This is a genomic window from Spartinivicinus poritis (assembly GCF_028858535.1).
GTDB lineage: Bacteria > Pseudomonadota > Gammaproteobacteria > Pseudomonadales > Zooshikellaceae > Spartinivicinus > Spartinivicinus poritis.
On sequence record NZ_JAPMOU010000004.1, the window covers coordinates 1 to 57,671 of the forward strand.

At 39.6% G+C, this 57,671-nt stretch carries 43 protein-coding genes (1 of these 43 running past the window's edge); 21 read left to right on the plus strand and 22 right to left on the minus strand.

Features of this window, described 5'->3' with window-relative positions; translation table 11 throughout:
* Positions 1-233: 233 nt before the first annotated feature.
* The 3 genes from ORQ98_RS04435 to ORQ98_RS04445 form a co-directional block, all read right to left on the minus strand.
* The gene (locus tag ORQ98_RS04435) at positions 234-1,277 is read right to left on the minus strand and encodes a DUF1835 domain-containing protein (RefSeq protein WP_274687577.1); all 1,044 of its coding nucleotides are present in this window, start codon (positions 1,275-1,277) and stop codon (positions 234-236) included.
* A 102-nt stretch (positions 1,278-1,379) separates the two neighbouring features.
* A complete protein-coding gene (locus tag ORQ98_RS04440; RefSeq protein WP_274687578.1) occupies positions 1,380-2,837 on the minus strand; it encodes an aminoacyl-histidine dipeptidase in 1,458 nt (485 codons plus the stop codon).
* A 248-nt stretch (positions 2,838-3,085) separates the two neighbouring features.
* Positions 3,086-3,475: a hypothetical protein gene (locus ORQ98_RS04445; protein ID WP_274687579.1), complete on the minus strand. Its 390-nt coding sequence runs from the start codon at positions 3,473-3,475 to the stop codon at positions 3,086-3,088.
* A 365-nt stretch (positions 3,476-3,840) separates the two neighbouring features.
* Here ORQ98_RS04445 and ORQ98_RS04450 point away from each other — a divergent pair, with 365 nt between their 5' ends.
* The gene (locus ORQ98_RS04450) at positions 3,841-4,026 is read left to right on the plus strand and encodes a hypothetical protein (RefSeq protein ID WP_180568666.1); all 186 of its coding nucleotides are present in this window, start codon (positions 3,841-3,843) and stop codon (positions 4,024-4,026) included.
* A gap of 195 nt (positions 4,027-4,221) precedes the next feature.
* On the opposite strand, the gene ORQ98_RS04455 is transcribed toward ORQ98_RS04450, so the two are convergent.
* Both ORQ98_RS04455 and ORQ98_RS04460 read right to left on the minus strand, forming a co-directional pair.
* Positions 4,222-4,491, minus strand: a complete 270-nt coding sequence (locus ORQ98_RS04455; RefSeq protein WP_274687580.1) for a hypothetical protein — start codon at positions 4,489-4,491, stop codon at positions 4,222-4,224.
* Between the two features lie 84 nt (positions 4,492-4,575).
* Positions 4,576-5,271 carry a PspA/IM30 family protein gene (locus tag ORQ98_RS04460; protein WP_274687581.1) on the minus strand — a complete coding sequence of 232 codons (696 nt, stop codon included), beginning with the start codon at positions 5,269-5,271 and terminating at the stop codon, positions 4,576-4,578.
* A 294-nt stretch (positions 5,272-5,565) separates the two neighbouring features.
* On the opposite strand from ORQ98_RS04460, the gene ORQ98_RS04465 reads away from it, so the two are divergent.
* A complete protein-coding gene (locus tag ORQ98_RS04465) occupies positions 5,566-6,321 on the plus strand; it encodes a type 2 periplasmic-binding domain-containing protein (protein WP_274687582.1) in 756 nt (251 codons plus the stop codon).
* Positions 6,322-6,637: 316 nt separating this feature from the next.
* The gene (locus ORQ98_RS04470) at positions 6,638-7,846 is read left to right on the plus strand and encodes a GGDEF domain-containing protein (RefSeq protein WP_274687583.1); all 1,209 of its coding nucleotides are present in this window, start codon (positions 6,638-6,640) and stop codon (positions 7,844-7,846) included.
* On the opposite strand, the gene ORQ98_RS04475 is transcribed toward ORQ98_RS04470, so the two are convergent.
* From ORQ98_RS04475 to ORQ98_RS04485, 3 genes are read right to left on the minus strand one after another with little or no spacing between them, the layout of a single operon-like run.
* Positions 7,841-8,365, minus strand: coding sequence for a 2-thiouracil desulfurase family protein (locus tag ORQ98_RS04475; RefSeq protein WP_274687584.1), 525 nt, complete (start codon positions 8,363-8,365; stop codon positions 7,841-7,843). The two genes, ORQ98_RS04470 and ORQ98_RS04475, sit on opposite strands and share 6 nt — an antisense overlap.
* A 34-nt stretch (positions 8,366-8,399) precedes the next feature.
* Positions 8,400-9,158 (minus strand): slipin family protein, encoded by a 759-nt coding sequence (locus ORQ98_RS04480; protein ID WP_274687585.1) that lies wholly within the window; start codon positions 9,156-9,158, stop codon positions 8,400-8,402.
* A complete protein-coding gene (locus ORQ98_RS04485; protein WP_274687586.1) occupies positions 9,158-10,585 on the minus strand; it encodes an NfeD family protein in 1,428 nt (475 codons plus the stop codon). The genes ORQ98_RS04480 and ORQ98_RS04485 overlap by 1 nt, the downstream gene beginning before the upstream one ends.
* A gap of 147 nt (positions 10,586-10,732) precedes the next feature.
* On the opposite strand from ORQ98_RS04485, the gene ORQ98_RS04490 reads away from it, so the two are divergent.
* On the plus strand, positions 10,733-12,166 hold the full coding sequence (locus ORQ98_RS04490) for a hypothetical protein (protein WP_274687587.1): 1,434 nt from the start codon (positions 10,733-10,735) through the stop codon (positions 12,164-12,166).
* Between the two features lie 229 nt (positions 12,167-12,395).
* On the opposite strand, the gene ORQ98_RS04495 is transcribed toward ORQ98_RS04490, so the two are convergent.
* Positions 12,396-13,877, minus strand: a complete 1,482-nt coding sequence (locus ORQ98_RS04495) for a rhomboid family intramembrane serine protease (protein ID WP_274687588.1) — start codon at positions 13,875-13,877, stop codon at positions 12,396-12,398.
* 193 nt (positions 13,878-14,070) lie between these two features.
* Here ORQ98_RS04495 and ORQ98_RS04500 point away from each other — a divergent pair, with 193 nt between their 5' ends.
* The 4 genes from ORQ98_RS04500 to ORQ98_RS04515 all read left to right on the plus strand — a co-directional run bounded on the left by ORQ98_RS04500 (position 14,071) and on the right by ORQ98_RS04515 (position 20,802).
* Positions 14,071-14,808, plus strand: coding sequence for a protein-L-isoaspartate(D-aspartate) O-methyltransferase (locus ORQ98_RS04500; RefSeq protein WP_274687589.1), 738 nt, complete (start codon positions 14,071-14,073; stop codon positions 14,806-14,808).
* Between the two features lie 27 nt (positions 14,809-14,835).
* Positions 14,836-17,325: a spermidine synthase family protein gene (locus ORQ98_RS04505; protein WP_274687590.1), complete on the plus strand. Its 2,490-nt coding sequence runs from the start codon at positions 14,836-14,838 to the stop codon at positions 17,323-17,325.
* A 113-nt stretch (positions 17,326-17,438) separates the two neighbouring features.
* Entirely contained in the window at positions 17,439-18,479 is a 1,041-nt protein-coding gene (locus tag ORQ98_RS04510; RefSeq protein ID WP_274687591.1) for a polyamine ABC transporter substrate-binding protein, read from the plus strand.
* Positions 18,466-20,802 (plus strand): putative bifunctional diguanylate cyclase/phosphodiesterase, encoded by a 2,337-nt coding sequence (locus ORQ98_RS04515; RefSeq protein ID WP_274687592.1) that lies wholly within the window; start codon positions 18,466-18,468, stop codon positions 20,800-20,802. The genes ORQ98_RS04510 and ORQ98_RS04515 overlap by 14 nt, the downstream gene beginning before the upstream one ends.
* Positions 20,803-20,833: 31 nt before the next feature.
* On the opposite strand, the gene ORQ98_RS04520 is transcribed toward ORQ98_RS04515, so the two are convergent.
* On the minus strand, positions 20,834-22,048 hold the full coding sequence (locus ORQ98_RS04520) for a hypothetical protein (RefSeq protein WP_274687593.1): 1,215 nt from the start codon (positions 22,046-22,048) through the stop codon (positions 20,834-20,836).
* A gap of 328 nt (positions 22,049-22,376) precedes the next feature.
* Here ORQ98_RS04520 and ORQ98_RS04525 point away from each other — a divergent pair, with 328 nt between their 5' ends.
* On the plus strand, positions 22,377-23,639 hold the full coding sequence (locus tag ORQ98_RS04525; protein WP_274687594.1) for an AhpA/YtjB family protein: 1,263 nt from the start codon (positions 22,377-22,379) through the stop codon (positions 23,637-23,639).
* A 290-nt stretch (positions 23,640-23,929) separates the two neighbouring features.
* Here the strand turns inward: ORQ98_RS04525 and parC are convergent, their stop codons facing one another.
* A complete protein-coding gene (gene parC, locus ORQ98_RS04530) occupies positions 23,930-26,191 on the minus strand; it encodes a DNA topoisomerase IV subunit A (RefSeq protein WP_274687595.1) in 2,262 nt (753 codons plus the stop codon).
* Between the two features lie 569 nt (positions 26,192-26,760).
* On the opposite strand from parC, the gene ORQ98_RS04535 reads away from it, so the two are divergent.
* Together ORQ98_RS04535 and ORQ98_RS04540 are read left to right on the plus strand one after the other, a co-directional pair.
* A complete protein-coding gene (locus ORQ98_RS04535; protein WP_274687596.1) occupies positions 26,761-27,498 on the plus strand; it encodes a tail fiber domain-containing protein in 738 nt (245 codons plus the stop codon).
* Between the two features lie 229 nt (positions 27,499-27,727).
* Positions 27,728-28,255, plus strand: coding sequence for an AAA family ATPase (locus ORQ98_RS04540; protein ID WP_274687597.1), 528 nt, complete (start codon positions 27,728-27,730; stop codon positions 28,253-28,255).
* Positions 28,256-28,466: 211 nt separating this feature from the next.
* On the opposite strand, the gene ORQ98_RS04545 is transcribed toward ORQ98_RS04540, so the two are convergent.
* The 6 genes from ORQ98_RS04545 to ORQ98_RS04570 form a co-directional block, all read right to left on the minus strand.
* Positions 28,467-33,560 (minus strand): OmpA family protein, encoded by a 5,094-nt coding sequence (locus ORQ98_RS04545; protein ID WP_274687598.1) that lies wholly within the window; start codon positions 33,558-33,560, stop codon positions 28,467-28,469.
* Between the two features lie 13 nt (positions 33,561-33,573).
* Positions 33,574-34,644, minus strand: a complete 1,071-nt coding sequence (locus ORQ98_RS04550; protein WP_274687599.1) for a hypothetical protein — start codon at positions 34,642-34,644, stop codon at positions 33,574-33,576.
* Between the two features lie 359 nt (positions 34,645-35,003).
* Positions 35,004-36,560, minus strand: coding sequence for a hypothetical protein (locus tag ORQ98_RS04555; RefSeq protein ID WP_274687600.1), 1,557 nt, complete (start codon positions 36,558-36,560; stop codon positions 35,004-35,006).
* Positions 36,561-36,712: 152 nt separating this feature from the next.
* Positions 36,713-38,308, minus strand: a complete 1,596-nt coding sequence (locus ORQ98_RS04560; RefSeq protein ID WP_274687601.1) for a sensor histidine kinase — start codon at positions 38,306-38,308, stop codon at positions 36,713-36,715.
* Positions 38,302-39,018, minus strand: coding sequence for a response regulator transcription factor (locus tag ORQ98_RS04565; protein WP_274687797.1), 717 nt, complete (start codon positions 39,016-39,018; stop codon positions 38,302-38,304). Before ORQ98_RS04565 ends, ORQ98_RS04560 begins: the two co-directional genes overlap by 7 nt.
* 16 nt (positions 39,019-39,034) lie before the next feature.
* Positions 39,035-39,379, minus strand: a complete 345-nt coding sequence (locus ORQ98_RS04570; RefSeq protein ID WP_274687602.1) for a translation initiation factor — start codon at positions 39,377-39,379, stop codon at positions 39,035-39,037.
* A gap of 168 nt (positions 39,380-39,547) precedes the next feature.
* Here ORQ98_RS04570 and ORQ98_RS04575 point away from each other — a divergent pair, with 168 nt between their 5' ends.
* The 4 genes from ORQ98_RS04575 to ORQ98_RS04590 all read left to right on the plus strand — a co-directional run bounded on the left by ORQ98_RS04575 (position 39,548) and on the right by ORQ98_RS04590 (position 45,134).
* Positions 39,548-41,059, plus strand: coding sequence for an FMN-binding glutamate synthase family protein (locus tag ORQ98_RS04575; protein WP_274687603.1), 1,512 nt, complete (start codon positions 39,548-39,550; stop codon positions 41,057-41,059).
* Positions 41,060-41,426: 367 nt separating this feature from the next.
* Complete coding sequence (locus tag ORQ98_RS04580) at positions 41,427-42,296, plus strand: glycine zipper 2TM domain-containing protein (protein WP_274687604.1); 870 nt, start codon at positions 41,427-41,429, stop codon at positions 42,294-42,296.
* A 175-nt stretch (positions 42,297-42,471) separates the two neighbouring features.
* Positions 42,472-44,169, plus strand: a complete 1,698-nt coding sequence (locus ORQ98_RS04585) for a hypothetical protein (RefSeq protein WP_274687605.1) — start codon at positions 42,472-42,474, stop codon at positions 44,167-44,169.
* Between the two features lie 14 nt (positions 44,170-44,183).
* On the plus strand, positions 44,184-45,134 hold the full coding sequence (locus ORQ98_RS04590) for a hypothetical protein (protein ID WP_274687606.1): 951 nt from the start codon (positions 44,184-44,186) through the stop codon (positions 45,132-45,134).
* An 11-nt stretch (positions 45,135-45,145) separates the two neighbouring features.
* On the opposite strand, the gene ORQ98_RS04595 is transcribed toward ORQ98_RS04590, so the two are convergent.
* The 5 genes from ORQ98_RS04595 to ORQ98_RS04615 form a co-directional block, all read right to left on the minus strand.
* Positions 45,146-45,619: a carbon storage regulator gene (locus ORQ98_RS04595; RefSeq protein WP_274687607.1), complete on the minus strand. Its 474-nt coding sequence runs from the start codon at positions 45,617-45,619 to the stop codon at positions 45,146-45,148.
* An 827-nt stretch (positions 45,620-46,446) separates the two neighbouring features.
* On the minus strand, positions 46,447-47,493 hold the full coding sequence (locus tag ORQ98_RS04600) for a DUF2333 family protein (RefSeq protein WP_425347663.1): 1,047 nt from the start codon (positions 47,491-47,493) through the stop codon (positions 46,447-46,449).
* A gap of 84 nt (positions 47,494-47,577) precedes the next feature.
* Positions 47,578-49,521: a bifunctional diguanylate cyclase/phosphodiesterase gene (locus ORQ98_RS04605; protein WP_274687608.1), complete on the minus strand. Its 1,944-nt coding sequence runs from the start codon at positions 49,519-49,521 to the stop codon at positions 47,578-47,580.
* Positions 49,522-49,555: 34 nt separating this feature from the next.
* The gene (locus tag ORQ98_RS04610; protein WP_274687609.1) at positions 49,556-50,239 is read right to left on the minus strand and encodes a transglutaminase-like cysteine peptidase; all 684 of its coding nucleotides are present in this window, start codon (positions 50,237-50,239) and stop codon (positions 49,556-49,558) included.
* A gap of 148 nt (positions 50,240-50,387) precedes the next feature.
* Positions 50,388-50,792, minus strand: a complete 405-nt coding sequence (locus ORQ98_RS04615; protein ID WP_274687610.1) for a hypothetical protein — start codon at positions 50,790-50,792, stop codon at positions 50,388-50,390.
* A 233-nt stretch (positions 50,793-51,025) separates the two neighbouring features.
* On the opposite strand from ORQ98_RS04615, the gene ORQ98_RS04620 reads away from it, so the two are divergent.
* The 6 genes from ORQ98_RS04620 to prmA all read left to right on the plus strand — a co-directional run.
* Positions 51,026-52,663 (plus strand): GGDEF domain-containing response regulator, encoded by a 1,638-nt coding sequence (locus ORQ98_RS04620; RefSeq protein WP_274687611.1) that lies wholly within the window; start codon positions 51,026-51,028, stop codon positions 52,661-52,663.
* A 233-nt stretch (positions 52,664-52,896) separates the two neighbouring features.
* The gene (dsbD, locus tag ORQ98_RS04625; protein ID WP_274687612.1) at positions 52,897-54,762 is read left to right on the plus strand and encodes a protein-disulfide reductase DsbD; all 1,866 of its coding nucleotides are present in this window, start codon (positions 52,897-52,899) and stop codon (positions 54,760-54,762) included.
* Positions 54,763-55,067: 305 nt separating this feature from the next.
* The gene (gene aroQ, locus ORQ98_RS04630) at positions 55,068-55,508 is read left to right on the plus strand and encodes a type II 3-dehydroquinate dehydratase (RefSeq protein ID WP_274687613.1); all 441 of its coding nucleotides are present in this window, start codon (positions 55,068-55,070) and stop codon (positions 55,506-55,508) included.
* Between the two features lie 148 nt (positions 55,509-55,656).
* Complete coding sequence (gene accB, locus ORQ98_RS04635) at positions 55,657-56,124, plus strand: acetyl-CoA carboxylase biotin carboxyl carrier protein (RefSeq protein WP_274687614.1); 468 nt, start codon at positions 55,657-55,659, stop codon at positions 56,122-56,124.
* A gap of 29 nt (positions 56,125-56,153) precedes the next feature.
* Positions 56,154-57,494 (plus strand): acetyl-CoA carboxylase biotin carboxylase subunit, encoded by a 1,341-nt coding sequence (accC, locus tag ORQ98_RS04640; RefSeq protein ID WP_274687615.1) that lies wholly within the window; start codon positions 56,154-56,156, stop codon positions 57,492-57,494.
* Between the two features lie 75 nt (positions 57,495-57,569).
* Positions 57,570-57,671 carry the 5' portion of a 50S ribosomal protein L11 methyltransferase gene (gene prmA / locus ORQ98_RS04645; RefSeq protein ID WP_274687616.1) on the plus strand. It continues 780 nt past the right edge of the window, so the window shows 102 of its 882 coding nt (coding positions 1-102); its start codon is at positions 57,570-57,572; the stop codon falls past the right edge of the window.

Sequence of the window (57,671 nt, forward strand, 5' to 3'; positions counted from 1 at the left end):
AATCAGCATTTAATGGAAAAACTTTTTGATAAGTTAGGTCTGAGCAAAAGTAATAAAAAAGTCGCTCAAGTGTATGAGCAGTTAAGCGACTATGGGGCTATTGCTGCATAAAAGTGTCTACAGTATTGTTAAAAGGATAAATATCAAAGCTTTCGATATCATCTCGCTTTAGCTGAATTTCTCTAATGTAAGATCTATCTTCAAAGCTCATACTTTCACTATATAATAATAAACTATGTGAGAATCACGCCATTTTGCCTTTGCCATACTTTATTGTCTAGACTATTTAAGTGCACTCCACAAACCCATTCATCAATACCATTAAGCTCAATTGCATTTCGTTCACCATTTAAAATCTGTTTTCCTATTTCAGTCATTTCAACAGTGGTTTCCCTCATCCCCCCGTCTTGACGATTTAAAGATAATAGCGGTTGATTAAGGTTTTCATTACCCAATTTTTTCATTATTGCAAATTGATACGAGTCGCCAGTTAAATCACATCCATCCATATCATAGCCTAGCGTAAAGCCAATTACTTTTGTTGCTTGAGGGCCCGTTTTTAATGTATTTCGCAGTATAGACTCATCCCAAGTGGATAATCCTGTTTGTTTATCAGGATAACGATAAACTAAATATTTAAGCGCACGTACTAAAAAGGGTAATTCTTTTTTATCTTCTTGAATAAACTCAATATATAAGTCTGGGGTTGGCGAGACCAATGCATGCCAACAATCTGTTAAAATTTTAATTGAGCTATCTGTTAATTGGTATGATGAGTCTGCACTTAAGACTTTTTCATGGTTTAACATTCCTAAACCATGAATTTCATATTTAATACCCTTTACTTTAGAAAATTGATGGATAAATACGCTAGAAAAATCAATTCCCAAGCGTTCAAAAAGAAATGTTAAAAAGCAGAGCATTATTTGATCGCTAAGTGCCGTACCAACCCAGACATCAATTCTATCCGATGACTTTAATTCTTCATAACCAACATATAAGTCCCGATCAAACTCATACATTTCAAATGGCTCTATGCCACATAACTTATGCACATCATTCCAATAAGCCTGTCTATAAGATATCCAGTCGTCGATTGAGATGATGGCCTTTAATGGGCCACAGGAAAGCACATCATTAACTACTAAGAACTCAGACTTTGAAATTCCCAATGCCTGTTTCAATACCCCTGCAGCAGAGGTACCATTGGTTATGTGCATATTTAAACCCTCTATAGCTGTTTGAGTTAAGTCTTGCCCTTGGTTTTGACAACGCATAGCTTACAGTTAAACCTGCAGAATAACGTTAAGATATACCAAGCCAACTTTTGCAGCACAAGAACGGTAAGAGATTTTTCTCACCGCTTTTGTGTTTGACTATTATTTTGTGGGTATATGCTTCAATGTATCAACCAAATAATCCCAAAACTTACTCACCGACTGAATATGCACTTTTTCATCAGGCGAATGAGCATTTCGAATGGTTGGCCCAAAAGAAATCATATCCCAGTGAGGATAAGGGTTTCCTAGCAAACCACACTCAAGCCCTGCATGAATAACTTTAACTTTCGGAACCACTCCAGATAACGCTTTATACCGCTCCTTCATTAAAGTTAATATTTTTGAGTTTGGATTTGGCTTCCAGCCAGGGTATTCACCTGATATCGATACTTTAGCACCCGCCACTTTAAAATTTGCAGCAACACTGTTAGCCAGATCATCACGAGCGGAATTAACCAAGCTTCTCACTAAAGATAATACCAGCACATCATTATCATCAGATTTTACAATTGCAAGATTATTAGAAGTTTCAACAACACCTTTAAATTCATCACTCATCCTTGAAGGACTAGAAATGCAAGCAGCAACAGAGTAAACCAGCTTTTTTATACTTTCAGTCGTATATACTCTCTCAGGTAAGCCCACCTTGACTGCGTCAATAGATAAGCTAGTTTCAACTGAACTGTATTCGTTTTTTATTGTTTGATAAAAATTATTTAACGCCTTTTTAAATTCAATTTCTTTATGCTGACTGACAACCAGCGTCGTGAATGATTCTCTAGGTATAGCATTGCGTAGCGTCCCACCATTCAATGAGGCAACCTTCACATCTAGAATATCTATACTCTCAAGTAAAAAACGATTGATGATTTTATTTGCATTACCTCGACCTTGATCAATATCTAATCCAGAGTGCCCTCCTCGCAACCCCGTCACTTTAACCTCAAATGCAATATCATCACTACACGTATGCTGCCAATCCATCGCTAGCTTAGCACTGACATCAACACCACCCGCACAGCCAACATAAAGCTCACCTTCATCTTCCGTATCCATATTCAGCAGGATGTCACCCTCAAAATAACCAGCCTCTAAACCAGCAGCCCCTGTCATCCCCGCCTCTTCATCTATAGTTAACAGCACTTCCAATGGGCCATGCTCAATATCTTTGGCAGTTATAACAGCTAATGCAGCAGCAACCCCTACTCCATTATCAGCTCCCAAGGTTGTGCCCTTAGCAGTCACCCACTCGCCGTCAATAAAGGTAGTAATCGGGTCAGTTAGGAAGTTATGTTCCGAGTCAGCGTTTTTCTGTGGCACCATATCCACATGCCCTTGCATAACCACACCACGCCGATTTTCCATACCCGGTGTTGCAGGTTTTCGGATAATGAGATTACCTACTTTATCTCTTTCATAAGACAGGTTATGTTCCCGACACAAAGACTCTATGTAATATACGACAGCTTCTTCATACTTTGAAGGTCGTGGAATTTGAGTAATTTGATGAAAAATACTCCAAAGAGGTGTAGGAGTTAAACTGGCAATTGATGTCAAAACTTCCTCCAAATTAGTACACTTTTAGATATCATTTATTGATCTTTTTATGTCATACGCATATCATTTAGAGAATACCACCACCAGTATAATTATTAAAGCTCACTAGTTTCGACTATTGTTAATTATTTATTCAAATGCTCTTGATCAAACACATATAAGTACAACATTAAAAAATCGCAAATAATATTGTGGCTGAAAATAACTAAGCCAATAATGATCAAATTCTATATTTTCTGAAATTCTCTTCATACTGTTATTTTTTTATAGTAAGCTTCACCTTTACCAGGAATATTAATGATAATAAACCCTGTTTTCTCTAAGTGAGCACGAAGCTTTAAGTTTGGTTTAGCGCAATCAATCGCGTGAACAATACAACTAATTGCATCTAACTGTTTTAACTTTGCTATATATTTAGCCACTTTTGCAATTGCAGGTAATACTCCTTCTCCACCACCATCAATTTGAGCGAGTTCTACAATCAGTTCATTATTTTTTTGAGTAAACTGACCTAACACTTCAGCCGTTCCAACAGTAAAAACAATAGGCTTATCAACTAAAACAAGGCTATCAAAGTATGCTTCAGGCCAGTTTAACACTTCCTTTAAAGGTGAGCCTTCAATTACAATCTTTATCACTGTCAAAGCCAATAGGAAAAAAGGAATTTAAACATTAGCTGCTTTCAAGTTCACTGAGCTACCAAGAGTACCTTTTGGTACCCAACATTTCTTCAACGCTTCACGCTAGTATAAGCCCCCCTCTTTCCTAGATAGGAAACATCTGAGCCTATGGATAACTCAATATGGGCTTCTGAATATAGTGACTGATACTTAGTAAATATTAACCTCCAAATATCAGCAGCACTTAATATAAATACTCTATAAGTTTTAGAGTTCGACTATACTTAACAGAATACAGGATCAGGTTAAACCTATTAAAGTATTGAAGAGCAAACCTCCTCTCTTTTGTGTATAATACTTACTCAACCAAAGCAGGAGCTCCCATGGCACGTAAGAAGCAAGAAGAACTATCAAGTGAAACCCGCCAGAAAAACATTGATGATCAAGTAGCAGCTTTTCTTAAAGCAGGCGGAGAAATCCAAGAAATACCTAAAGGTCAAAGTGGGTATGAGTCTAGCGGAGGCCGCAAAAGCATAGTGCTTGGCAGCCCATCTGAGAAGAAAAAGTAGGTAAGCTCTAGCCATACTAACTCTTGAAAGCGAGCGACCTGCTTACTCTTCCTAGCTTACAGGTCGTTATGCAACCCCCAAGTTATCTAGCCTCCCATCCAAAACCCCTTCAGGCAGCTGATAACCACCGTATTCTGTATGTATTACCCTACAAGACCTTAGATGAATCGCCTTACCAGATAAGCGCTTGGTAAATTAGTCCACTAACTTACCAAGCGCTCGGATAGGCAGCATAATGAACTCAGCTGAAAGCTCAATGGTTACCTCAAACACATCAAGCCACCATTGCCAGGCACTGTTATTATCATGATGACGCCTCTTGGGCCAAACATACCGAGCAACAATAAAGCCTGAAAGTGCTACCACTAAAGTTAGCCAGCTAAAACCACCTATAAAGAGATGCATGAGCAAAAAGAAGGATATTATAAATAAGGCTGTAGAAAAGAATATTCTGAATGGATACATAAACTTTATCTCCTTATTTAGAGCTGCCCTTTAGTTAAAAAAAAGCCCCTTACTCAAGGGGCAAAGTTGCTGATGGGCATGAAATTATTTAGCTGTATTTTTTGCTTTTAAGCGAGCCAGCACATCATTAGCACTTGATGCATTAGCTTTAATACCTGCAGCTTTCATTTTGCTTTCTAAATCATTTTCAGCACATTCTGTTGATAACTCATGTGCAGCTTCCATTTGAGCAGCACGCTCAGCTTGCTTTTGCTTAATTCGCTCTAAAGAGTCAGCAGCCGTCGTCATTCTAGAGTTTGCACCACTGTAGCGTGCAGCCACTGCTGCTTGGGCTTTCTGTACACTATCAGTTGCTTTAACTGTATCAACCTGCTGTCTTAAGCGCTTCAAGTTGCTTTCTGCATGTTTGACTGCACTGCGAAGACTTTCAACACTCTTGGTATATCCAGCTTTCACTTCCTCTTCAGAAGTCAATTGAGCCTCAAGCTCAGCAATTTTTTCCGCAATACTGATAGCAAGTGCTTCGTCACCTTTATCTAAGGCCTGTCCAGCATATTGCTCATATTCGTTAATTTTGGCAGTCAGCTGACTACATTTATCAGTGACTAGTTTTTGCTTGGCCATAATGTTGGCTAATGCTGTTTTAGAGCGGTTTAGCTCTTCACTCGCATCACGAATTTCCTGATCAAGGATACGAAGCGCCTGGCTATCAACAATTGCTTCTCCAGCTTCAGTTGCTGCACCACGAATAGCTGTCATTAATTTATTTAAAATGCCCATGCGCTGTTCCTCTTAAAGTTCACGTTGTATTTAAGTTGGGGATAGGATAACTCCTTAACCGCCATTACATGTAACAATGAATCGCATGTTACATGTCAGAACAAAGTTTGTCCATAATTTTTTACATGTAATAAGTGAAAGTTTCGCTACTAAATTTCGCTACCCATATAATCTATTGATTTTTATACATATTAATCACACACAAACAGAGCAATAGCACTCCTCCAATTGCTATTCCCACGGTCACCCACTATAAGATAGATATGTCTGATTACTTACTTGCTTATTAAAACAATGTTGAAACGTTTACTTGCAGCTATATTCTTGACGCTGTTTAGCTACACAAGCATCGCAGGAGAAGAAATTCCTATTTGGAGCTATTACGAATCGCCACCCTTTGGTGTTAATGAAGACAAAAGTGACATCACCAGCTTTCTGGCAACCTACTTGACCAGCCATAGCGGCGGCAAATGGTCATTTATATCCAAATTTCTACCTCGCCCTCGCTTAAACAAGTATCTAGAGGAACAACAAAAAGGGATTGCAATATGGGCTAACCCAATTTGGTTTGGCGATAAAAGCGAAACACGCTATGACTGGACCAATAGTGTTGTATTAGGTAGAAATGAAATCGTCTCCTTAAAAGAAAGCCCTGTACCTTACCAAGAGCCAAGCTCACTCACTGGCAAAAAGTTTGGAGGCGTTAGAGGTCACCGTTATGTGGGAATTGATGATTTAGTAAGCAACGGCAAGATTAATCGTAAAGACAGTGCATCATTTGAAAAGAATTTTTTAAAACTATTAAGCAAACGTGTTGATGTCATTCTTATTCCCAGAGGAGAACTTTTTCACTTAATGAAAAAAAATAATGCAGAGGATAAAATCTATATTGCCAGCCAGCCTCATCAAGTATACAAACGAAAAATGCTAGTCACCAAAAATCTTCCTGGCGTCCGCGATTTTATTAATAATCAGTTAAACACACTAAAGAACAACAATGACTGGATTACACTATTAAAAAATGCAGGTATTTATAAAGAAAGCCAGTAAGCTAGCAACTCTTTATTTATGACCTTTGTTTATTGCTATATTCACTTTACACCCTTCTAAGTTGCCTGACAGTATCAAAACAACCGTCTTGCTCAACAACTTTTTCAATAGAATAAATAGGAATAAGTAGCGCTTAATTATAGTAAAACAGGTTCCTAACTCACTCAGCACTAACAATGCGCTCAGCTAAGGACATATATAACTCAATGGTAAAGGGCACCTTTAAAGTCAATAGAAAGAAAAGGAACTAGCTATACTATACAGATAGCTTACACTTCACCACATTTCTTTTGATGGTTTAGCACAAACGCTACATATGAAAGACCACCATTCACTTTTATCTTTTCCTGTTAATCTCAACTATGCCGATGAGCTAAATAACGACTTTCGCAAACTTAAATTCAGCCCTGATATAGAAACAGTGTTTCGCAGTTACTATGACGAAGAAACCCTGCGTATGCGTCAACTTGCCATTTTAGTAGGCTGTTTTCTATGGCCTCTTTTCACTATTATGGATATTTTTATCGCTCCACCACAATACTTATCTATCTTTCTATTTATTCGACTAGCGATAGTGATGCCTATATTGCTGGTTATGTTAAAAGTGGTTTATTCCATTCGCTGGCAAAGTTATACACGATATTACGCGGTGCTAGTCGGTGCATTTGTAAATGCTGGGGTTGTTATCATTGTGAATCTGGGCCATTACTATAATCCCGACTACCCCTATGAAGGTATTATTTTAATTTGGCTATTTTGCTTCTTTCTCTCTGGCATGGTGGTAAGAGAAGCTATTTTGGTTACATTTCTACCTTTTATCTGTTATATCGGCATTGAGTTATTTATCATAGGCAATATTGCCCTAGCCATGACCAGTGGTCTTATTTTATTTGGTACATACATCATTTGTGCCATTGGATCTTACTTAGTAGAGTTTCGCACACGAGAAAGTTTTTTAACCAAAGGCATGTTAACCCAATTAGCCGATACTGATAGCTTAACTGGTATTTTCAATCGTCGGTATTTCAATAATCAGTGCTTAAGACTTTGGAAACAAGCATGCCGTGAAAACAAGTGCCTTGGTATCCTTTTATTAGATATTGATCATTTTAAGCAATACAACGATAACTATGGACATAGCGAAGGTGATGAGACACTAAAACAAGTCGCCAGCTTTTTACAAAAACTAGCCAAACGTCCAATGGATGTGGTGGCCCGTTACGGCGGAGAAGAGTTCGCTGTAATATTATATGACATTAATATGGAAGGAATGGAAAGATATTGCCAGAAATTGGTAAAAGGTGTACACGACTTAAAGATTCCTCATGGTTTCTCTCCAAGCGGTGATTTTATTACTATTAGCTGTGGTGCCCGCTTAATGGCAGCCAACAGCACCACTGCACTGAACCAAGCCATCAAAGATGCAGACCATAGTCTTTATGAAGCAAAAGCTCAAGGACGTAACCAATACAACATTTATGGTCTAGATTTACTCCCCCGAGAAACTGTAATGAAAATTTTATAAACCTAGCCAATACTCATAAGCCTGCTCCAACTGTAGTTCACTAAACACTTTGACTCCATACTTCACTAGCAAAGCAGTTGTTACACCCTCACCAGCTCTTAGCTGTCCAGAAAAACTACCGTCGTATATTGCCTCACTACCACAAGAAGGACTTTTTGCCTTAAGGATTGCAAGTTTTATTTGGTGTTGATGTACCAGCGCCAAACATTGTTCAGCGCCTGTTTTAAAGGACTGGGTAACTATGACGTCTTGCGTGACAGCATCATTAGCATTAGTGCCAACTGAAGGCTTTGTGATAACCTCAGCTTCTCCTTCCCACACTTTTTTACCTGTACCACCCCAAATTTCTGCTGCAGGACGAGGTATTGGTAAACCACCCGCAACTTCTGGGCAAAATGCAACAATTAGATTTTGTCGCTGCCATTCCTTAACAACAGGGTGCCTGATAAGACAGTGGCTTCCATTGTAACGTACTTTTTCACCTAACAAACAACTACTTATTAATACTTTCTGGGTCATCAAACTACTTCATCTCAAACTCGTTTTTCTTAACCTACTCTTTCTCAATTGGCTTTTTTTCAAACAAAGGTTTTATTAAGTCAACTGGCAAGGGAAATATGATAGTTGAATTCTTATCAACAGCAACCTCTGTCAGGGTTTGCATATAACGCAATTGTAGTGCTTGTTGTTGCTGAGAAAGCACTTTGGCTGCTTGTAATAATTTTTCTGATGCTTCTAATTCACCAGTTGCATGTATCACCTTGGCTCGCCGCTCACGCTCAGCCTCTGCCTGTTTTGCTATTGCCCGTATCATACTCTCATCCAAGTCCACATGTTTTATTTCAACGTTGCTGACTTTTATCCCCCAAGTATCCGTTTGCTCATCAAGAATTGTTTGGATAGCCTCATTTAAATGATCCCTTGCGGTAAGCATTTCATCCAACTCATGTTGGCCTAGAATAGATCGTAGTGTCGTTTGTGAAAGCTGACTGGTTGCTTCTAAAAAATTTTCCACATTAATAATGGCTTGTTTCGCATCAACGACCCTAAAATAAATAACTGCATTTACTTTCACAGATACATTATCACGAGAGATCACATCTTGAGTGGGAACATCAAGCACTCGTGTTCGCAAGTCTACCCTGACCATCTGCTGGATTATAGGAATAACAATTATCAATCCTGGTCCTTTCACCCTATAAAACTTACCTAGCAAAAACACTACAGCTCGTTCATATTCTCTCATCATATGAAAAGTATTGGCCAAAATCACTACAGCCAATAAGACAATCGAGGCCCAAAAATAATACATTAGTTGTCTCCCCGTTCAACTGTTAATATTAAGCCATTAACAGCTTTAACTGTAATCTTTTCCCCTTGTTTTAAGGGGGTGTCTGTTACAGCCTTCCACAACTCTCCATCGACTTTAACCATTCCCTGATCATTGAAATTGTTAATTACAATGCCACTCCGCCCTACAATAGTCGTAATACCAGATACAACAGGCTGTCGACGGCTCATAATCAATAACCTCAGCGTTACCATAAAAAGCAATATAGAAACTAAGGTAAAGGCAGCAATCACAGGTAAACCCACTTGATAGGGAACTTCTGGAGAATCAACCAACATAATCGACCCTAAAACAAAGGCTATAACCCCTCCAATCCCTAAAATACCAAAACTGGGTGAGAATGCTTCTGCCAGCATTAACAAAGCACCTAAAATAATCAGCCCGAAGCCAGTCCAATTAAATGGCAGCATTTGAAATGCATAGGCAGCTAATAATAAACAAATAGCACCAGTAATACCCGCTACCCCTATGCCAGGGTTATAAAACTCCAAAATCAGCCCATATAAGCCAATTAGCATTAAAATATAGGCAATATTCGGGTCAGTAATCACTTGTAAAAAACGATTACGCCAATCAGGTTTAACATAGTGAAGCGGCTTACCAGCTACCTCAAGCAATACTTTCGACTCATTCACTGCAACCTTTTTCAAATGTAACTGCTTAATTAAATCAGCTACATCATTAGCTATTAAGTCAATTACATTTTTTTTCAATGCCTCTTTAGCTGTTAAGCTTGCTGCATTCCTTACCGCTTGCTCTGCCCACTCACTATTACGGTTACGTTCTTTGGCTAACCCTTTTATATAAGCGACAGCATCATTAATCTGCTTTCTTTGCATAGTCGTTTGCGCATCAGCAGGCTGCTGTTTGTTACCTTCTTTGTCAGTAGCTTTATTCTGTTCCTCTTTTTCCGTTTGCTTAGGAACCTGTGGCGCACCTATCTGAACGGGTGTTGCAGCCCCTAAACTAGTAGCAGGCGCCATTACTGCAATATGACTGGCATAGAGAATAAAAGTACCTGCGCTAGCAGCTCTGGCTCCTTTAGGGTAAACAAAAGTAGCAACAGGTACTTTACTAGCTAAAATAGCTTGAACAATATCTCGCATAGCCATATCTAGGCCACCAGGCGTATCAAGCAATAACACAACTAATGAAGCATTTGCCACAGCTGCATCCTCTACACCTCTGATTATATAATCAGCCGAAGCAGGACCAATTGCGCCTTTTACTTCCAATACCCACACAGCCTGCTGTATAGGTGTAACATCCCCTTCAGTGGTTTCAGTTGCCTCCAGACTGGTTACTGCTACTATTTGGGTGAGAAAAAACAGCAATAGAAGTGCAAACAGCCTTTTTACATAGCACAAGACTTTTACATGAGTACGCATAATCCTGGCACAGCTATTCATTTTGGTTTTACACTAACTTAAAATGCCTCTTCCATCCTTGGCAAACAATTATTAGATATGCCCTTTAATAACTATAGTCAATATAGTTAAATTGCCTCGGAATGAGCATGACCCTGAAGGGAAGTTATGAGTAAAAAAAACTATTGTAAATACCATCAACGCGAACCTGCTACCTGGCGATGCCGAAAATGCCAAAAGTTCTATGGCGATTGCTGTATCATCAAACCACCTCAGGGCCTGGCTGCCCCCAAGTGTTCAATGTGTACTGAGCCACTGAGTTATCTAGGCTCTGCCAATAAAATCGCTCCATTTTGGACACAAATCAATCGCTTCTTTCTGTATCCTTTCAATCAGGATTCAGTAATGTTTCTAATCATTTCGTCGATTGCCTTTGCAGCATTAGAATTAATCGGGCTCTTAGGTATCTTTAGTTGGCTAATACTGGTAAGCATTATCTATAAATACTCTTATTCAATTATCGAATTAACCAGCCATGGAGATATGACTCCCCCCAGCATAACCACTTTATTTTCCGGCACTGGTTTTAGTTTATTTTTCAGGCAGTTAGTTGTATTTATTCTAGCTGGTGTTTTTCTCTATTATTTAGCTAAAGTAAGTATTTTGTTGTTTTTTGTTGGATTGATTCTGGCAATCTTTGCATTCCCAGCCAGTGTCATGACACTGGCATGGGAGCATTCAGTAAGAGCCGCTATCAATCCTGCTCGACTATGGTTTATTATCTCTGGTATTGGCTGGCCTTACTGTATTCTTTGCGTCTTTTTAGTTATTTTATCTATCAGCAACACGATAGTAGATGCCTTTTTGGCTACCAAAGTCCACCCATTGCTATTCCAAAGTGTCAATACATTTGTTAATGGCTACTTCATTTTGGTCATGTTCAGCATGATGGGGTATACACTCTTTCAAAGCCAGGAAAAACTTGGTTATACAGCTGATATGGAAGATGATGCTTTAATATCAGATGAGGAATATTATATAAAACAAACGCTTGCTGATTCTGAAATCTATCTTAAAGAAGGTAAGCTGGATCAAGCTTTAAGTATTGTAAGAAGTAAAATAGACCAATTTCCAAATGATCTGGATATTCACAAACGCTTCCATGAGCTATTAACTGAAACCAACGATGAAAAACGCTTGGTATATCACGGCATTGCTTATCTCAAACTATTGCTTCAAGCTAATAATAGCTACCAAGCTTCTCAGGTTTATTTAAACTGCCAAAAAGGTGCGCCAGGCTTTCCAATAAAAGAAGCAATTGAAGAGACAAAAATGCGTCACCAAATTGCAGAGGCGCTTATTAGTTCAGGCAAACCAAAGGAAGGGTTAATACTAATGAAAAACCTTCACCAGACTGATCCTCACTACCCCGGGTTGGCAAAGGCATATTTATTGGCAGGTAAAACATATTCCGACAGACTACACATGGACAAACAAGCATTGCAATTATTAAATTTTGTTGCTAAGAAGTTTCCAAATTCAATCGAAGCTAAGCAAGCAACAGAGTTTATTAAAGTCATCAATAACTTACAAGCTTCATAAAACCTTTCTCCTTTTCAAAAAAAGTTGTCGGAAAAGCTGTTCCCCCCTTTGATAAAGGGGGGATTTAGAATGGCGGTAGTTTTTGAGCTATCTCTGCTCTATTTTCTTGTAAAAATCCCCCTCAACCCCCGTTTATCAAAGGGGGAAGTTGGATTGCACTAAAACTCTAACCCAGCTATTGCGACACTCCACCATTTTCGACACCAACTAAAGGTAAGGTGTGGTAAAACTATTTTTTAACTAATGTCATTCTTGCTAACTTTGCCTCTTCAGTCTGAGGAAAGTGCGTAGTCAAGACACTAAAATATTTTTTCTGGCCGTTTTTATCGCCCTGTTTTCCATAGTTAACTCCCAATAAGTAAATAACTTTTTGCATCCCCTCAGGAAATTGATTAGTTTGCATTAAGTTTCTTACAAGTATTTCTGCACCAGGAAAGTAGTTATTATTGATAAATTTATTAGATAGCATCAGGCTCAATTTAGGTACTCTCAAAATTCCTTCAAACTTGGTTTTATTATAATAATCATCAAAAATATCCGTAATTAACTTTATCGACTCAGCAGAGGCTGGTAGTTTAAATATAGAAAGTACTAGCTGATTGTACTCACTTTTAGGATCATCATATACAGGTCTGTTTTTTAGCAAATTATAGTACTGGCGATAAATATCAAGTTGGTCTGGGTATTCTCCGATAATTTTTTTACAAAGTGTACGGGCCTGATCAAGTTTCATATCAGAAATCAACTGCTCCAACCTACCTATTTTTTGATGATAATCAGCTAATGGGTCAACTTTATCAATATAGTCTGTATCTACCTTGATCAACCGCTGTTTAGTAGCCAATACGATAAAAAATCCACTTAGCAATCCTCCCAAATGTGCCCAATAATTGACATGATCATTCGCAGCTAGGGCACCATAAAGCTCCTTGCCTACCCAAAATGGGAATACCCAAAAAGCAGGGACTTTTATATAGTTAAAATAAAATAACACCCAATAAAAAAACTGGATCTTCCGTGCACCATATAGCGCTACATACATCCCCATTAAGCCAGCAATTGCGCCCGAAGCACCTACACCAGGCCGATATTCTCCCCACTCCAAAACGACATAAAGCACGTTAGCAAACACACCTGTCAACATATATAGACTTAAGTATGCTAATCGACCAAAAGCAATCTCTAGAGAGTATCCTAAGATAAACAGAAAAATCATATTCCCTAGCAGGTGATCGATACTACCATGCATAAAAATAGATCCTAGCATACCTTCTATGGTGACATTACCAGGTATAATGCCAAACTTGATAAAGCTAGCCTCATTTCTTAATGCTTCGAATTCCTGACGATATTTAATCCAAACCTTAACTTCTTTAGTTCTTAGTTTGTTATCAAGCTTTGCTTTTAAAAAATAATCAAAACCTAAGTCATTGATTATCTCTAAACGAAGCCTTTTATCATCTTCACGATCAACCAGTCTATTGGCTTGCTTGTATCGCTCTATATCTTTTTTTTTCAGATACTGCAGATAAATATCTCGTTCATTGGTATATAACGCATGCTTTTCATAATACTGCATGGCTTGATAGTACTTCTTATCATCACCTATTTGATAACCAAAATAAATAACACAATTAATCAGAATGACTAGTAATGTAGCAACCGGGGGATTTTTCCAGTTAATTTGATGCTCTACTGGTATGATTAACATTCACCTTAACCTAACATGATAAAACTCAGCCTAAACCCGTTCGGGCATCCATAAAAGCTAGCAAGCGCATCCTTTTTGCAACAGTATTCATTGCTAAGGAGATAAGCTTCTACTATCTATATTAAAACACTAGCAAACGGTTTATACAGTTTGTAACTATAAAATCAACGTCTAAATCTAAATATGCATAATTATGAAGCAATGGTTAAACGATCTTATCTATATCATTATTGGTCTAACAATTAGCCAGCTGAGCATTTGTTACGGGTATGAGTGGGAAACTATGCGTCAAGAAATGGTTCAAGAAATAGTCGAAGAAGTGAAAGAAACTAGCTATTTTATAGGCAAGTCAAGTTTATATGATACTGTAATGAAAGCTATTGCAACCGTGCCACGACATAAGTTTGTACCAGTATCAGAGCAACCTTGGTCTTATGATAACCGTCCGTTACCGATTGGTTATGGCCAAACTATTTCTCAACCCTACATTGTTGCTTTAATGACCGACCTCCTAGAACCAGATAAAGATGATGTTATGCTTGAAGTGGGTACTGGCTCTGGCTATCAGGCAGCAGTATTAGCCTCTCTTGTCAAACAAGTGTATACTATTGAAATCATTGAAGAACTTGCAACAATCTCTTCTGAACGACTAGCTAAACTAGGCTATGAAAACATCGCCACTAAATTTGCTGATGGCTATTATGGCTGGCCAGAATATGCACCTTTCGATGGCATTATTGTCACTGCCGCTGCTGGACAAATCCCACCACCACTGGTCAAACAATTAAAAGTAGGTGGCAAAATGATTATCCCCGTTGGGGATCAGTTCTTTACCCAACACCTCATTCTAATAGAAAAAATTACAGATAAACAGATAACTACCCGTCAAGTGTTGCCAGTTAGGTTTGTACCATTAACAGGAAAGCACTAGCCTAATCATATCAAGCTGGCGTCTATTATGATAAGCAGTGAGTCAATCAACTTCAATGCTCACCCATTAAAAGCACCTTATTGTAGTATTTTTATTGTTTCTGTAGCATTGCTTAGTTATGAGATTCTCCTTATGCGGCTCTTTGCAATTATTCAGTGGAGCCATTTTGCCTATATGTTTATTAGCCTAGCCATTTTAGGGATAGCAGTAAGCGGTACTTTTATCAGTATTTATCAAAAGTGGTGTGAAAAATATTTCACATGGTTATTTTTGATTAGCTATTTACTATTTGGTATCAGTTCTTTTAGTTGTTTCTATTTAGTACAAATCATTCCTTTTCAACAACAAACATTATTGTGGAGTTACCAGTCCTGGTTACAATTCTCCCTTATTTTTATTCTATTGTTAATTCCTTTTTTCTTTGCAGCAAACTGTATAGTAATGAGTTTAAAATACTTTAAACACAGCATACCTGCAGTATACGGAGTAAATTTAGTAGGCTCAGGTATTGGAGCAGGACTTATTATTATTTTATTAGAGTTTCTATACCCACATACTATTTTGCTATTAATTAGTAGTTTTGCTGTTGCTACATTGGCTATTGCTTGGTATGAATTAACAAAAAAGTCTAATCAACACTTGCTTATGTGCATTGTGATTAGCGTCATTATATGTATTATTTTTTCTCTATTCCAACAACCATTAAGTATTAACCATTTTAAGCCCCTTCCGCAAACTCTTCAGCTTCCACAGGCAAGTGTTATTCTCCAGTCATCTAATCCACAGAGCCTGATTCATATTGTCAAAAGTCCTGTCATTCCCTACCGGGCTGCAGCAGGTTTAAGCCTTCAATCATCAGCTACTATTCCCACTCAATTAGGGCTGTTTATTGATGCCAACCATTTTTCAGCTATTAACTATTATACTGAAAATAAACCGGATACCTTAGCATTTCTGGCAGATACCTCATCGGCATTAGCTTATCAGGTTGTCAAAAGTCCTCAACAGTTAATCTTGGGTTTAGCCGGCGGCGGTACTTTATTACAAGCTTTTTATCACCAGGCTAACCATATTGATATCGTTGAACCTAACCCACTAATCATTAATATTTTTACTAACAAACTAGCAAACTACACTGGCTGGCATCATCTCAGCAAACAAGCTCAGATATATAACCAAAGTTTTCGCAGTTTTTTTTTAGCATTTCCAGATAAAAAATATGACATTATTCAGCTTGACTTTCTGGATGGTGGATACATAGGTAGTAACATTTATTCTCTAGCTGAAAACTATAATTACACTGTTGAAGCAATCGAACAATACTGGCAGGGGCTCACTCCTCAGGGAGTCATTCAATTTACTCAATGGCTTGACCTACCTGCTCGAAGCAGCCTTAAGCTGGTTAATACCATTCAGTCAATGCTCAATCAACAAGGCATTGAGTCACCCGAAAATCATTTAGTACTCATTAGAAGCTGGAAAACATTAACTATTTTACTAAGTAAAAAATCTTTAAGTACTGATGCACTCTCAAATATTATTAGATTTTGTCACACAAAAGGATTTGACACAATTTATTTCCCTGGTATCACCACCACCCAAACGAATAAAATCAATATTATTCCTCCACCTACCTTTCATCAGCTTATTCATGAAATGCTTATCAACAATAAGGACTTCAGATCAGCTTATAAATTTAATATTTCTGCTACATCAGACAACAAGCCTTTTTTTAATCATTTTTTCAAATGGGGATCTATCAATGAGTTTCTATCTCTTGCGAGAAAAGGCGGTATGTCACTTATTGAAACTAGCTATTTATTACAACTACTCATTTTATTTATTTGCATAACATGTAGCTTTCTCCTTATTATCATCCCTCTTTTATTTCGTAGCAGGCACGTTTCCATCATTACTTTACTAAAAAATAATCCGCTGACTTTCACTGATTACTTTTTATTAATTGGATTCAGCTTTTTCTTTTTAGAAATTGCTTTTATTCAATATTTTATTCTCTGGTTCGACAATATATTAATTGCTGTCACTGTAACGACTTGCAGCTTTTTGATATGTTCCGGTATCGGAAGTCTACTAGCAAATCAACTAATCAATAAAAAGTTCAGCTATAGTGTGCTCATTAACACTACAATTGCTTGCATTTTATTATCACTTATTTCACTACAGATCATTCTTCCTTTACTGTTAGAGTGGCTAAGACACAGTACATTATTAACTAAAGCTATCTTTGCAACAATAGCCATATCACCTCTGGCATTAGCCATGGGTTTTCCATTTGCAACTGCACTAGCATCATTACAAAAGCATTCTGATCAACTAATCCCTTGGGCATGGAGTATTAACAATAGTGCATCTGTGATCAGTATTTTACTTGCTCCAATTATCGCCATAGAACTGGGGTTTAACAGCCTGTTATTAATTGCTGCTTGTTGTTATCTTGCAGCTGCTTATTCTTTTCAGAAGTTTACTGCTCGAGTTAACTATACAAAATCAGACTGATGAAGACTACACTGTCAAGTAACGCTGTATCTATAGAATGTGTAGTTATCTATGCCTAATCTGAATATTATAGCTAATACACATGGTATATTAATACTAAAAAGGCAGTTTCTATGAAGTTTTTCATCTTGCTTGCTTGCTTAACTTGCACAAGCTTTCATAGCTATGCAAATGAACTAATACTTTTCAACTGGCAAGAGTATCTTTCAGAAAAAGTCGTTCAGCAATGGCAAGAGCAAACAGGTATTGCCTTAAAACAGGTATATTACGACAGTGATGAGATGCGTGATGAGATATTAGCTACGCAAAGCTCAGAGCAGTATGACCTTGTTATTATTGACAGTACATCAGCCCAGCTCTTTGGTAAAAATAATAAGCTTCTTCCACTGACCAGTACAGAAGTAAAAAATATCAGCAATACAGAAAGACGCTGGTTACGAAGTTGTGGTAATTTTGGTGTTCCTTACTTTTGGGGAACAACCGGTATTGCTTATCGTGCTGATAAAGTTAAATCTCCCCCCACTTCCTGGCAAGATTTACTTGCCCCCTCTCCTGAGTTAGCTGGTCATATTGGCATGCTTGAAGATTATACGGATACCTTAATTCCAGCTCTAAGAGCAAGTGGCCATCCTATTTATAGCGAAAATGTGGATCACCTAAAGGCTGCTTATACTTTGTTAAAACAACAACTCCCAAAGGTTCTGACCTATGACTATATAATCAGTTATATTAGCGCCAAACCTGATGACGAAGAGCTATTTATGGCACTTGCCTATAGTGGTGATGAGTACACACTCAATGATATTGTTGGTAAAGAAGTATGGAAGTTTGCTGTACCTAAAGAAGGTACATCATTATGGGTGGACTGCATAGCCGTACTTGCTAGTAGCAAAAACAAACAAAATGCTTTAGCTTTTATTAACTTTTTGAATAAGCCTGACATCGCAGCACTTAATGCCAATGAAACTGGCAGCGCTACAGCCAATAAAGCAGCTATGCCATTAATAGATACAGAACTAAAAAATGATAAAAGCCTATACCCTAGTGTTGAAATACTAGATAAAAGTGAGCCATACCGAATTATATCAGATAAAAGCATGACTCAACGCAATCGGATTATGCGAGCATTAAGCAAAGACCATGAGACTAAATAAACGCGTAAAGTCGCTGATATTACCTGTCTTAATTTTTAGTTATTTAATAACTTTTTTTGGTATTTACCAGATTCAAAAACAATCCATTATTCACTTTCAATCAAGTGAAGCTAAACTACAACTTAATCAGTTAGTTGCCAACTTAAATCTTTATTTAAGTTTTGCAGACACATACTTTCCTGCATTAGTCCGCAGCGCAGAACTACATAACTTTTTAAAAATTGAAGACAAGCGTTTTAAAGCACTAGCTATTGAAGGTAATTTAGAAGAAGCCATTAAGGAGTTAGATGACGTTAGTATAGGTTATCTATCCTTATCTATTTTATCGCCTGATAATCAGGTTGAGTTTTATTATGAGAACAGTGACGATCCTTTCAGTGAAATTGATCCTAGGATACCTGAAATTGTAAAAAAAAGACGATCTAATTTAACCCATAGCACTAGAACACTCATTAAGCACAATGGTTCAATCAGACTAGTTTATGTTCGATTTATTGACCGCTATACTTTACGCCAACCATTAATGAAAGACTGGTCTAAAGCAGTAGCAGTGGTCATGGCCTTTGATATTAAAGGCTTCGATCAACTAAGACAAACACTGAAGCAAACAACAGGCAGAATCTCAGAATTATATGCAGAAAACCAGCCTCCTCCTGCATCAGGTGCAATGATTCAAGTGTCACATGCTATACCCAATTTAGGCTCAATTTACTTAGAAGTTGATAATAAGTTCATCCAAGAGCTGTTGAATGAACTTTACTTGAGAATTGCTGTTTCATTTATTTTATTAACATTATGCTCTTATGTAGTGCTCAATAACCTAATTAAACGGTATATCACTGGCCCGATTCAAGACTTAGAGCACGAAATTACTGACGTACTGGAAGGTCATAAACAACAGCCACACCCCTATAAAAGCGATGATGAAGTAGGCAGTTTAAGCCGTGTGTTTGCTAAATTATATAGCCAGTTACACGGTGCTTACGAAGTAACGAAAGAAATGGCTGAAAAAGATGCTCTTACCAAACTTTATAATCGTAGAATGTTTACTCGCTGTTTAGAGCGAGTTTTACAACGAGCGGATCACAACAATCAAAAAGTCGGTTTATTATATGTAGACTTAGATAATTTTAAATTTGTTAATGATAAATATGGCCATGAAACAGGTGATATTTTACTAAAAGCCTTTGCTACAAGATTACAAGATACCGTTCGCACAACTGATATCGTACTAAAATTTTATAGTCATGATTTAGCTCGCTTGGCTGGAGATGAGTTTGCAGTTCTACTACATGAGTTTAATAAAGATGCCGTTTTATATAAAGTTGCTGAGCGTATTCTGAGTTTATTCGATAATGGCTTTACCTGTGAAGTTGGCCATTTTCCTGTCTCTGCCAGCATTGGTATTGCTATTTACCCCAATGATGGTACAAACCCAACAGAGCTTATTTCCAATTCAGATGCGGCAATGTATCAAGCGAAACATGCTGGGAAAAATCAATATGCTTTTTATTCTCAAGAGCTTGCCTCTCAGGCTCGCCGGGATAAAGAAATTGAAACGGAGTTAAAGAAGAAAGATTTTTCTGAATTTGAAGTTTATTACATGCCTATCATTGACACTAAAAAAAATCGGGTGGCTGGTGTTGAAGCCTTACTCAGATGGCATTCTAAAGCATTAGGTTTTGTTTCACCAGCTGAGTTTATCCCTATTGCAGAAAGCAGGGGATACTTTGAAGCTATCGATTTATGGGTTATACAGCAGGTAATCCATGATTCTAAAACATTGTTAGACCTATTTGGTAACCATTTAAAACTTTCCATTAATATATCTTCAGCTCAACTTAGTTCTCAGCTGTTTAGTGAGCAAATAGCGAAGCTATTTAATCAAACTGATCTGACATCTGTTATTTTCCAACTAGAAATAACTGAAACGTTCGAAATTCAAGATTTAACAAAAGTTGAAAATAACTTACATGATTTAAAAAAACTAGGGCTATCTTTGGCTATTGATGACTTTGGGTCAGGCTATACCTCATTGGTACAGCTATTAAACTACCCAATTGATACTATTAAAATCGATAAATCATTAGTTGATATGATGGTGGATACTCGCCGTTGCGCTATGGTCATCGCTCTTATCAAGTATTGCAAACAGCAAGGCTTTCAGGTAACTGCCGAGGGTATTGAAAGAGAAGAGCAAGCCTCCATTCTTATAGAAGCCGGCTGTGATTACTTACAAGGTTTTTATTTCGCAAAACCAGAGCCATTATCTGCACATATTGAAAAAGCTAATGGCCAGCCAATTATTAAAAAGTCTAGTTAAGGGCGCCATTAATAATTGTAATTTTATCCCCTCAAATAAACTTGGCATAGGAAGGTATCCCCTCCGGCTCACTAGCTGCTTTAAACTTAGTTGACGTATAGTTTTCAAATAGACTTTGACCAAACTTTATCTCTGATAAAAGCTCTTTTGCTGAAAATGCCGTAAATCGCTGGGGATTTGGCATAATCACCGGTGCTAACTGTTGTTGCAATAATAATTTATTGGCAACTAAAACACCGATTGTTCTGATATTACCATCAATAAAAGGTTTAGCCCTGGCCAACTCCTGGCAGCAACGAGCAATGGCTGCTAATTTATCGTTTTCAGTTCGAGAAAAACTTTGTGCCTGACTGTAATCAGTTAATATATCGGCTGTCAGTTCCGTACATTGGGCAGCGGTTCTAGGCTTAATATGCAAGTTAATTTGCTGAGCATCCTGATAACTTAAAGAGCCATCCTTTAATGTCACTCCTAACACTTCAAACCAGGGTTCCAGCTGATAGCCTTTGATTAATTCAATTAGCCCGGCTTCAGAAGCGTTGGCTTGTTTATCGACTAACGGATCTCCTGCCATCAGGCTTTTGGTTGTTGCTTGCTGATCCTGGTAACCGATTGGCAAAGTAATTTCTGGTAGCCCATATTGTTCCTGGATCAGCTGTTCCTGCATCGTTTTACCCAAAGGCAGAACCCCTGCTACAGCCTTATTCTGTAGTTTTTCCAATAACGTGGTATCTAATGGCTGTTCCACTGTAGCGAGCATATGGCTGAAGCCATAAAACATAGCAGCTAAATAACCAGCCTCATCTTCAAAGCCATATTCACCTCTTAGTTCTTGTTGACTGTGATCAGTCATTAACCGCCAGGTCTGCTGCTTATCAAATACCTGAAATGCCTTATGATTGCTCATTGCTTTATGCAATACGGGCTCAGCTTCCAGCTTACGGTAAATACCTATAAGAATCGTCAGTAGTTTATCTTTTAGCCCTTTAAACTCAGGATTAATTTTATCGTTATCAAGAATTGCTTGCTTAAGCTTTGCTGCTACATCAATCGCAGCCAGCCCAGCTGAAGCACTTTTCTGTTTAAACTCGACGGCTTTCACCAGTGCGCTGGTTAACTCTTGATGAGAGGAGCGATCTGATAGCTGCTTTGCTAAAAGATTGCTAATCGCCTTATAAGACGGGTTAGTCGCAAGTTTACTTCCCCCAGTAAAAGCTGTTGAGTTATTTAAAACACCACTGATCATTTATAAGCACCACGATCAATTATAAGCCCGGTAATGCTACACTAACATAATATGAATATAACATTGCATTGTATAACAATTTCAGCTTTTATACATGAACAATCGCTCACTTTAAAGACCAATATAATTCAGACATTCCTGCTCTTTCCTCCATTTGCTATATCTTGTGTCCATTTACTTGAAAAAAGCAATCGCATCCTTTTGTACTAACCAAGTAAAGATTTTAAGCATCTCTTCTAGTTCGTATCAGCCATTGATAGTAATATCTGCCAGCAGCGCTCTTCAAGCAAATATCAATAAGCCCTTTACTATCCAATGGTTTTATATTGTGGCAATTTCCAACAACATATTCCTTACCTTCATAGCGAAAGTTAAAAAAACACATTTCACTTTAAACAAAAAACTAGCTGTATTGTTTAGCATTATACTGATTATGTTTTGCAGTATCTTCAGCTACATTGCCTATGAAGAAATTAATACCAGCGCCCATCAGCAAGCTGAGGCATTTGGCGAAACGATTAGCAAGCAAACAGCTAATATGGCTGGCGAGCTACTAATGACTAATGACCGGATCAGTTTAAATGTCCTGCTAAGTGACCTGGTAGAAAATCCCTATATATACAGTGCAAGTATTTACAGCACCAAGAACCAGCTGCTAGCTTCAGCTACTACCAAATCCAGTAAACAACAGCTAGCCACTAAAAAAACTTATACTGCCCCAGTACACCACCAAGAAGTGTTTGTTGGTTTAGTCAGAATTAAACTTAATGACTTCTATATCAGCAAACCAGCAAAAGATGCGACCACTATGGTTGTTTTTACCAGTATCATGTTACTAATCTGTGGCTTATTGTTGTTCATTCAACAAACAAACCGGCTGAGCCTAGATTTACAGAAACTCACAGCCATTATTCAGCGAAAAGATAAAAGCGCTATTTACCAGCTAAAAAATACAACGCGTAACGATGAATTAGGCCTGCTTGCTCGCGCCATACCAAGCCTATTACCACCCGATACAGCCCCTGTCGTTGAAATGCCTAGTCACATTCTTAACCATTCTGCAACGATTTGTATACAGTTTTCAAATATTGATACGCTTAAGCAGTGTTTAACGAGCGAGCTGTTTAATCAAATGCTTAACCAACAGTTGAGCTATATCGAAACGCTTGCCAACCAGCATAGTGGCCATATTAACTATTCAACTGAAGGCAATGTTTTTATCAGCTTCCTACAAAACCAAGTTGAAGACTTCTTTTTCAAAGCCATTCAAACAGCCATTGATATTCTTAATTACCAGCCAAGTGACCAACAAACCAGTAAAATCACCATGGGCCTAGGAATTAGCATCGATAATCAACCACGGAAACATCCCACACTGAGTAGACACCCTGCGTTACAAGCTAGTGCTGCTTGCGAAGCTAAGCAAATTGCCAACCTGGCAACTGACGAATTATTCATTCATGAAGCAACGTTAGATATTTTTAATGACAGTCGAGTTCAGGCAGAGCCTGTTTTGGAGCTTCCTAATATTAAACGCGTTATAGCTATTGAGCTTGATGACAATGATGGACAACAAAGCCAAGCTAGTTAGTTTTTAACTCTCTATAGGTCTGTATCAAAAGTTGGAAAACATGAAACGATAGAGTTTTCTGGAGTTGCTGTCAGAAACAAAGAAGTTAGAGGTATGAAGAAACCCAACTTCCCCCTTTGAAAAAGGGGGGTTGAGGGGGATTTCTACATACAAATAAGACTGAGGTGAAACAAAAACCACGATCACTTTAAATCCCCCCCTAGCCCCCCTTTATTAAAGGGGGGAACAACTTTTGCGACAGCCTCTTTGTCAAAGGGGGACAGCAGCTTTATAAGCTCAGAGGAAAAGAACTACTCTTCTTTTACCTCTATCACCTCTACACTATCAACCTTCTGGAAGCCTCTTGGCAACTTACTACCACGACGGCCTCGCTCACCCACATAGTGTTCAATATCTTCAGGCTTAAGCACCAGTTTACGACGACCAGAGTACACCATTAAGCTGTCTGCTCTACCAAGCACCTGTAGGCTGACAACATATTCTTCCCTTTCAGCAGCACGAGCAGCTGGAATATTAATAATTTTATTTCCCTTGCCTCTTGCCATCATTGGCAGATCTGCAATTGCAAAAACCAACAGGCGGCCTTCATTAGTAAATACCGCCAAATCCTGCTCTTCTATATCTCGTACAACTGATGGCGTTAAAACCTCTGCCCCTTTTGGCAAAGTTAATACTGCTTTACCGGTTTTATTTTTAGTTAACAAGTCAGTTGCTTTAGTAACAAAGCCGTAGCCCGCATCAGATGCCAATAACAATAGGGTATTTTCATCACCATTAAACATCCCTTTAAAACTAGCACCAGAAGGCACAGATAAACGCCCAGTTAAAGGCTCACCCTGCCCCCTAGCTGATGGCAATGTATGTGTAGCAACGGTATAAGAGCGACCAGTTGAGTCTATAAATAAAGTGGGTTCATTACTTTTACTGCGCACTGAAAACATATAGTCATCACCCGACTTATAGTTCAGCGAAGTTGGATCAACCTCATGGCCTTTTGCTGCTCTTACCCAACCTTTCTTAGATAACACAACAGTGACTGGGTCTGAAGATAATAAATCAGCCTCAGTTAATGCTTTAGCTTCTTCACGAGCAACCAATGGCGAACGGCGGTCATCACCATACTGCTTAGCATCAGCTTGTAGCTCTTTTTTAATTAACGTTTTCAGTCGGGCTGGTGAGTTAAGGGTTTTTTCCAGTTTGTCCCGCTCTTTGCTTAGCTCATCCTGTTCACCCCGGATTTTCATTTCTTCCAGCTTAGCTAAGCGGCGTAATTTTAACTCTAAAATCGCTTCTGCTTGATCATCAGATAAACCAAAGCGTTCCATTAACGCCGCTTTGGGGTGGTCTTCAGTACGGATAATTTCAATCACTTCATCAATATTGAGATAGGCAATTAGCAAACCTTCTAACAGATGAATTCGCCGATTAACTTTATCTAAACGATACTGAAGCCGTTTAGTGACAGTATCCCGCCGAAAACCAAGCCACTCATTTAAAATAACATCTAACGATTTAACCTGTGGGCGACCATCCACCCCAATCATATTCAAGTTAACTCGATAGGTACGCTCTAAATCCGTTGTGGCAAATAAATGCGCCATCAGTTGTTCAATATCTATTCGATTAGAACGCGGCACAATCACCAACCGAGTTGGGTTTTCATGGTCAGACTCATCTCGTAGATCCGCCACCATGGGCAGTTTTTTCTTCTGCATCTGATCCGCAATTTGCTCAAGCACCTTAGCACCAGACACCTGATGAGGCAGCGCCGTAATCACAACATCCCCATTTTCCGTGTGGTAAATCCCCCGCATCCGCAAACTGCCACGACCAGTTTGGTACATTTTTAAAATGTCTTGCTTGGGGGTAATGAGTTCTGCCTCAGTAGGAAAATCTGGTGCTGGAATATATTCCATTAGCTCTGGCAAAGCTGCCTTTGGATTGTCTAAAAGATACACACAAGCATTCACCACTTCCCGTAGGTTATGGGGTGGAATATCTGTTGCCATCCCTACTGCAATACCAGTACCGCCATTTAAAAGTACAGTGGGTACACGGGCAGGTAGCATCATTGGTTCATCTAGCGAGCCATCAAAGTTAGGTTGCCAGTCAACAGTGCCCTGTCCCAACTCAGACAATAACAGCTCAGAAAAGCCCGATAACCGCGATTCGGTATAGCGCATCGCTGCGAAAGACTTAGGGTCATCCGCTGAGCCCCAGTTACCCTGGCCATCAACCAGCGGGTAACGGTAAGAAAAGGACTGTGCCATCAACACCATGGCTTCATAACATGCGCTGTCACCATGTGGATGATATTTACCCAATACATCACCCACTGTACGAGCCGACTTTTTATACTTGGCCGTGTTTTTCAAGCCAAGCTCGCTCATGGCATACACAATACGTCGCTGGACGGGCTTTAAGCCATCACCAATATGTGGCAAAGCACGATCTAAAATGACATACATTGAATAGTTCAAGTATGCACTTTCTGTGTATTGGTGTAGCGACTGGCGCTCAACCCCATCATCGCCAATCACGATGTCATTCATAAAGGATTACCTGCTTTAGCTTTCTAAACACTTAAACTTTCTGAACGGTCCAGCTATCTAAACTGTATATCAGACGTTCGTAACTTCAAAAGATCATGAATATAGTATGCATACCCAATAGTAAAGGGTAAAGCTACGACTTTTGGATAAGATATATCACCTATAGTGGCGTTTGTTTGAGCAGACAGCGAATGACTAAGACATAGCCAAAGCAGTAATGACCCAACAGTATCATTGAAATGCTTAAAACAACGGCGACCGTGGAGTGTTCCATTTGTTCGGGTGGTGACTCGAAGAAGCCAGCTAAGCGGCTCATGACCTCGACTGACTTAGCTCTGAATCTCTTAACTATTTTCTTGCTGTATCACAATTAACTCCTAACTGATCCGTAATATGAGTAATATTTAAAAATTATTTTTATATCTGACTATTTTATATTCTGTGATTGATAGGAGAACACTTAATACCTTTAACAACCAATTTACCAACAAACACAAAACACCAACATATCAAAATAAATAAGACATTAAAATTATTTACTCTTAAGTCATTACTAAACAATCAAATAAATGAAATTATCTACGTTATTATTTGCTAGTATTGTAGCTTTGGGGCCTGTCTCAAGTACTTATGCTGAAACCACACAAGTGTTTTGTGGAAAGCTTGACGGTAGCGATTGGTACTGGACAAAAGATCTCAATAATCCAGTAACAAATTTTAATCGTGTTGGCGTTTCTTATCACTACCCTCCTATAGCAATGTCAGGAGCATGGGAGTCATCCATAATCACTTTAGGAGAATGGGGGTTATTCAATGCAAATACGTTTAGCATTACCGAAGCAGAGTACTTATCAATAAATAATAAGTGCCGCTCAGGCTATGTTGTTCAACCAGCTAATAATGCTTTTAGCGCCTGGAGTTTGTTTAAAGTAAATAAAGGCAATGGCCAATATTTTATTGCACCAGGCTATGTTGAAAAGAACAGAGTTTTAGTGAGAGATTATAGTTTCGGGCTCAGCGACATCCGCCTAAAACAAACCATTCACCCTTTACAAGAAAGTTTAGATAAAATCAGTCGTGTTAGTGGCTATAGCTACTCATGGCAACCTGACAGTACTCAGCAACATTTAGCTGGCCAAACTGAATACGGCGTTATTGCCCAAGAAGTACAAGCTGAATTTCCAGAATTAGTAAAGCAAGATGGACAAGGTTATTTGCGTGTTGATTATCGCGGCTTGATTCCGGTTCTTCTGGAGTCTATCAAAGAGCTAAATACAAGAGTTGAGACCTTAGAGGCAAGACAATAATGACACTCTAACCTTCCTCTACCGCTTTTAAGCTGCCTTAAATGTAAGCATTTATCCAGAGACCTTTACTTTCCTTAAGGTACAGAAAGCGTTAGGATTGAAGGGCATAACAATCAGTATTTGTTTTGCTTAAAAATTTATGCTACAAGAGCTAGGCTGCTTCTGCCTCTTAATAAACAGGGCTGGTATGAGTGATTTGGGTAGTTTAGCAGATTAAGTCATTAGCATTATGAAAAAAATCAATGTAATAGGCACCAGTGGTAGTGGTAAAACTACTTTTGCTAAAAAACTGGCTCAGCAACTCGGTTACCCCTATATAGAAATGGACTCTATTTTTTGGGGTAAAAATTGGTATTGGCCTAGCGATGAAGAATTTTTTAATAATTTAGAATGTCGCTTGAAGCTAGATAAGTGGGTACTAGATGGTAATTATAGCCGTAGCACACCAATAAAATGGAAAGAGGTTGATACCATTATTTGGATAGACTACAGTTTTCCTCGAACCTTATACCAAGCCATAACGCGTGCTCTTAACAGATCCCTTACCAAAAAAGAGCTATGGCCTGGCACAGGCAATAGAGAAAGCTTTGGTAAACTTTTCTCAAAAGATTCCATAGTCCTTTGGACCATAAAAACCTACTATAAAAATAAAGCTAAGTATCGACAGCTAGCTGCAGAAGAAAAATATAAGCATATTGAGTTTATTCGATTAGAAAATCCACGGGAATGTCAGAGGTATTTGGATCAGTTTTGTTAAGATATGGCTCTTTATAAACTAGCTTTGGTAAGATTTATGCCTTTTTTCTTTATCATCAACATTAGTGATTAATAGGCTTAAACACTAAAAATTCAGACTCTAAATCTTACCCAAGTTTCTGTTTATCTACCCTATAGACCAAATAGGTGTTCTAAGTATTTTCAATTTAGAACACTCCTAATAAAAAATCACAATACTAAAACTTAGTCTTCTAAATTGCATGATCTCCTTTGATTCTATAGTTAATATCGCTTACTTCCTTTTCAATCCAATCTTTAATTAGCTTTTCCCTTTTTTCTTTTGGAGTAGCAACCCATTCCATTTCAATTGTCATTCTATGTTTGCCAGAGTTTTCTTGGTTTTCTTTTAATCTTTTAACAGCTTCATCAATTTTTTCTTGATCCATTTGAACCCATGGTACACCAGAAAAATAATTCCATGGTCGTGGTACTTGTAATCGAGTAGGAGTACTAAAAAAGCTTGAACCTTCACCATCTTCGGAGATATCTTGAATATTTACACCTGAAAGGTCAGGGGTTTGGATGTTGGTAATTGTAAAGAAAAAGCTTCCATAATGAGATCTATCAGCTTTATCTCTATCCTCATTTGGGTTGAGAATACCATCTTTACCTAGTTTAACCCTTTCTCTATTAGCAAAATCAGTTTTACCAAATGGCCGAAGAGAGTTTATTTTCTTACCAGTAGGTGCGGTATAACTAAATTTATGATGGCAGGCGAATACATGACGTTCGTTAAGAAAGTCAAAAAGCCCTGTTTGTCCTGACATTGCTTCTTTTTGATCTTTAGTACCCGCGGCCAATAGTCGAGTGATCTCACTAAAACGTTCTGGGTCATAGGGTATTTCAGAGTCTGTCCAGTTTAGGTCTCCATCAAAATTACCCAGATAGTGTAGTCTTTCACCAATCACAGGACCTAAAATAAGAGGATTTCTTGAAGCTTCAGCTAACTGAAATGAGATAGGTATTCTTGTCCAGCTTTTTTTCTGCTGCTCGTTTCTATCTGCTTGGTATTCATAAGAGCCATCAGCAGATTTCGAGTGTTTAATTTCTAAGTAGCCATCCTTGGTTAATTTATCACAAGCCACCAATAGCACAACTTCAACCGATGTACTCCAGTCAAAATCCGGAATCCTTACGCGTGTGCCATTAAAAATTAAAGGTTGGCCTCTTACTTTATATTCATTCATACCAGGGATATCATCATCACCAACAAAGGAATCATGCAACATAAAGTAGGGGTTATTTTTACCTATTTTAAATAAAGCAACACAAGTAATATTCCCATCAAATAAAGGCGGATACTCAAATTTATAAGATGATGATGTTAAAAATTTCTTATGAAGAAAAAGTTTTTCTAAGTAAACATCTCCATATTTTTTATTAACATCAATAGATACTTTATAGTCATCCATCCTATCTTCACCTGTCTTTAGCCTTGTCAGCCAATGGTACAGATCACGTTTATAAATAGAGATATGATATAAAGAAGTACTCTGGTTTGCTACTTCAATGGTAAATTCATAATTCATATCACCTAGAATACCAAGCTGGTATTGTTTGTAGACATCCTTATCTATGAATAGGTGACGTGCAACTTTAGCCATTGGAGATGAGTCATTAACAAAATAACGCTCAATTTTCTGAAAATTACCTGTCATGGGTTTAGTGCCAAATACAATATTATTACCAAGCTGGTAATAAGGTATTATAATTGCGCCTTTTTTTCCTGCTAGAAATTTTTCATTATCAAGCAGCACATCTTCTGTCAGTGTCTTTAAAAAACCGTCATAAACAGGACCATCAGCAGACCAAACACCATCAACTCTTTTTAGCTGTAGCTTAAATGGAACAGCTAATGCTTCCTTGATATCTTGTCGATCTTTCATTACTACTATGATTCTAATTTGGTCAAGCGGAGAGATTGCTATTAAATTTCCATCTTCATCTCGGTGGTTGTATAATTTTTGCCACTCCGTTTTATTATTAGAACCATAAGGCCGCCAATAAACATTAGAATACTCGTAATCTTCTGGTGTAATTTCAGATAAATCGGTCCTGAAGGTTTTGGCAAATGTCCAAGTGTCTTCAGCACTAAAATAATGTACTGGAAATACCCGCTGAAATTCCGCACGAACCGAGCCATCAACATCATTAAAGGCGCTATTAAAAAAACCCCGCATGGATACTAATGGCCGATGAAAAAACTCACTTGTTCCTCCCCAAGCATCAGACACTTCATGAGCAACCCAACTATCCCATGTTCTTTCACCCTCGTCTTCTCGTTTTCTAAGATCATATTCAGCAACCCCCTGCATCCAAAATTCATCCAAGGATACTGGGAAATCTAAGTCCATAGGATATAGCCAGTTATCGTTCATAATATATTTATTAATATATAAATCGACTTTAAGTTTTTTAAGTTCCTGTATGTATCCTTCTTGACTATCCGATTCTATAGCCGCTCTTTTAAGCAGCCCCACTAATCCTTGGATAGCCTCAAAGCGCAAACGATACTGAATATCAAGAAAATATTTTGCGATTCTTAAGCTATCTCGTGAAAACTCTTCCCCATTTTCAGGATTTTGTTTCACATTATGCTTTATTATTTCCTGTTTTTTATAATAAAACTTTTCAATTGACTCTTTTAACAAAAGTTGATTTGCATACGATGTCTCTTCAACTGCATAAATACTGGCATATTTGTCTAATTTAGATGAGAAGTAACCTTCCTGACATAGTCTGTCAGCCATATCTTGAGCAGGACCAAATAAAGTAGTTGCTTTATCTGCAACCTTACCTGCCAGCTGGATAACTGTTATTGCATTAACGACGACAAACCCAATTGGGGTAAATGAAGCAGCTACCATTACTAAATCGATACAAGTCGATACAAATTTTCCCAGTTCCTCATTAACTTTTTTATCATATTTTATACTTTGTAAAATAGCCGCATGTATTTTCTGACTACCCTGTCTAAATGTATGATAAATAGGAATACGCTCACTATTATAAAATCGAGCCACAGCTTCTACACGACGGCTAAGTACCTTATTCTCTTCTCCTTGTTTGTCGCGAATTGGTAAAGTTTCACCATAACCAATAATATGCAGTTTATCAGCAGGCACACCATACTCAATTAATTTTGCCTTTACATTCGCAACTCGTCGCTCAGATAGCTTTTGATTATATTCAAATTCACCTTCAGTACTAGCATAGCCTTTCAAAGTAACGACAGTATCTGCAGAACATTGATGCATGACGGCCTCTGCGAAGGCCTTTACTGAGCCTAACTGTGATTTACCGTTAATTTGATAAATCTCATCTTTATCTTGTGGAAAGACAACATTCAGTTTGACCTCCTGAGTGCCTACCAAGGCTAGTTGGCTAGATAAAAATGAAGGATCATTTAAAATAGCTTTATAGTCTTTTTGAGTTAAGATTCCTCTGTTCACATAATTTGCAGTACAAGAAGTTAAGTCATTTAGTGTTTGGGTTATTTTATGGTAATGCTCATTAATAGCATGTAGTTGATTAACTGCTTGACTACGGTTCTTGCTAGCATGATGTATAGCTTTTCCTGTAGACCATAAATCACCTGTTTTATTTATTACGTCGAGCACTGCTGCAGCTTTTATAATACCACCAGTTGCATGCCCCAGTAGTTTTACATGCAATCTTGATAGCCCCATTCGACGCATCCTGCGGTATGCGGTTCGGTTACTGGTAAAGCCAGCCTCATTTATCCAACGGTTTTGTAAAACCGTTGAGGTTAACGTGCCATTACGCCATTCTTGCACTGACTTAAATAAAGCTGGGCCTTTACTGATCAAGTCATTAATATCTAAAATTGCTTCCATTGCCTGATAAGTAGCTGTATCTCGAGGAATAGGGGCAAACTCCTTCAATGCGGTAAGGGTAGCCATACCATAGCTCCAGCGATCGCCAGCAGTAGCAAAGCCACCTACGGTATCATAAATGGTTTTACCTACTTTTGTCGCATGGACTGCTGAATCTAATCCTGTTAACACTTTTTTGGCTATATTGCTAGGTACCCGCCCATGAACATCTTCTTTATCTGCCCACATGGCATGGCGTAAAATATGTCCAAAAATCTCAGGGCACTGCTGTACCATTACTTCTTCCAAAGCAACTGGATCGCCATTGACAATGGAAATATCACCCACAGGGGTATTAGTATCAAAGTCCAGATAGGCCAACAAAGTATATTTATTAGTACCTTCAATTTGGTGTTTTTTACTTCCTGCAATGGTAGGGTGCCATTGGCCTTTGGAAGAATAACCAGTATTAGATAAGTCAATTTCAAACTGATACAGCCCAACTTTAAGTTCAGCCTTTGATTTAAAATGTGCAGTTAAAAAAATGGGGTCATTTGAGTCTGCAGACAATCTAACATCAACAAAACGTATGATTTCTTCTTCATTAGTAGCTTCTTGTTCACTGAGATGTTTTGGCCAAGCAGTTACTCTAGCTCCTTCAAATCGTTGGTCAGAAAAAAGCATAACAACGCCACGGAAACGCGGGAATACAAACCCGTAAACCTCACCCGTACGATGGTTTTTGGCCAAGTCTTTACGCCAGACCCTATATTCAGTACGCTGTTCTCTATTTCTTGTTAATAACCCTTGATTATCATCGTTCAATTGCTCCTCTTCTGGTAATGTAAAAATATCTTGTTCCTTGATATTTTGCTTGGTAACTTTATTGCCGGTGATGCCGCTGTCTTTTAATACGTTATTAACTGCTTTTGCCCAATTAGGTCCAGCCGCCGCCATAGCATAATTCAGCAGTGCCTGGGGTGGGGTAAAAAATTCAATAGTTTCGAACAACAGTTCGTCAGCATCACGTACTAAATGAAAATTTTGTCCTTCACCTACCGTTAACATTAGGTCGGTATTGTCGATATCTTTCTTGGTATACTTTGTATTATCCTGCTTATCTTCCAATGCCGCTTTAACCGACTGAGGGGTGACAGTCGCCCATTTAATCACACCATTTTCGGAGCTAACTAAGGGAATCCATACTTCACCACCTGAATTGCTTTCGTCTGCAGTTGTAGTTTCCTCCTGTTCTTTAGGCTCATCTTTCTGTTTTTCTTGTAGAGCTTTGGGTAATTTAACATCAGCTATATGGCTTGATACTTTGGCAAAAATAAGCTGATTTGGCAAAGGCTCATACTTACCGGCTGGTTCTCCTTGTTCATCAACCTCTACCGTCATAAAATACAAAAGCTGTTTATCTTTTGCAGAACCTGATTGACTAGCCACGTTAAAACTCCTTTTATTTATTACTCAAACTCAGGTTATATAAAAAAGCATCTTTTAACTTAATAACTAGCGGAACCTCAGGTTTAACCTTATTATACGAAATATTATTGATTCGACTTGCATCAATTTTTTTATAGTTAAAGTCATAATAAACTGGCTCTTCAGTCGCCATAAATGCGACTACTGACGGCCTATTTCTTTCTCCAGTTTCATATGCTTTATCGTTGATTGTATCAACTAACAAATTACCAATAGCACCACTGCTTTTCGTTGAAAAAACAAATCGTCCATTTAAGCTAAACCTTACAACTTCTAGTATTCTAGAATTAGATTTTTTTGGGTAAAAGTTTTTCTTTAAAAAAGGCTCTTTTCCATCTTTTTTAAACTTGTAAATTGTTCCGCCATAACTAATGCCAATAAAATCATCGTCTGGACCAAAAATCTTAAATGCCATATAGGGTTCTTTATTATGATATTTTTCAACAACCTGTTTCGTTTTAATATCATATTCACGAATTTTATGCCCCCATAGATAGTACAATTTTGTACTGTCGTGACTAAAATTTAAATAAGTCTCTTGACGTATTTTTTCTTCAACTGTTACAGCTGTATCATTTTTCAAGTCAACTAAAATTATAGGATCATGAGCAAAACGTTTACCTGTCATCATTAATGCTAAATAGCGATTGTTTGGGCTTCGCACAGGGCGTGCAGTAGCAATAACCCCCTCTTCAAACTGATTTAAATACTCTTTAGATGCCACTCGACGTAGATCGGTACCATCTTTTTTAATACTCCACACTTCTTTAGCAAGACTGTCCAAGTCTTGTCGTCTCATGGTAAACTGAATACGAGGCTGATCAAATTGCTTTGGGTCATCTAAGTCTTCTTCCAATACCAAAAAATCATAAGGCGGTGTAGGTGGCCCCATTTTAGCGTTTTGGGCTTTAGCCTCAGGGGTATCTAATGCACTGATCGTTTTATATTCTGGCTGCTCTTGTTTATCAGACGAATCTGAAGGTTGGCAGGCTATTAGGGAAAGTGCTGTTGCAACAATAAAAAAGTAATAGTTAAGTTTTTTCATTTTCTTACAATGTATTTTCATTTAACGCTTTTAAACTAATTTCACTAATCTTTTATAGACTAGCCCCTCACCCCAGCCCTCTCCCAGAGGGAGAAGGAGCCCAGACTGATGTGCCGGTAAAGCTGGTGATTATAACTAGCTTCCCTTATTGGAAGTCGCCGCTAAAGCCGGGGAATATGGAGTGATAGGGTGTTCTAGAACGGCTGTCGGGAACAGCTAAAGCTCTAAAGGCCATGGATGGCCTTGTAGAGCAGTGGAAGAATACCCTGTTGCTTCATATTAACTCTCCAGTACCCTTTCGCGACATCCTCTTATTCCATACATACTGCCAAATTTTTTATTAGCTCTCATCAAAAAAGCTAATCTGTCTTAGACTTATCTGTCTGGGCTGCTTTAGAGCCAGCTATAGTTAATTCTTGTAACTTGCTATAAGGTTGACCTTTTAAGATAAACTCTGGTGCATTTAATTCATTAACTGGCACACGAATCAAATCATATTCCCCCCCTTCAGGAGGATCTTCAAAAGCAATCTTTATCCAACTGTCATTAATAGGCTCTGCTTCCTTTAAAGTTATTTGTTCATACCAGCTCTCATCAGTTGTACCCAAATAAAAAATGTCATCCTTTTGTTCATTTATCAGCTTAATATCTTGCTGTATGTAAAGTTGAAGCACCTTGGGCACTGCATCCAAATACACCACTGCAAACTTATCCCCCCGGTGTTCATCCAAGTAGTTGGAGTGCTTTTTTCTGGGGTTTTCTGGTGGGGGTATGACTTCTGGGTTTTGGTCTAATAATGCGGGGGCAATGGGGCCGACTGGGCCGCTGTTTAAATCGAAGTGTTTGCTGCTTTGGTAAATATCAATGGCATCAATCGGTGTGGTGCGCTTTTCTAGGGCGACTGGGCTGTTTTCTAATTGGTCTATTTGCTCCCAGGTTAATTGTTTGCGGGAGTACATCATTCGATAGCCGGTTATAATGCTACCGTTGGCTTTAAATGGTATCCAGATGGTATGGAAAACTGCACCTAATGCTTTACGCTTTTCTGAATCGTCCATGGCGAATTGATTAGTTCGCATACTGCGGTAGTAGTGTAATCGTGTGTCACGATAGGTTTGGTGGTTATTGACGAGTAGTTCTCGCCACACTTTCCCCTCTTTAAACACATACACCCAGCCGCCATGAGGCAAAATATCCGACTCGGGCCGTAGTTTGTTTTCTGTAATATAGCCAAGCGGTTTCACTGGGATTATCACGTTATCCCACTCTTCCATTTCAGTGTCTTTATGAACGGGAAGTACATTTTCAACAAACGGCAGATTCAGTGGAGGCTCAGTGGCAGAGGCATTCGATTTATGCATCGATATGCGTAAACCCAGGTTGCGCGGCTGATTGGGAATGTTACTAATTGTAACCAGGCTACGGTGCAAAGTGCCGTCTTTTTTGTAAGGCGTCGCGCCTTCGTTGAGTTCAATCAAGCCAGCTTGACGATTGCCATATACCACTACCTGGTTCATATCCTGGCAGATACCTGCTACTTCGACGACTATTTTATAATCCAGATCGAGCTTGTCTTCTCGATCAGGCCGAACCGGCTCTGGGATATACTCAGGCTCTTTCGACTTGCGGGGTTTGACATTAAAGGGAATGCGGGTTGGCACGCCTTGAATACTGATTTGCAGTACGCCATCTTGAATTTTTTGAACGATACGTTCTTTGACATTCCCTGCGCCTGACTCTCCCGCAAGACTAGTCAGCTTGCTTTCCAGCATAGGGTCGTTTCTGCAACTTTCATCCAAAAACTGTCGCATTTCATCATAGCTATGAAACAGCTTTTCAAAAAAGTCGTCTTCACTGGGATACCCACGATAATGAATTTCGTAGGTTTGATCTCCAACGGTGAAACGGGTATGCATTGAACAGTCCTTAGCAACGGTATTCTGGAAAGTCAGCTACTATATTTTTTCATTAAGAATAGTACTAGTGGTCCATGCACAAAAATAAGATAACTACTTCTTCAACACCAGCACCGTTATTAGATTACACCAGTTGTCATAGATATTTAGCTTTATTGATCTGCCTGCCTGAACTGCAAAACAAAACTGGTACCTATCTCAGTATCAGCCAGGATAATACTTCCTTGGCATGCTTCCATTAACGACTTGATAATACTTAAACCAAGCCCGGTACCACTCTGTTCTCTTCTTGTGGTGAAAAAAGGGGTGAATATTTTGTCGCTATTCGCTTGAGATATCCCACTGCCATTGTCTGTAATTGTTAACTCAATCAGTTGTCCACTCGTTTTAAGATAGGTGTCAATCTTAGTTGCTCCATGTTGTTTCGCATTATCAAATAAATTTATCAGGATTGTTTCAAGGTTATCAGCCGTAATTGTTATCCTACAACTGTGATGTTTCGGTAGCGCAATCTGCAGCTCAGTTTCTTGATAACGTGATGACAGTTTATTTAAGACTACCATTAAGTCAGCGGTTTCATTATCACTGGTCTGACTATCAGCCCTGGCTAACTCCAACAAGCGAGTCACTAAACGCTTCAGTCTGTCTGTATCCTGCTGGATATTCGACAAAAACTGCTGTTTAGTATTGGTTTCCATTTCATCAATATGGTCGATGAGTAATTCTGCTGCCCCTTGAATACTGGTAAGCGGTGTTTTTAATTCATGGGATACATGAGCAGCAAATTCACGAATATATTCCGACCGCTGGTGCAGCGATTTGGCCATTTTGGAAAAGCTTTTTGACAATAACTCCAGCTCTTTGGTCACAGGATGCTCTAATGGCTCCATTGACTGTTGGTCACCCTCAGATACCCTAGCCGTTTTTTGAATTAGTCGGTAAATGGGTTGAGATATGGCATAAGAAGTAAAAAGTGCCAGTAAAAAAGTTAATACAATGATGGTAGCACCAGCCAGAATCACCTTGTCTTTTTCAGCATATAAGTGCTTTAAAATATTTTTAGGGGTGCGGGAAAGATAGACCACCCCCCATAGCTGATCACGATGAATGACAGGTAAGGCAACAAACACCCTAATACCAGTACCGCGACTGATTGAGGCCAATGCTGGTGGTGGCTCATCAGAAATACGCTGCCTGATGACACTAGTATAATGCCCTTCCATGGCTGCTTTTATTTCGCTGATATGAGCAAAAGATAACCCCAACTCTGAACGGCCAGCAATAACGTTACCGTGATAGTCCAGTAATCTAATGCCTGTGAGGGTCGTTTTTTGAGAGTCAAGCAATACCACTGTTAACAGTTTTCCTGCCTGCACGGCAACTGTATCCGCCGGGGTTTGCGGTGTTATGCCATCGGGCCTGGAAGGGAGTGATTTATTTTTAGCTAAATCAATTTGAGGATAAATAGGCGTATAATAGTTATCAATTTTTGGTTTTGCCTCGTTATTTATTTTTACACCATAATTCGATTTAGCTGTGATCAGATTCGCCACTTGCTGTTTATAGCTGGCAGCAATTACTGCAGCTTGAGAAATCAGTGATAATTCCGTTTGCCTGACCAGCTCATTTTCATAAATTCTAAAGAAAAATATACTGCCTAAGGGTAAAACCAGCACAACTAAACTAACTATAAGAAACACTGTGCGTAAACGCAGCTTCCCTTGATATCGCTTGTTGTTTGTTAACATGCTTTTTTAGCTAGTCGATAACCGACACCATGAACCGTTTCGATAATTAATTCACAACCAGCCTGCTGAAATTTGTTTCTGATATGCCGAATATGGCTATCGATTGTACGGCCACTGACGTGGATGTTCATATCGTAGGCAACATTCATAATACTATCACGATCAAACACTTTTTCTGGGCGCCGCATAAAACAATGAATAATGGAAAATTCCATTGCTGTTAGTTTAACCAGCTGGCCATCCCAAAACACTTGATGTGTTTCTGGCTCAAGCACCAATAAACCATGGGTTAATTTTGCATATTCCTCTGCTGGCTGTTGGGGTGCCTGTTGCTCATTAGTAACAGGCTGCACTCGCTTTAGGATTACATTTACCCTGGCAACCAACTCTCTGGGGCTAAATGGCTTGGTTACATAGTCATCACCACCTATTTCCAAGCCAATTATTTTATCTACCTCATCATCCCGTGATGACAAAAACAAAATAGGCACTTCAGAGCTTTTTCTAATAGCTTTACACACTTCCAGTCCATCTAGCTCTGGCATATTGATATCTAAAATAATCAGACTAGGCTGGTGTTGTTCAAACAACTGTACGGCCTGCAGCCCATCCTTAGCTTCGATAGGCAACATACCAGCCTTCTGTAAGGCAAACACAATAACCTGACGAATATGGGGATCATCATCGGCAACGAGTATTTTTTTCTCCATTTTATTCACAGGGTGCTTATCCCCCTCCTCGTTTAGCTGGATACCCTAATTTATTAAGCTCAGCTATCAGGGTATCACAATGATCACCCTGTATTTCAATCACCCCCTGCTTCACTGCTCCCCCTGTACCACAACGCTGCTTCAACTTTTTTGCTAATGCTTTTAGGTCATTTCCTGTCAGGGGCAAACCTTGGATAGTGGTAACTGTTTTACCACCTCTGCCTTTTACCTCCCGGCGTACTCTGGCCATACCATCAGCAAAAGTCTCCGATATAGTTTCCTCTGCTTCAGTAGGTTTGATTCTTCCTTGATCAGTAGAATACACTAGTCGACTATTATCAGATGGATCTCGTTTTGCCATAAAAGATATACTCTAACCGTTAAATATATTAATTTTACTGTTGGATTTAGTGAATTTTAACAGGCACCAAGCCTGCTTAACACCACGCCATCTGCTAGCCACTATAATTAAACACGCGAACGCCTGAGCTGACATAATATAGGTGATGAGCTGTATCGAGAGATAGCTATGGACACTTTGCAAGAAATTTTCATGACAGGCAGCAACTTGATTGTTGGCCTCATTTTACTCGCCATCCTCTCCTTGATCATTGTAGCTGTTACTTTTTATATCATTGATGTCACTCAAACGACTCACGCTATCCGCCGTAACTACCCAATTATTGGCCGATTTCGCTATTTTTTTGAACATTTAGGTGAGTTTTTTCGTCAGTACTTTTTCGCCATGGACCGAGAGGAACTTCCCTTTAATCGGGCCCAACGGAGCTGGGTATATCGCTCAGCCAAAAACCTGGACTCCACCATTGCATTTGGCTCAACTCGCAACTTAAACCCGCCAGGAACAGTATTATTTGTTAACTGTCCATTTCCTACGCTAGAAGCCGATGCCGTTGATCCTCAGCCCATTACGATTGGCCCTTACTGTAAACAGCCATACATCACCTCAGGTATTTTCCATATTTCTGGAATGAGTTATGGCGCTATCTCAAAACCTGCTGTACAAGCCTTGTCACACGGAGCTAAACAGGCTGGCTGCTGGATGAATACTGGCGAAGGAGGGCTATCACCTTACCACCTAGAAAGCGGCTGTGATTTAGTATTTCAAATTGGCACTGCTAAATACGGTGTAAGGGACGAGCATGGCAGTTTAAGTGATGAAAAACTAAAAATCATCGCAGACCATAGCCAAGTAAAAATGATTGAAATAAAAATGAGCCAAGGCGCCAAACCTGGTAAAGGTGGTATTTTGCCCGCAGTAAAAGTGACTGCAGAAATTGCCGCCATTCGCGGCATACCAGAAGGCCAAAGTTCAATTAGCCCCAATGGCCATCCAGACATAAAATCAGTAGCAGACCTGCTTGATATGATTGAACACATCCGCTCAGTAACAGGTAAGCCAGTTGGTTTTAAAGCTGTTATTGGGGCTTATGGCTGGCTTGACCAACTATTTGCGCTAATCAATGAGCGTGGCATCGAAACTGCGCCAGACTTTATTACCATTGATAGTGCTGATGGTGGCACTGGTGCAGCCCCGATGAGCTTAATGGATTATATGGGATTACCCTTAAAAGAAAGCCTGCCACTGGTTGTCGATAAACTATCCGAATATGGTTTAAGGGATCGTGTCAAAGTAATTGCTTCAGGTAAATTAATTAATGCTGCCGATGTAGCATGGGCGTTATGCCTGGGTGCAGACTTTGTTACCTCTGCAAGAGGGTTTATGTTTGCCTTAGGTTGTATTCAAGCGTTGCAATGCAATAAAAATACTTGCCCCACTGGTATCACGACTCATAACCCAAGGCTACAAAAAGGACTGGTAGTGATAGATAAAACGACTCGTGTCGCCAACTATGTAAGAAACATGACGCATTATGTAGGTGTAATTGCTCACTCTTGCGGAGTTAAAGAGCCAAGACAGTTAAAACGCTACCATGCCCGCATAGTAACAGACAACGGCCTATCCATACCGTTGGATCAATTGCACCCTAATATCATTGCCACAGATAAAACAACGACCTAACATTCAACAATCGCTGCTACTACCGATTTAGCTGATTAATTATTATTTAAATTAACGTTTACTCAAGCAGTTTGATCAACTCACCAGTAAATACCAATTGCCAATTTGGCTAATAGCATAATTGTTATTCACAGGTTAAAGTTAGCAGTCAAGGCCTGAGTAACAAGCTATGTTTAGATAAGGCTATCTGTACATTGAATGCCCATTATTATTTAGGCTTAAGATAATAATGGGTTTGAGGAAAATCACATATCGCAGATCAATTGGCACATTTTTTGGGTTATGCTTTGGAGCAAAGTAAAACTACCGCTATTATTGGTCTCGGCTCAGGTAATTGCTTTATAGAGAGAAGTACAGGGAACATGACATGAAGAAAACACTTTTGGCATGCGCCATTTGCACCAGCCTTGCATTCAGCTCTGGCTGTGAGAACTTAAACCTCAATAAAGAGTCTCTTGGTACTGCAATTGGCGGTGTTGCAGGGGCCTTAGCTGGTTCACAAGTAGGCAAGGGCAAAGGTCGAAAAATAGCCATTTTAACTGGTGCCCTCATTGGTGCTTATGTGGGTAACCGTATTGGTGCGCATCTTGATGAGCAAGATCGAATCGCCTTGCAACAACGTTCAGTAGATGTGCTTAATCAGACCAAAGACAACCAGCCCGTTGTCTGGAAGAGTAGCAAAACTGACGCATCCGCAACTATCACTCCATCCAATAGCCGCTCTGAAAATCGCCCAGTTTCAATTGTTAGGGATAAGCGGGTAGAGCCTGTTGCCAATATGACATTAATTGGCAAGCCCTATAAAGCAGTCAAGAGCGTGAATATTCGCAATATGCCCAGCACAATTGGCAATAAAGTCGGTGGCCTTAACTCTGGGGATGTGATTACTGCTGTGGGTCGCACTAAAAGCGGCTGGATTTTAGTGGCTAAAAATAACATTACCTTAGGTTATGTCAGCAGTTCTTTTCTAAAACCTCACAGCGCTGCTACCTCATCAGAATACCAGGCAGTCGCTATGCGTGATGGTGGAGTTACCCTGGAGCAAGTTAAAAAAGATCAGTCAGGCGCAATTGACTTGGATAGTGTTAACCTTGATGAAATTGAACTAGTAGAAGATAAAGTCGTTGCTCAAACTGACTGCAGAAATATGGATTACAAAATAACCAGCAAAGGAAAAGAAACCACAGAAACCTTCAACGCCTGTAAAGGAGCTGATGGTGCATGGGAAATTATTTAAATCAGGATAGTTCACCCAACAACCTGTATTTTAATATTCTGTTCCCTTCATCCGCCCTCATTAAAAATACAAAACGTAGCTCCGCTACGTTTTTGTGTTTTATTAAACGAACGTTCCAGCTCAAGCAGTTTTCAGTCTGTTTTGATCTGATCTTAAAGGGGTGTTGCAAAAGGTCATGAGTGCAGCAAAGTCGATTTTTAATGCAGTATTTGCAAGCATAGTGGTTTTGCGGCCATCGCTGAAGTGGCTTTGCTACATTGTATTAACTGCCTTATCGCTGACAGTTAATACATCACTGGCAACGACTGAAAAGCGTGTCGCCTATTCAAAGAAATTTGGTATTGAAGTATTTGCTATTTATCAAGGTGATAACTGGTGCCATCGTGTTGTCAATATTGAGCTAAGAGCTGCAAACCCAGCTATTTTTAAATCTAATAATATTGGGGCTTTTATAAAAAAAATAGGTGCCGTATTACCTACTGAATGTGATCAGGCTCATCAACTGGATATTAAAGGTAAAGATAAGCACGGCCAGTTACACTTAACCGCAAAAGCCAGCACTAAAGACCAGTTAGCCTGGCAAGTAGCAATTTTAAAGTCTGCACCTGAGGCAGTGAATAACACCACCACATCGTCTACCACAGCACCACAGCCTGAAGTTAATTCACTAGCCACTACAAGGCAGCCTACTGAAAAACCTGAAAAGCCTTCTTTGCAAAATGCTATTTCATACTGGCAACCGCCTAGTTCACAACAGAGCATTAAGTATTCAGCTGGTGCCCAGGATTTTGAAATATCAACTAATGACTGGCGCTGTAAGCTTAAAATTAATCACTTAAATAACCCTCGAGAACAAAAACTATTGGTTCTTAAACCTCAAGGACTAGGATGTGATGAAAACCGCCTAGCCTATGGACAGGGAGTGGCTAATGTTAGTTTTTATGATGGCCGGGTTTATGAACAACTGAAGGGTAATTTTTATTTAGGTTACCACTTTGATTACAACGTTGTTATTAATAAAAAGATTTTACTTCATCGTACACGATTAGATAAAAGAGAAGCATTAACTTTTTACCTTGGTGAACTACCAGTATTTGACACACAACTGATTGGTGTTTTACTTCATACCAGCCAGGGCTGGAGTTTTAGTAATGGAGCCATTATAGCCCTGACTAAAAATAAGTCTTTATTTCAAAATACTCGATTAATTAAACAGTTTGAACACGCCATAAGCGGGAAAGCAGCAACGATTAGCCATTCAACTAAAAGTTATAAGCTTTATGCAATGAATCAATTGGACTTACCGTTAAAAATAGATAGCAATATGCTCTATACCGCTCAATTTACTAAACAAAATGAGCAATGGCTGGTTGCTAGTGACTCCATCAAAAACTATGTTGCAGGCAATATTAATCAGGCAACGCAAACTGCGCTATCACAAGGTTCTTTGGCAAATCGTATCCAGATCGATACAAAACGCTTAAAAAAAGCTTCCCTAGCAGATCGGCTTACTTACTTATACGACGATGTTGATCAGATTAATAACCCACTATTACAAGCTGCTCAATTTTTCTATACCCATAATAAACTAAAAACCTTTGTTTTGGTTAAAGTCAATAATCTTGGCAACCCTGCCACTGTTGACTGGCCTTATCCTATTGAATTACACAACACGGGCCAGATTAACCAGTTAGGCTGGTACCTGGTGTGGGGAGAGGTAAAAGGCAACCCAAATAAAATTTCTAACAACGGCTTTTTAATTCCGCAAATATTTGTCGACAAAGTAAAGGCTTGTGAGCAAGAAGCCTGCCGTGAATATAACGATGTAACTCAGTTGGTGCTAGAGCGTTACCAAATGACAGAGTGGCAATAAGGGATCATGCATATATGACCAGAGTTCTAATAATTATTGGCTGTATTATTGGTATTCTCACCGGAGGCTGGTTTTATTTGCAATTTAATGCTGTCCAGCAATTTGAAAATGCGTTAATAGAGGTAGAACTAGACCAATATCTAACTTACCAAGGTATTTCAATAAACCCTGTTACTGGTATTATCACTCTCAGCCAACCAGTATTAAAACATCAAGGTGGAACAAGCAAATGGGGCAATTTGCCTGCATTTAATTTAGAGGCAGAAACGCTTCAAACCAGCTTTACCCATTTTAAAGACTTAGCTAATTTACAACAAGGCGAGTTAAGTATAACTGGTTATAAAGCCAAGCTAATTGAAGATGCTGAATTATACAGAACCATTGGTGACAATCAGTTTGTATATATGTTGGTTGCAATGGGCTATGACAAACTACCCATTAATTTTCAGGTAGATTGGCTTTATGATCAGCCAGATGATTTATTAACCCTCAACCTCAAAACCAGTGCCAACCAATTAGGTGAAATTAGTGCTAAACTATCCTTAGATAGATTATCACTGCTCGAAACGGATGGTGTACAGCCCAGCCTTACTAACCTATTTAGCAGCCAGACAGATTGGGAAAGTGTTCGCTTAACGCAGCTACAGGCCACTTATCAAGACCAAGGGTTTATTCGTAAATTTCAGCAGTGGTTCCAACTGTCCCAAGTTAAAACCCCAGACTCTACTATTATAGAGCTACTTTCTGAACCACACTACCAACAACTATTAACACTTTGGGAGTCTCAACAAATTGCAAAAAATAACGCACAGGACTGGCTTGATGCATTAAAAAGTTTTGTTGACAGCCCAAACCAATTAACCCTCTCAGCCAAATTCAGTCGCCCCATTAGCTTCAGACTTTTAAAGAGCCAGCCATCTTCGGGTAAAATTGCTGAACTGCTTGAGCTGGATTTAGATAGCTAAGCCTAAGGCCATTAATTGCTTGTTGTTTCAACTTCAAACTGAGGCTGAACTGTTTTAGTAGCTTTCAGAGGGTTATACATTCGCTTCTTTTTAAAGATAATTTTTGGCTGTTTCTTATTCTCACTTACAGGGCTTTCAACAGAGGTATTTATTTGATCTACAACAGGTAAGCAAGTATGTTTAGCTCGATATGTTCCAAATTGAGGTGAACTAGAACTTTTTATTTGACTATTTTTAAAGTTATTGCCTTTCAACAACTGCTTTTTCTGCTTATTTTTCTTAACACGCTTAAAATAATCATTTAAGTCTTTCTCTATTTCTTCTCTGTTTTCATAAATCTCTAAACGCTTTACCGGCACCTCATCAGGAGCAAATATTTTGGTTTTGACATGAATTTTGTCTTTATAGTGCTCAGGTTCAAACTCTATACGAACATCATCCCCTATACAAATGGCATGGCCCTTTTTAATAGTTAATTTCAACATCGACTATTACTCTCCTAGTTACACCCTTCATTGTGGGTATTCATACTATTTTTCTACACCTCTAAATAAGTTGTGACGAATCTAGCTTTACGGCAATATTGCTTTAATTCTTCACAGCCGACGTTGCAAGCCTTTGTTAGGGAATACCGAGACATAAGTAAATATTAACAAATTAATTTGCTACTTGTTCATTTCCCTATTATTATACGCGTGAACGCCAGTACTAATCGTTAGTAAAAATAACATGGATTGGTGTTTTTCGTTTTAACAGCCTTTGACAGCTGGTTTAAATGACTTACGTCAAGCCAAAAAGACGACAGTTTATACCCAAATCTCAAATAATCAAATACACTATACTGTGAAGAGAGTCATAAATAGTTGGGTTTACTATTCCGTATTCTTCACTTTAGCAGTTCAAATATAAAACCATTGCTTTATTTCCACATGAGCCGCTCTCAATTATGAAACCATACGGCAGCAGCTTCATACTAAAATAGCTTCTCACGACAACAGCTAACCTAGACTCATCATAGGCACTTTTCATGGGTACTTTTTATGAACACGCTTGTTGATTTATACCTTTATAAATGAACCACAACCTATACACTTGGCTCTTATTTTAGAAACGCTAGTCCTTAAACACTTGCAGCAGTAAATAAGCAATTCTTAAACCAGTTCTAGAACACGATACAAATCAGCGAGTTAAAATTTTTTTTGGTTATACGTTACAAGCCTTGTAAAAATAACAAACAAAAAAGCCGTGGTTTGGACACGGCTTTTAGATAAAAGTTTAATGTAAATTACATTTATCTGCTGAAATATGCAGGCTAACCTTTCTGTAACAGCTTTCTTAAATCAATAATTGCTGCGTTAGCTCTTGATATATAGGATGCCATTACTAGTGAGTGATTCGCCCAAAAACCAAACCCTCCTCCATTGAGCACCATTGGACTCCACACCGTTTCCTGAGTCGCCTCTAGCTCACGAATTATTTGCTTCAAACTAATCAAAGCATTCTTTTTATTCAACACACCAGCAAAATCAACTTCTACTGCTTTTAAGAAATGAATCAATGCCCAAGCAGCTCCTCTGGCCTCATAAAATACGTTATCTATTTCTAGCCAAGGTGTTTTATCATATTGCTCAGACTGCTGGTAAGTAGCCCGTTCTGCATCCGGGTCTCCAGCAAGGTCTAGATTCAGCCGCTCTTTTCCAACACTAGCACTTAACCGTTGTGACAAGCTACCTAGTCGACTCTCCACGTCTCGTAACCAGTCATTCAAATTATCTGCCCGTGTATAAAACTGAGCATCTGGCTTACTAGGATCAGCTAACTTTTCAATATAGTTATTTAAGAGTTGAACACCTTCTTCATATTTACTTTCTGTACTCGGCAAGATAAAACTTTTATTATCAAAACTAAACTTAGGCTCTGCTTTAGCTAACAATTTATCCTCTACAGATTGTGACTGTGAGCGACTAAAACTTTTCCGCATAGCTCTAGATAAATCACGCACTTGAACTAAAACACCAAATTCCCAGCTTGGAATATTATCTAATAAGACACCAGGGATCATAAGATCATTAGAAAGGTAGCCACCTGACTTATTTAACAGTGTGTTTGCAACCGTTGATAAAGTAGCAGATGTTGTAAAACCAGGCACAACTTCCACCTGCAGTGCTTCAGCTTTTTGTTTGGCATTTTCCTTCACACTAAAGGCGTCTGGCTCGATACTCCAGTAGCTACCAATTGCAAAACTAACTATAGCTAGTACCGCCACAATGCCTATAACACTTTTCATTACTTTGCCTCTTGCTAAAGGCACCTTTTCTACAAATCGAAATAAACTCAGTTTTATCGAATCAATTGACATATTGGCTTCTCTTCCATACTTAGCGCGATAGCGTTAGATTATATAACGATAAAGCCTGACTTGAATAATCCTTATCACTGTTATTTAAATAGCTTCTGGGCGATGCAATAAATAACCCTGCCCGCCATCTACTCCCAAACTCAGCAACAACTGCCATACCTCTTCTACCTCAACCCCTTCCGCCAGGATGGTGATATCGCGGCTATGAGCAATTTGCACCAGCGACTGAATAAAAAACTGGTTGTCTTTACTATCCAACAATTGCTTTAAATAACTACTGTCGACTTTAAGATAGTGAACTGACAAGCTTTGCAAGTAAGCAAAAGCATTGGCCCCTACTCCAAAATGGTCAATACTAAACGCTCCTCCCAGCTTACTAAGCCTAGTTGCTAGTTGTTGCATAATGGGTAGTGCCAGTTGCACACAGTATTCAGGCACCTCAAACACCAACTGTGATAATAAAGAGCGATGCTGATCAAATTTATCAAGTAACCAATTACTAAACGCTTCGCTTTGCAATGACCTAGGCGATAAATTAACACAATATGGGCAGTCAGCAGTCTGTTGCTGCACGTGCTGAATAACTAACTCAACAATTAATTTATCAAACTCCTCTGCCAAACCAAATCGCTCTGCCATAGGCAAAAATATGCCTGCTGAAATAATATCATTTTCCAGCTGAATTCTGGCCAGTACTTCTCGCTGCAACAGCTGTCGTTTATTGTCGTAAATCTGCTGGCTATAAAGCATAAGAGACTTATTAGCTAATATGCTTTTCAGCTGCTGATGCCATTTACTGGCAGACCAATCCATATAACTAGCCTGCTCTGGTTCTACTTTACTACAAGACCAACCACTAGCTCCTTTTGACTGCAATTGTCGTAGACTAATGTCGGCATCCGTTAATAGCTGCACTAAAGCACAACGATTTAATCGTAACACTGCAGCTACATGCAAACTATCAGGGGCCCGAATACTTTCTAACAACTGGAGCCCAATCAACTGGCGATAAAGTGTTTCTGTTGTATTTTGTAGTAACTCCATTGACATACGCGGAATAAATACAGCAAAGTCCCCCCCGCTACGCCTGCTAAGCACATGCCCAGGAAAACCATGAAACACTTCGGTAAGCTGTTCTGCTACCTGTTTAATAAGTGCATCCCCAGCTTCTCGACCTTGCTCTAAATTAAGTTGCTCCAAGTGTCTTATTTGCAGCAACACTAATCCTCCACCTGACTCACCATGCTCAGACTCCATCCAGGCATTAACTCGGTTATCAAATGCCTGACGATTTGGCAACCCAGTAATATGGTCACGGTGAGACTGGTCTCTTAGCCGTTCGATGATTTCAACCTGCTCACTAAATAAATGCTGCAAGCGTTTAGCCATTCTATTCATCGCTTCAACTACGCGCCTTAAATCACGAGTTTTAGGTAGCTGTGGTTGTACTTCAAACTGTTTTTCGCAAATAGCCTTGGCTTGCTTTTCTAATAGGGAAAGCGGTTTCAGGACTAACTTTAATAATAATGTCAGAGCCAACCAGGAAGCTGCCGCTACCAACCCAAATAGCACTAAGTTTGACTTGGTTTTATGCCACAAATTGCGATAAGCAATTCCAGGATGACTAGTAACCGACAACTTACCCAGCACCACCCAGCCCTGATTCACTTCAGTTGTCGCCGTAGGAGCATTCAAGTTAATCCAATTAACAAACCAATTTGGTATACCTTCTAACCTCACTGGCTGTTCACTATTTACTAAAACCTTGTCATTATTATCGGAAAAAATAATTTGCTGATAATAGCCGCGATCAAATATTGCATCGATCATCGAGTCAATAATTGCCGTATCATCACTTTGTACCGCAGCAATCGACACGCCAAGCGAGGTTGCCGTATCCTGAGCATGTGACTCAAGCTGCTCTTGTAAATAAGCGCGAGCATCATAAACATTCAACAAAAAGCTTGCTGAAAATAGCACGACAATAATCAGGGTTAAAAATATCAGTAACAGCCTTAATACCGTCATTTCAGGGCTCCTTATTTATAGGATGTAGCACCATTTACAACTCTTCACCTCGTTGCTGTTTAAGCATCCTTTCTCTCAGCTCTACCCACAAACTAATGCGTGTCGATTTACCTACCCGCTTACCCTCACCACGCTGCTTGGCAAGCCATAACCCATCACCATTAAAGTTATAGACGGGCAATAAATCTTTACGCTGCGTTGCAGGCACTATTTCCCCTACCAAATTATCTAATACCAGTGGAATTCGCTGACCTTCAGGAAAGTAACTCAATACCATATGGGCCTGATTAAGGCTTAATGCTTTAACATAGGTAATCCGCATTTTTTTATCAGCCACACCGAGCAAACGTAAGGTGAAATATTTTGCTATAGAAAAGTCTTCACAATCACCTGCTCCTGATGCCATAAACTCAACAGGTGTCGCCCAATAATCTTCTTTTTTCCAATGATCAATATCGTTAACAAAGCCTAATTGATTAAAAAACTTATTAACGGTTTTGAGTTTTTCAGGTTCAGGTAAGTGTTGGCTTTTTTCTACTAATTGTTGCCATTGCTTTAAACGGTTCACAGCTGTTTGGCCATAACTTGTTTGAACCTGTTGCAAAAGCGCCTGAGATAAACTCAGCTCATTTGCCCAGGTTAAGCTCAGCAAGCCGGCAATGGCGAGGAAGAGTCCTAATTGATGCTTAGTTCTTGCAGCTATTCCTAGCGTTACCACTCACTTCACCTATTCCCCCTAACCTGCTTTATATAAAGGCAGTTAGTTAGGCTCTTAGCTGTCATAGAGAAGTAGTGGCTTGCGTCTTAAGCCACTACTGTAGATAAGCATAGTCAAAGAGGAGTAGGTAAGGCTTGTAATTGGGGGATTACTTAGATTGGCCTTGCTTAATCAGATCCGCTATTTCTTGTAAGTTAGGGTGATCAGGCTTAATTTGCTGGGCTTTTTCCAGGTACTCTTTAGCTTTTCCCCAGCGCTGCTGTGTAGCTGCCCGATGCGCCCATATAGCGTACTGCTCTACTATTTGCTCAATTCCCTGATTTGCCTCAACGTTATCAGGTTGTAAGCGAATTACTTCACGATAATAGCTCAAGGCATTATCACCTTCTGGTGTAGTTAGACGCCGTTCCTTGAAGGCATCCTCTGCTTCTAGTAAAAGCCAAGCTATTTGGGTTTGAAGGTGACTTTGCTCTTTCTCAGGCTGACTATTGTCAGCTTGCTGAGCATCGGCAAATTCAACCAACGGTTGACAGCCAGCAAGATTAACTGCCATGAGGGCTGACAGCCAAAAAAGTACTACGTTATGCAGCATAGTAATAATTATCCAGTTGCTTTATATGACTTAAGCTAGTTAATTGTGTCGAGTATTAAGTAATAGGTGAATAGTTGAGTCAAACCTCGCTATAACCTATAACTTACAAGAAAACCAATTACTGTAAACAATGTTGCTTACTCACTACGGAATCGCCATTTTGTAAGATGCACTAAAGGGCCTTCAATTTTATTATGACTGAGCTTGTAGTAAAGCCATCAACCACCTCACAAACTGCACGTTTAAAGGATCATTTCGCCCAACGCGTAACAAACCGCGCCCGCCAGGTTATTGAATGCTGGCATCGACTTAATAAAGAACACTGGTCAAAGCAGTGGTTAGCCGAGTTTCAGCGAGCTAACGAAAAACTGCTGAAGTATGCAGAGCGCTTTAAACAACAAGCTCACTCTGATATTGCCAAGCAAATCAGCGAAGTTTTACAAGACTTTAATGAAGAAAAAGCCCCTAACAGCGACGTTATTCGCCACCTCAACGACCTGATTATCAAGCTCAGTTACACCGCCCTGCGCAAAGGTGATACATCCATTGAAATCGGCTCAATTCCTACCAGCAAGCCCATTTATATAGGCCTTAACCACTTTAGCATGGCCACCAAACTACTGAAGCAGATGGAGTATTTTGGCTTAAGAGCTAAAGTATTTCACACCCACGATGAGTTTATGAAGGGCTTTGAAAACCGCTATCCCGCCGTAATCGTTATCGATGTTGACTTTGGTGGAGAAAAACGAGCAGGCATTGAGCTAGTCAACAATATCCAGGCTCAAATAGAAACTCCGATCCCTATTCTGTTTTATTGTGATGAAGATGACAACATTCTTACTCGTTTAGAGGCAGCACGAGCGAATGGTTGTGAGTTTTATACCCACGGTTTAGAGGCTGGCCATGTAATAGAACGGATTGAGCAACTCACCCGGATTACACTTAACGACCCTTATCGTGTACTGATTGTTGATGACTCTAAAGCTCAAGCTTACTTCACTCAAAGCACCTTAAATAAAGCCGGCATTATTACCCAGGTAGTCACTAAGCCCCTGGAAGTGATGGATGTTCTGGAAAAGTTTGAGACTGACTTAATTATCATGGACATGTACATGCCAGATTGTAATGGCATGGAACTATCCAAGGTAATCAGACAGCAGGAGAAGTACGTCAGTATTCCTATTATTTACCTGTCAGCAGAAGGAGATATTGATAAGCAACTCGTTGCGATGGGTGAAGGTGGCGATGATTTTTTAACCAAACCTATCAAGCCTCGTCACCTGATTATGACCGTACGAAATCGTGGTGAGCGAGCAAGAACCTTACTGTCTCGAATGATCCGCGATAGTTTAACTGGCTTATACAACCACACTTATACTTTGCAGCAGCTGCAAACTGAAGTCATGCGGGCTGAAGAGTATAAGCATCCGCTGGCCTTCGCTATGATTGACATTGATAAATTCAAAAGCGTCAATGACACTTATGGCCACCCCATGGGCGATAGAGTAATCAAAAGTCTCGCTTTATTTTTGAAGCAGCGATTAAGAAAAACCGATACTATAGGTCGCTATGGCGGCGAAGAGTTTGCCATTATTTTGCCTAATACTGGACAGCAGGCTGCCGTTGGTTTACTTGATGATATTCGAGAGCATTTTTCACAAATGAAACAACCTGCCCACCCTACTGACTTACAAGTTACTTTTAGCTGTGGTTTGGCTATGTTCGATGGAAGTAATGGTGAAGAGATGTCATTACAGGCAGACAAGGCACTTTACGAGGCTAAAAATGGTGGCCGAAACTGCGTAAAAGTCTATCAAGCCAGACAGAGTTAATCGTTTAATCAGATTTTTTCTACTCGTTTCTTATCCCATGTTATTCTGTTTCCCTAATTAGAGCTTGCTGATATTTGCCTGAAAGTTTTTCTTTGGCTAGCCGCTCTGATAAATTGAAGGTAGCACTTTTGAGCAGTGCACTGCTGAATACCTGTACCGGAACCACAACATAAAAACTTAGTCAAACGTCGTTAAATCATCAGCCCATAAAAAACTACTGGAAGAACCTGGATATGTATCGGCTTTCCCACTTTTTTCTTATCTTTTTTTGCTTCTTTTCAGTTAATTTACAAGCCGGGCTTGATGACTTATTTGGAAATAATGACGACCCTGCCAGTTATCTTAGTGATGCAGAATTTTTACCTGTTGAAGAAGCCTTCCAGATAAGTGGCCAGCTGATTAATCAAGAAGCTCATATTACTGTCAAAGTCACCCCCGAACACTACCTCTACAAAGATCGCTTTCGCTTTCAGTCACTCACTGATGGAGTAAGCCTAAAAGAGCCGATCTACCCTAAAGGTGAATTTAAATTCGACCAATTTGCACAAAAAGACCTGGAAGTTTACCCAGCAGATGTCGTAGTAAAAATCCCCCTCAGCCAAACCAAAGCTATTTCAGAATTGGCTGTCACTTTTCAAGGCTGTGCGGATGCAGGCTTATGTTACCCACCTCATACTATTAATTTAGCTTTAACCCCTGGAAACACTGCATCAGCAGAAGCATCAACTACAACCAATGAGTCTCGGTCAGCTAATACCTCCGCTAAACAAGTTACTGCGGTGCCGCCTTCAGAAAAATCTCAACTTTTCTCTCTGCTTTCCTCTGGCAGCTGGGCTCTGATTATTTTTTCATTTATTGCTGGAGGCATTGCCCTAAGCTTTACCCCTTGCGTATTACCCATGGTGCCTATTCTATCCAGCCTGATCATTGGCCAGCAAAAGCAGTCTACCTCTCGAAGCAGAAGCCTGTGGCTGAGTATTACTTATGTAGCAGGAATGAGCTTAATCTATACATTACTTGGCGTATTGGTTGGCACGCTAGGGATTAGCTTCAATTTGCCAGCAAAGCTTCAGTCTGCATGGGTGCTAGTGCCATTTGCTATTTTCTTTGCCATTTTATCGTTAAGCATGTTTGGCTTATACACTTTAAGCCTACCCCAAGCACTACAAGCAAAAGTTCATGCCATGAGCGAACAACAAACAGCAGGTGCTTTCACTGGGGTATTTATTATGGGAATGCTATCAGCTGTTATGGTTTCTCCTTGTGTTTCAGCCCCGTTAATAGCAGCGTTAACTTATATCAGCCAAACGGGCGACCCACTGATTGGTGGTGTTGCACTGTTTAGTTTGAGTATTGGGATGGGTATTCCACTGATTTTAATTGGTGCAGGTGCAGGCAGCTTACTACCCAAGGCAGGTGCCTGGATGAACGCCGTGAAAAATGTATTTGGCGTAATGCTACTAGCAGTTGCAGTGTGGATGCTGGAAAGAGTACTACCAGGCCCTGTCACCTTAGTGCTTTGGGCTGTGTTATTAATTGGTAGTGCTGTGTATATGGGGGCGCTACAGTTTGAAAGAACCAAAGGCTGGGCTGCCTTATGGCAGTCTCTGGGTATTGTCATGATGGTTTATGGTGTCTGCTTGATTATAGGTGCCGCTCAAGGCCAGCAAGACCCACTTCGCCCCCTCTCTTTTGCCAGTAAGGTGAACGCAAGCCCTGCCAACAGCAACCAGGGTTTTACTAAAATTTACACAACCCAGGAGTTACAACAGGCACTAGCTAAGGCTAAAAATCAGCAAAAGCCAGTCATGGTTGATTTCTACGCTGACTGGTGTATTTCTTGTAAAGTTATAGAGAGAGAAGTTCTTCCTGCAGACAATGTGAAGCCTCTTCTTACCCAATTTTCACTAATTAAGCTTGATATCACCGCTTTCAATCAAGACCAACAACAACTGCTCAAACAATACTCAATTTTTGGCCCACCAGCGCTGCTTTTCTTCAGCCGAACCGGTGAGGAGCTAGAAAATCTTCGTGTACAGGGAGAGATAACCGCTAACTCCCTGGAAAATCACTTAAGATCGACGCTAAATCGCAGCTAACTCCTGCAAGCTTGAGCATTTGCTTCTATAATTACCAGTTCAGCCCTAAAAACGGAAAAAGTTACGCGATCTTGCATACAATATTAGAGACTTTGCTTTTAAAGTCTTTAATCATGCAAATAGTGGACAGCAGCTGCCATTTTATGCACAATCGGCCGTTACATTTTTGATCATTAACTCTGTCATTACCCGTTACTGTCAGCACAAGCGAACAAAGGCAACTGCTGACAGCAGTTGAGTATGACCTCAGTCGGCATGATTTGTAGTACAAGCGGAGACAGCTCAAACGTTGAGAGCCTTAACTTATGGCAACAATCTTAGTGCTGCACGGGCCTAATTTAAATTTATTAGGCACTCGGGAACCAGCTATTTACGGTTCAACTACTTTAGACGATATCAACCAAACCCTGACCACTCAGGCTGTTGATCATGGTCATCACCTACAAACACTGCAAAGTAATGCAGAGTACGAGTTAATTGAACGGATTCATGACGCAAAGCGTGAAGGGGTTAACTTTATTATTTTTAATCCTGCGGCTTTTACGCATACGAGCGTGGCACTGCGCGATGCATTATTAGGGGTAGAGATTCCTTTTATCGAGGTTCACCTCTCTAACGTCTATCAACGTGAACCTTTTCGGCACCATTCTTACTTTTCGGATGTTGCTGTTGGGGTGATTTGTGGGCTGGGTACTCAAGGCTATGCGCTTGCGCTACAGGCAGCCATCAAACATCTAGAAGACTAAGGGCTAAAGAGGCATACCCTCCGCATTTTTAGCCCTTTGCAAAATTTAAGACCAAAAAAGTTTAAAACCAGTAAAGCACAACAAATGTCAGCACACTGCTGCTTTGTTTTTGCTTCAACAATAAGTTCAATTTATCCGAGATGACGCTATGGATATTAGAAAAGTAAAAAAACTGATCGAGTTACTAGAAGAATCTGGTATTGATGAACTGGAAATTAAAGAAGGTGAAGAGTCGGTTCGTATTAGTCGGCACGCTAACTCACCGATGATTGCTCCTGCTCAATATGCAGTAGCTGCACCAGCAGCTCCAGCACCTATTACTGCGGCAGCAGCGGCTCCAGTCGAAACAAAGGAAGAGTCTGCACCTGCAGCCAAGCCAACAGGTCATCAAGTAGCCTCACCGATGGTAGGTACTTTTTATCGCGCACCTTCTCCCAGCTCACCTGCTTTTGTTGAAGTTGGTCAACATGTCAAAGCTGGCGATGTTTTGTGTATTGTCGAAGCGATGAAAATGATGAACCAGATCGAAGCTGACAAAACAGGCACAATCGAAGCCATTCTGGTGGAAAATGGTCAACCTGTAGAGTTTGATCAGCCGCTGTTTACCATCGTTTAAACCGACCCGACAGTAGCAGGATACCCACCATGCTTGAGAAAGTACTCATTGCCAACCGAGGGGAAATTGCACTACGGATTTTACGAGCCTGTAAAGAAATTGGCATTAAAACCGTTGCTGTTCACTCTAAAGCAGATGAATCACTAATGCATGTTCGCTTAGCAGATGAAAGCGTTTGCATTGGTCCTAACAACCCTACTGAAAGCTACTTAAATATTCCGGCCCTAATCAGCGCAGCAGAAGTCACTGATGCTGTGGCTATCCACCCTGGTTATGGTTTTTTAGCCGAAAATGCTGACTTTGCAGAGCAAGTTGAAAACAGCGGCTTTACCTTTATCGGCCCTTCACCTGATGTGATTCGACTAATGGGTGACAAAGTGTCAGCCATCAAAGCTATGCAAAAAGCTGGTGTGCCCACAGTACCAGGCTCAAATGGCCCGCTGACGGGTGACAAAGAACGTTCACTTGCCATTGCCCGAGACATTGGCTACCCCGTTATTGTCAAAGCATCCGGTGGTGGTGGTGGTCGTGGTATGCGGGTTGTTCACAGCGAAGCCCATTTACTTAGCGCGATTAATGTTACTCAATCTGAAGCCTTAGCAGCTTTTGGCAACGAAATGGTATATCTGGAAAAATTTCTGGAAAACCCACGCCACGTAGAAGTTCAGGTACTCGCTGACGGCCAGGGGAATGCCATTCACTTAGGTGATCGAGACTGTTCGCTGCAACGTCGCCATCAAAAGGTTATTGAAGAAGCACCAGCCCCAGGAATTCCTGAAGAAGCGCGCAATGATATTGCCATGCGCTGCGTGAATGCTTGTATTGAAATTGGTTATCGTGGTGCCGGCACCTTTGAGTTTTTATACGAAGATGGCAAGTTCTACTTCATTGAGATGAATACTCGGGTTCAGGTTGAACATCCAGTATCTGAGTTGGTGACCGGCGTTGATATTGTTAAAGAGCAGTTATTGATCGCCAGTGGTCAGCCTTTAAGTATCAAGCAAGAAGATATCACCATTAAAGGTCATGCTATTGAGTGTCGAATCAATGCTGAAGACCCCAAAACCTTTATGCCATCACCTGGTGAGATCAAGCACTTCCATGCCCCTGGCGGTATTGGGATTCGTGTCGACTCTCATTTATACAGTGGCTATAAAGTCCCCCCTTATTACGACTCGCTCATTGCCAAAGTCATTAGCTATGGCGAAACCCGAGAAGTCGCCCTGGCAAGAATGCGTCACGCACTGGATGAGTTGGTTGTTCATGGTATTCGTACCAATGCACCACTGCATGCAGAGCTAGTAAGAGACGCTAACTTCGCCAAAGGTGGGGTTAACATTCATTATCTGGAACAAAAGCTATCCCATTAAGTAGATAGTCATTGAGGCGAGCTTAGCTAAGCTCGCCTCCCTTCAATAATTACTCAAATTAAAAACTATCCCCTCATGCCCTGGATTCAAGTCAAACTGGATACAACCCGCGACCAAAGCGAAACACTGGAAGATTTACTTCTGGCAATTGGTGCAAACGCCGTCACCTTACAAGAC

Bases quoted from the DNA above. Each gene is read 5' to 3' on its own strand.
- ORQ98_RS04435 (WP_274687577.1), bottom strand. From the start codon at position 1,277: ATGCGTTGTCAAAACCAAGGGCAAGACTTAACTCAAACAGCTATAGAG.
- ORQ98_RS04450 (WP_180568666.1), top strand. From the start codon at position 3,841: ATGGCACGTAAGAAGCAAGAAGAACTATCAAGTGAAACCCGCCAGAAA.
- ORQ98_RS04455 (WP_274687580.1), bottom strand. From the start codon at position 4,491: ATGTATCCATTCAGAATATTCTTTTCTACAGCCTTATTTATAATATCC.
- ORQ98_RS04460 (WP_274687581.1), bottom strand. From the start codon at position 5,271: ATGGGCATTTTAAATAAATTAATGACAGCTATTCGTGGTGCAGCAACT.
- ORQ98_RS04465 (WP_274687582.1), top strand. From the start codon at position 5,566: ATGTTGAAACGTTTACTTGCAGCTATATTCTTGACGCTGTTTAGCTAC.
- ORQ98_RS04470 (WP_274687583.1), top strand. From the start codon at position 6,638: ATGAAAGACCACCATTCACTTTTATCTTTTCCTGTTAATCTCAACTAT.
- ORQ98_RS04475 (WP_274687584.1), bottom strand. From the start codon at position 8,365: ATGACCCAGAAAGTATTAATAAGTAGTTGTTTGTTAGGTGAAAAAGTA.
- ORQ98_RS04480 (WP_274687585.1), bottom strand. From the start codon at position 9,158: ATGTATTATTTTTGGGCCTCGATTGTCTTATTGGCTGTAGTGATTTTG.
- ORQ98_RS04485 (WP_274687586.1), bottom strand. From the start codon at position 10,585: ATGCGTACTCATGTAAAAGTCTTGTGCTATGTAAAAAGGCTGTTTGCA.
- ORQ98_RS04490 (WP_274687587.1), top strand. From the start codon at position 10,733: ATGAGTAAAAAAAACTATTGTAAATACCATCAACGCGAACCTGCTACC.
- ORQ98_RS04495 (WP_274687588.1), bottom strand. From the start codon at position 13,877: ATGTTAATCATACCAGTAGAGCATCAAATTAACTGGAAAAATCCCCCG.
- ORQ98_RS04500 (WP_274687589.1), top strand. From the start codon at position 14,071: ATGAAGCAATGGTTAAACGATCTTATCTATATCATTATTGGTCTAACA.
- ORQ98_RS04505 (WP_274687590.1), top strand. From the start codon at position 14,836: ATGATAAGCAGTGAGTCAATCAACTTCAATGCTCACCCATTAAAAGCA.
- ORQ98_RS04510 (WP_274687591.1), top strand. From the start codon at position 17,439: ATGAAGTTTTTCATCTTGCTTGCTTGCTTAACTTGCACAAGCTTTCAT.
- ORQ98_RS04515 (WP_274687592.1), top strand. From the start codon at position 18,466: ATGAGACTAAATAAACGCGTAAAGTCGCTGATATTACCTGTCTTAATT.
- ORQ98_RS04520 (WP_274687593.1), bottom strand. From the start codon at position 22,048: ATGATCAGTGGTGTTTTAAATAACTCAACAGCTTTTACTGGGGGAAGT.
- parC (WP_274687595.1), bottom strand. From the start codon at position 26,191: ATGAATGACATCGTGATTGGCGATGATGGGGTTGAGCGCCAGTCGCTA.
- ORQ98_RS04535 (WP_274687596.1), top strand. From the start codon at position 26,761: ATGAAATTATCTACGTTATTATTTGCTAGTATTGTAGCTTTGGGGCCT.
- ORQ98_RS04540 (WP_274687597.1), top strand. From the start codon at position 27,728: ATGAAAAAAATCAATGTAATAGGCACCAGTGGTAGTGGTAAAACTACT.
- ORQ98_RS04550 (WP_274687599.1), bottom strand. From the start codon at position 34,644: ATGAAAAAACTTAACTATTACTTTTTTATTGTTGCAACAGCACTTTCC.
- ORQ98_RS04555 (WP_274687600.1), bottom strand. From the start codon at position 36,560: ATGCATACCCGTTTCACCGTTGGAGATCAAACCTACGAAATTCATTAT.
- ORQ98_RS04560 (WP_274687601.1), bottom strand. From the start codon at position 38,308: ATGTTAACAAACAACAAGCGATATCAAGGGAAGCTGCGTTTACGCACA.
- ORQ98_RS04565 (WP_274687797.1), bottom strand. From the start codon at position 39,018: ATGGAGAAAAAAATACTCGTTGCCGATGATGATCCCCATATTCGTCAG.
- ORQ98_RS04570 (WP_274687602.1), bottom strand. From the start codon at position 39,379: ATGGCAAAACGAGATCCATCTGATAATAGTCGACTAGTGTATTCTACT.
- ORQ98_RS04575 (WP_274687603.1), top strand. From the start codon at position 39,548: ATGGACACTTTGCAAGAAATTTTCATGACAGGCAGCAACTTGATTGTT.
- ORQ98_RS04580 (WP_274687604.1), top strand. From the start codon at position 41,427: ATGAAGAAAACACTTTTGGCATGCGCCATTTGCACCAGCCTTGCATTC.
- ORQ98_RS04585 (WP_274687605.1), top strand. From the start codon at position 42,472: ATGAGTGCAGCAAAGTCGATTTTTAATGCAGTATTTGCAAGCATAGTG.
- ORQ98_RS04590 (WP_274687606.1), top strand. From the start codon at position 44,184: ATGACCAGAGTTCTAATAATTATTGGCTGTATTATTGGTATTCTCACC.
- ORQ98_RS04595 (WP_274687607.1), bottom strand. From the start codon at position 45,619: ATGTTGAAATTAACTATTAAAAAGGGCCATGCCATTTGTATAGGGGAT.
- ORQ98_RS04600 (WP_425347663.1), bottom strand. From the start codon at position 47,493: ATGTCAATTGATTCGATAAAACTGAGTTTATTTCGATTTGTAGAAAAG.
- ORQ98_RS04605 (WP_274687608.1), bottom strand. From the start codon at position 49,521: ATGACGGTATTAAGGCTGTTACTGATATTTTTAACCCTGATTATTGTC.
- ORQ98_RS04615 (WP_274687610.1), bottom strand. From the start codon at position 50,792: ATGGCAGTTAATCTTGCTGGCTGTCAACCGTTGGTTGAATTTGCCGAT.
- ORQ98_RS04620 (WP_274687611.1), top strand. From the start codon at position 51,026: ATGACTGAGCTTGTAGTAAAGCCATCAACCACCTCACAAACTGCACGT.
- dsbD (WP_274687612.1), top strand. From the start codon at position 52,897: ATGTATCGGCTTTCCCACTTTTTTCTTATCTTTTTTTGCTTCTTTTCA.
- aroQ (WP_274687613.1), top strand. From the start codon at position 55,068: ATGGCAACAATCTTAGTGCTGCACGGGCCTAATTTAAATTTATTAGGC.
- accB (WP_274687614.1), top strand. From the start codon at position 55,657: ATGGATATTAGAAAAGTAAAAAAACTGATCGAGTTACTAGAAGAATCT.
- accC (WP_274687615.1), top strand. From the start codon at position 56,154: ATGCTTGAGAAAGTACTCATTGCCAACCGAGGGGAAATTGCACTACGG.